Raw genomic sequence first — 57,671 nt, forward strand, 5'->3', positions numbered from 1 at the left:
GACCAACCTACGAATACGAAGCGATCGCGCTTGAGCCAGTCGTCTAGAACGTCAAACCACCCTCTACTGGGGGCGCGTCCAATTGCGATGGTCATTAGAGCAAATCTCCAAATGTTTATAAGTACAGGTTGTATCTGTATTATAGATGGCTATATAAAAGCCTTCCATAAGCAGAAAGTTAACTCGGTTCTTAACCAAGTTTACAATTTTTTACATACCTTTAATCATATTAGGTGCAAATCGCTAATTTTTCTAGGGGTTTTGTCATAAAAATTAATTTTTGATCTAGATGTGGTGTGGAATAGGGAGATGAGGGAGATAAAAAGAAATAATCAATGCCGAATGCCCCATGCCCAATGCCCATTTCCCTAGAATCACTCAGCTGACGCTAAAATGAGTCCACAGTTAAATTTGATTATTGCTAAATGTTTACCATCGATTTAAGCATCAGAAACACTGCTTTCCCGATCTCAGTACAACGTAAGTCAGCAGAGGATGCTGAGGCTGTCTATCAGCTAATTTTGGCAGCAATACGCTCTGGGAACCCTGACATTGTGGAACTCAAGTGCGAGGGCAAGACAGAGAAAAAAATTGCTGTCCGCGCTAGTGAAATTTCTGGGGTGCAGATTGTTCAGAAAGATGGTACAACCCCTGGTGGTGGCAGACCTCCTGGCTTTTTCGCTGTAGCTGCTGAGTAACTAAGGTTGACAAATGGCTCAAGTGGGCATTGAGGTCAAGGATTTAAATTTCAGCTGGCCAAATGGAGAGAAAGTGATCAAATCTTGCTCTTTAGAAGTACCCAAAGGTGAGTTTTGGATGCTCTTGGGTACAAATGGCAGTGGAAAATCAACGTTACTTAGATTGCTGGCGGGGCTATTAGCTCCTGAATCTGGCGAAATTCGGGTTTTGCACCCCGTTGGTTTTGTCTTCCAAAATCCGGATCATCAACTGGTGATGCCAACGGTTGGTGCTGATGTGGCTTTTGGATTGGTGGAAGAAAAGTTGCCACCTGCTGCCACCAGAGCCAGGGTTGAGGAGGCGCTAGGAGCGGTGAATTTGCTTACCCTGCAACGACGCCCTATCTATGCACTCTCTGGGGGACAGAAACAGCGAGTCGCGATCGCTGGTGCGATCGCCCGTCGCTGTGAAGTCTTATTATTAGATGAACCAACTGCTTTACTAGATCCAGATAGCCAACTGGATTTAGTTGTTGGTGTCCGCCGCCTCGTCAAAAGTCGAGGTCTTACAGCCTTGTGGGTAACGCATCGATTAGACGAGTTAAATTACTGTGATGGCGCTTTCTTACTAGAAAAAGGTTCTCTTGTTGATCGGGGTGAAGCCCAGCGCCTTAAACAACGTCTGATGGAGGTAGAAAGCGAAGCCTCTTAATTAAGTGCTGAGTGCTGAGTCATAAGTTCTGAGTAAAGTAAAAACTACTCAGGACTTTTGCGCCGAGTACATGCTTGGTCTCTTGTGAGTGGTTTTTTCACTTAGCATGAGCGTGACAACTCTCAGCGACAGCTTACGCCGAACAGAAGTTAGGTGACTTTTAACTCACCACTCTTAAATAAAGTAATGCCACGCGCTTTTTGAACAAAGGCGCATTTTAAATTAGTACGTCTATTTTAAGGTAAGTTTTATGAGCTTATCACATTTTTGTCTTGTGTAACATAGTGTTACACACAACGCATCAATTATTATAAAACTTATGAATGAATTTTGTAAACTCTAGAAAATTGTGATTAAAAACCATGCACCGTTCCTTACTCCAAGCCGTTTTGTTGGTGGACGGCTACAATATAATAGGCGCTTGGTCTTGCCTTAAAAAAACGCGTGATAGTGTTGGACTAGAGGCAGCACGGGGCGAACTTGTAGAAGCGATGACTGGTTATAGTGCGTTTCAAGGTTATGCAACTCAAATAGTTTTTGATGCCCAATATCAGAATTGCTCTAGTAATAAAGAAATTATTACTGAGCTTTTATCAGTTTATTACACTGATTTTGGGCAGACAGCAGATACTTATATTGAAAAATCTTGTGCTTCTTTTCGCCAGCAAATAGCCCAATGTTTGATTCCTCGTGTGATTGTCGCTACATCAGATCGGGCACAGCAGTTGATGATACAGGGGTATGGAGCTGAATGGTTGTCGGCACAACAACTCTGTGCTGAAGTTGAAGCTACCGTCTGCCGGATGCGACAGAAGTATCATACGCGCAAACAATCTAAGAGTAGGTTTTTAGCTAATGCCATTGATGCTAAGGCGCGGCAGCGTCTGGCTGAATTACGAATGGGATTATAGTAAATATTTAGTATTTAAAAGTCTCTGCTTAAGTTTCTGAATGGATTTGGGCTGCAAAATTTCTATAATTAAGCATTTAAAAAAATATTGGCGAAAGTACTTGCCAAATCCGATTTTTAGCCCTACTATTATAACTTGTGGGTGATCCTCAGTAGCTCAGTGGTAGAGCGATCGACTGTTAATCGATTGGTCGCTGGTTCGAATCCAGCCTGGGGAGTTTAAAAATTTTGGATTTTAAATTTTGGATTCTAGATTATCTTTTAATAATCTATGGTCGCTTGATCTGGCTGTGACATTTCTGAATCATGGTTCTTTTGGTGCTTGTCCTAAAGTAGTGCTGGCAGTTCAACAACGTCTGAGGTTGCAACTAGAACAGGAACCTCTACGCTTTTTTGGTAGGGAGTGGGAACCATTACTAGACGATGCAAGAAGTAAACTGGCGGCGTTTGTGGGTGGTGATGTCTAGGATTTGGTATTTGTCCCCAATGCGACGACTGGTGTTAACTCGGTGTTAAGGTCGCTGAGGTTTTCACCAGGGGACGAAATACTTACAACCAACCACGAATATAATGCTTGCCGCAATGCACTTGATTTTGTTGCTAGTCGCACTGGGGCGCGGGTGGTGGTGGCAATCATTGCGGCGTTAGTTAGTTTGGGATTTACCAGTACACCTGGGTAGAATAGCCATTTTAGGTACGTATATACACATCTGATATCAGTTGTTCCTTCATCCATTGAAGATGTATTGTGTTTTCGTTTGCGATACGCGCAGCGTCAAGCCAGAGGCTTATCGGCCCCGTGGTCGGATATGATTGAGTTGTGGTTGTGTACACCCACAAATCCAGAACTTTGAAAAGAATTTACAGAATATGAATTCACTCGAACCAAGCATAAGTACTGATGTCCCTGCATCCGATGTTATGCTCCAGATGATTTCTGGATTTTGGGTGTCACGGGCAATCCACGCTGCTGCTAAACTTGGTATTGCTGACTACCTCAAAGAACAGCCAAAAACAGTAGAGGAAATAGCTACAAGCACTGATACTCACGTGCCATCTTTGTACAGATTACTGCGTGCGCTTGCCAGTGTGGGTATATTTGCTGAAGATGATAATCATCGATTTGGCTTAACACCCTTGGCTGCGACGTTACAAACGGATTTTCCTGGTTCAATGCGTTTTTTTGCCATTTCCCAACTGGGACAAGAGCACTACTTAAGCTGGGATAACCTGCTACATAGCATCAAAACTGGCGAGATTGCTTTTGACCACATCGCTGGAATGAGTCTTTATGATCATTACCTTAAAAACTCCGAAGCTAGCAAGTTGTTTAATTGTGGAATGACAAGTCTAACAGCTTCCATTTTGGAAGCAATTATTTGCAGTTATGACTTTTCAGCATTCAACACTATTGTTGATGTGGGAGGAGGTCACGGCAATTTGGTGACAAGCATCCTGAAAGCTTATCCGACTGTAAAAGGCATTCTCTTTGATATACCAACGGTGCTAGAAGAAGCAAAATCTGGTCTGCAAGCACAAGGTTTTGCAGACCCTTCGGGTGACGCTCGCAAGCTCGCTAACGCTGCGCTAACGCAGTCGCCTGCGGAGGGAAACCCTCCCGCAGCACTGTCACACCGCTGCACAGTAGTGTCAGGGAACTTCTTTGAGTCAGTAACAGCAGGCGGTGATGCTTACCTTCTCAAGCACATCATTCATAACTGGGATGACGAAAAAGCGATCGCCATTCTCAAAAACTGTCATCAGGCAATGTCACAGCATGGTAAACTCCTGCTGTTTGAGACAATAATTCCTCCTGGGAATGCACCTTCTTTCGGTAAGTTGCTTGACCTGAATATGCTAGTTATGACTGATGGACACGAACGCACAGAGGAAGAATATCAAGTGCTACTGCTTCATGCTGGCTTCCAACTGACCCAAGTTATTCCAACCCCGTCACTAATTAGCGTTATTGAGGCGCTAAAAATTTAAAGGATTGGCTGAAAATTTAGCTCAACAAATTATCGAAGCTGCACGGCGATTACCCCGCAAAGTATACTTGCTTAGTCCAGATGCCGATAAACTAGCTGAAGATCCATTTCCCGCGCTGCAAACTTGGTTAACAGAAATAGAACCCAGCAACCGTAGTCAGCGATTTCTCGTCTGTCTAGATGAATATGAACGCCTGGATGAGGTACTAAAACTGGATTTTAATTTTTAGTGGTTCGCACGAGTTATGTGAACTTGACGATTACTGGAATGACTATTTAATTAACACGAGTGCTTTGCGAATGACCTATCTGCAAGAGTCAGAAGTCCGCGATTTGATTTTACATCCAGTGGAGAACTTCGCCGATATATATGAACCAACTGCTATAGAAGCAATTATCCAACTGATTCGCTGTCAGCCTTTTCTTGTTTAGTTGGGATGTTACGAGTTGGTGGAGTCGCTAAACGGCGATATTAGAAAAAACCAGGGAAATGCAGATACAGTAAAAGCCACTGCCCAAAATGTCCAAGAGATTATTCCTCAAGTGTTTACCAGAGGCGTTCAGTATTTTCGGGAATTATGGATGAGTTTAGCAGAGAGCCATGTCTACGACGCGCTACGCCTACGCTTTCTGCTTCGGCAGATATATCTACGGGGAAACTCCCAGACCGCAAGATAAAGTTAAGGCAGAAGTTGTTACAGGCTGCGCGGAATACGGAAATGTCAAGGCAGAAGTTGCTACTGTCGCAGTTTCCTGCTGTACGCAGGTAAATATTGCTTCATCACCTTTGGTTGTCGCCTAGAATAACTGTATTAAGTCATCAATGAGGATTGTAATCGCTATGACTGCAACTACCAAAAAACTGACTTTTGCAGAGTATCTTAAGTATAACGATGGCACGGATACCCAATATGAATTGGTAGATGGAGAATTAATCCCAATGAGTCTTGGCACTTGCAAGCATGGTGGCATCTCCAAGTTTTTAGAACGAAGCTTTGATGATGAAAGTGGCAAAATGGGCAAGAATTGGACGGCACAAAAGTTTTCTGTCGGAGTGCGTTCGCCACGTGGGGGACGTTGGGACACTTCACGAATTCCAGATGTGGTAGTATTACCAACACAGCAATGGGAAGCACTTTCTAATCGAGAAGCTGTAATCGAACTCAACGAAACTCCTCCGATACTAGTAGTAGAAGTCGTCAGGGAATCTACACAAACTACAGACTACCGCAGCAAGCGTTCTGAGTATGCTGTTCTCGAAATTCCTGAATACTGGATTGTTGACCCTATTCAAGATGTAGTAACAGTATGCACGCTCATAGAAGGGTTCTATGATGCTGTTGCATTCCAAGGACTTAAACGCATCATCTCTTCCACTTTTCCACAACTGGATTTGAGTGCCGAACAAGTCTTGGCAGGACGGAAGTGAACTGTCTTGAGCAAGAATTGGCACAAGGTTTACTAACTATGCAACTGGTGTCTGACACCACTACAGACACGGGCGAAGTTGCTACCGTCGCAGCTTCGTGCTGTAGTAGCTTTTTAAATTCAACTTAACTATGAAATATCACAGCCACTAGAGGCAGGAATGCCAAAAGAAAGCCATGCCAGGATTGCAATTGAGCTTCTGCGATTGGTTCTGGTGGCGCTAATAGGGCTTCGATTCTCTGTTCTAAACGATCGCCTGCACCAGAGGAACCCAATGCAGCACAGCAAATTTCCGATAAGACTGGGCTGGTACTAACCACTAATAAAAGTGATTCCGCTAACACCAAAGGATCTACCTGCAAGGCTGCATAACCGTCAGCACGGAGTTCGCGCAAAGCTAACAGTTCTTCCCACAAAGGCTCCGTATTCGGCAACCATGCAGTGCAGGAACGCACCCAACCCAGCCAGAAAAACCAGAATGTATCCCTATAATAGTGATGCCCTTGCTCATGGGCTAAGACGCTTTCTAAATGACGTGGTGAGAGAGTTTGCAATAATCCCTGGCTAACCACTAATTCTGGTTGCCAAAAACCAATTTGACCCGCAAACAACGCACCCGTTTGCAGTAACCTGGCTCGTTTATCCCCCAAGTTCACCAGAGGACAGTTACGAGCAGATTCCACCGACTGCCAACCCTGGAAGGCAAGTTTAATACATAAAATGGCAAAAAATGCCATATAAATTAATGCTAGTAAATAACTGACTGAGCCTGTATACATCCCGCCCATTTGGCCTTGAGGCCCCATGAACAGCACAGCGATCGCAGTCATGAAAATTAGCAAGGGGGGAAAGAGAAACAAAAATAGCGATCGCCCCCATCGCAGACTCCAATTGCCTTGGCGTTGATTCCAAGAGGATCTTAACCACCAGGCAACTACCAAAGCATTCAAAATCATGATCAGATGCATCATTGTTCCTCCCTGGCTTGGCGTGCAGATTCAATGCGTTTAGCGATCGCTGCTATTTGCTCACTAGCTGCTTCATCCAGACTATCAGCAAAGGCAGCAACAACATCGGGGTTCCCCACCGCCAGAAATCGCTGTAACTGATCATGAGCTTTGATGACATCTGCTTGCTGCTTACTCAGCATTGGCCGCCAATAGAATGCTCGCTCTTTCTTGTCGCAGGCTAGCCAACCTTTATCAGTGAGGCGACGTAAAACGGTGGTGACAGAAGTATACGCTAATTCGCGGTTAGGATCAGCCAGAATGCGATCGTGTACATCCTTGACTGTGGCTGAACCAAGTTCCCAGATGATATTTAAAATTTCCGCTTCCAACGGGCCTAAAGATAGTTGTTTAGGGCGGTAATCGGGTAAAGGTGCCATAAAAATTTCAATGGGGAGTGGGGAATGAGGAGTGGGGAATCAGTGAATATCTGTCTCTTTGCGGTGTAACCTTGAAGCTGTAACTTTTTCCCGATTTAGAATGTCTGTTCTTGTTTTAAATTATAAGATAGTGCAGCAAGTCTGAAAGTGTAAAAGCACAAAAATGGGCTTTTTAAATTAAAATCCCGCCCCTAATCAGCGGATTTCTTCCCCACTCCCATTCGGCTACGCTCACAGCAAGCCTACTCCCATTTATCTATTTGAATGGGTTCAATTGTGCATTTTGATGCTAAAAAATGCTCTGGGAGTAATTGAGATTATGGTTAGTGACACCAACTAGGTAGAATGTTATTTGCGGCAGTAGTATTAAAGCAGGTGTATCCAGCGCGTGAAGCTATTCGTATATCACACTCCTGAATTGACTCCAACGGATAAAGTGCCAGAATGTGCGATCGCAGTCGATGTCTTGCGAGCCACTAGCACAATAGCGACAGTTTTGGCAGCTGGAGGCGAAGCTGTACAAGTATTCAGCGATTTAGATCAGTTAATTGAAGTTAGCGAAAAATGGCCTGCCCAAAAACGTCTGCGGGCTGGAGAACGCGGCGGCGCAAAAGTAGCTGGCTTTGAGTTAGGGAACTCTCCCCTCGATTGCACAGCAGAATTGGTGCAGGGGCGGCGTTTGTTTATCAGTACCACAAATGGCACTCGTGCTTTAGAACGGATACAAGACTCCCCAAATGTATTAGCAGCAGCCTTAATTAACCGGGCGGCGGTGGTGCAATTTCTCCAAGAGCTGCAACCAGAGACAGTGTGGATTGTCGGTTCAGGTTGGGAAGGCAGTTTTTCCTTAGAGGATACAGTTTGTGCAGGTGCGATCGCTCATAGTCTTTTACAACAAACCACCTTGTCACCAGAGGAATTAGCTGGTAATGATGAAGTAATTAGTGCGATCGCTCTTTACTCTCAATGGCAAGATAACTTATTGGGATTACTTCACCAAGCTAGTCACGGACAACGATTGTTACGTCTTGAGTGTCAAGAAGATTTAAAATATTGTTCCCAAACTGATATTTTAGATGTCTTGCCCATACAACATGAAACGGGAGTTTTAAAAAGTCAAAGGAAATAGGGAAGAAACTTCGGAACGTAGATTAAATAAAATGGAAAACTTCATCCTGTCTCTAGCCTCCCTCTCCTTTATAAGGCCAGGGATTGAGGGTGAGGTAAGCCAGAGACATAAATTCTATGTTATTTAATTCTTATTCCTTAATCAACAATGCCCAATGCCCTATGCCCTATACCCAATTTTAAAATCTGTGAGCATTTGTCGAAGTCTTTGTCGCCAATGGGGGGGATAAGTTCCTAGAATTGCGGAAATTTTTCCACAAGCAAGGACCGAATAGGCTGGGCGACGGGCTGGCGTGGGATATTCGGCAGTTGTAATCGGGACAATACTTTCAACTTTCAAGGGGAAGCCTAGCTGTTGGGCTTCTTCAAAAATGGCAACGGCAAAGTCATACCAACTAGCAACACCACTATTAGTGTAGTGATAAGTGCCACTAATTTCTGGAGTTAACTGAGGAATCATCTGGGCTATGACTGCGCCTATATCTTGCGCCCAAGTCGGGCTACCAATTTGATCGGCAACAACACGGAGTTCTTGGCGTTCTGCACCTAGTCGCAGCATGGTTTTGACAAAGTTACTTTTACCAAAAATCCCATAAACCCAAGCAGTGCGGAGGATGAGGTGATGGGCGCAAGTTTCCCGAATTGCTTCTTCTCCAGCGAGTTTGGTTTTACCATAAACACTCAACGGATTAGTCGCATAGGTTTCCTGGTAAGGGTTACACGCATTGCCATCAAAAACATAATCGGTCGAAATATGAATTAGAAAAGCTCCTAACTTTTGACTTTCTTGGGCAATAATTAGGGGTGCAGTAGCATTAATAGCGGTAGCAAGTTCGGGTTCGCTTTCGGCTTTGTCTACAGCAGTGTAAGCTGCGGCATTAATGATGATTTGCGGTTGCTTGGATCTGATAACGTTGCGAAGAGTATCGGGTTGGGCAAGGTCTACTGTTGGACGTGCTACTGAGATAATATTGCCGTAGTCTGGGAGAATTTGTTGCAGTTCCTTACCCACTTGACCATTGCTACCAATCAGCAAAATTGATTTACTCATCCTAATTAGTTCTCGAACCTAACGCAATCATCAAGCTTAATCAAATACTTCAGCAGTTCTCAAAGGTTTCCCGGCTTGGTCTTTAGCTGATAAAATCGGTGGCGTACTCAGAGGCCAATCTATCGCTAAATCTGGATCGTTCCATAAGATTGTGCGATCGCCTTGGGGCGCGTAGTAATCTGTAGTTTTGTAGAGAACTTCAGCTATTTCTGACAGCACGAGAAAGCCGTGAGCAAAGCCTGGTGGTATCCACAGTAGGCGTTTGTTCTCAGCACTGAGTTCATAACCCACCCATTTACCAAATGTAGTCGAACTTTTTCTAATATCTACGGCTACGTCAAAGATAGTGCCAACAATAGCCCGGACAAGTTTACCTTGGGGTTGTTGGATTTGGTAGTGCAATCCACGCAGGACGTTTTGTTTAGAGTAGGAGTGGTTATCTTGGACAAAGTTGGCAACAATACCAGTCTCTTGGGCAAATTTTCGGTCGTTGTAGGATTCAAAGAAGAAACCGCGATCGTCTGCAAATATTTGGGGATCGAGTTGTATAACTTCGGGAATTTTGGTATGTACAATGCTCATTAATATTATTTCGAGTAATTTGCCACAGTGTTAATTGTGAGAGTAATTTAATGCTTGTATTTTACAGCTAGTAGGTAACACTTCGACTGTGGCTTTTCCTGTTTTTAAGAAGTAAATCACGTTAGTTCAATTTGACAGTCATCGCCAATTAGAAATCGCAAGGCTTTGGGGCGACGGGGCGCAAGAGTCAATTGTGCCCTTTGCCCAATCACACTATCAATAATGCGCTGATGAATTCCGACAATTTTAGCAGCTTCTAAAATTACACTGTGTTCTAAATCGGTATCAATGAGTGTGGCATTGTTAGCAATGCTACTATAAGGGCCAATAAAGCAGTTTTCTAAATGACAATTACTACCAATGATTACTGGCCCGCGAATTGTGCAGTTAATTACTTTAGATTTTGCACCGATTTGGACTCGTCCAATAATCTGACTTTGGGCATCGACTTCGCCGAGAATTGATTTTGTCAAATAGGTGTCGAGAATTAATCGGTTAGCTTCTAATAAGTCATCTTTTTTACCAGTGTCTAGCCACCAGCCTTGGAGATTATAGGCTAAAACTTGCTTTTTCTGATTAATCAGGTATTGAATAGCATCAGTGATTTCTAGTTCGCCTCTGGTGGAAGGTTGGATATTTGCGATCGCATCATAGATGAGGTGAGAAAAGAAATAAACTCCTACCAGTGCCAGATTTGAAGGAGGAACTTTGGGTTTTTCAATTAATTGTAATACCCGTCCTGTTTCGTCTACCTGAGCCACACCAAAGGCGCTAGGATTGGCAACCGAACGTAAGAGAATCAAAGCATCTGGCTGTTGTTGGCTAAATTGTTGCAGAAAGTAACGTAACTCACCTAGTTGAATCAGGTTATCGCCCAAGTACATGACAAAGGAAGAATCACCTAAAAAGGGACGGGCGATTTCGACGGCGTGAGCAAGTCCAAGTGGCTGGTTTTGTATGATATAGGTGATGTTAGCTCGAAAGTATTCCCCATTTCCGGTTTTCGCTTGGACTTCTGCTCCAGTTTCCGGACTGATGATGATGCCAATATCAGTAATACCGGTAGCGACCATTTCTTCAATGCCATACCATAAAACAGGTTTATTAGCAACTGGTACAAGTTGTTTTGCCCCACTGTAGGTGAGGGGACGTAGGCGTGTACCTTTGCCGCCAGACAGAATTAGTGCTTTCATAAGGATTGAGGATTAGTTATAAGTCATTAGTCAAGATAATCTGAAATCTGGACAAAATCCCAAATCCTGGCATCTAATCTGGCGTTAATTTATCTTTTATAAGTAGCGGGATAAAACTTCGATGGTTGCTTTTCCTGTTTTTTCCCAACTGAATTGTTGAGAGTGAGTGATACCTTGGCTAGAAAGGCGCGATCGCAATGCCGAATCAGTTGCAATAACCTGCATCGCCTCTGTAATTTCTCCGGTGTTGTAGGGATTGATCAGAATCGCCGCATCACCAGCCACTTCTGGTAAGGAAGAGAGATTGGAGGTAATGACGGGAGTACCACAAGCCATTGCTTCCAGGACAGGTAAACCAAAACCTTCCCAGAGACTGGGGAAAACCAGAGCGATCGCTTGATTGATTATTTTTGGTAATTCGCCCTCAGGAATATAGTCGAGGAACTTCACCTGATGAGTTATACCTAGTTTCTCTACTTGGGCTTTTAAAACTGGAGTATAACGGCGATCGCTTGGTCCTGCTAACCAAAGTTCATAGTCTTGGCGGTTAGGTAGTGCGGCAAAGGCCGTAATTAAGCGTTCAAGATTTTTGTGAGGATTATGCCGTCCTAAATAGAGGAAATAATTTTGCGTTGGTAAATCCAAAAAACGAAACTTTTCGCTGTCGTATGCTAGTGAAATCGCAGTTATTTTGTCTTCGGTAACTCCCAAAAATTTCCTTAAATCTTCAGCAGTTGCCATTGAATCACAAATAACGTGCTTTGATTGTCTTATTACAGCACGAATATAATAGCTGCAATAAAGTCGCTGCGTTATAGAAAACCATTGTGGAAATCTTAAAGGAATTAAATCATGAACAGTAACGACATAAGAACAGGAAGAAAATAGAGGAGCCTCTGGGATAGGACAAAATAGTAATGTAGACTTCATCTGTCGATATAGATTTGGCAGTTTCAATTGCGTCCATAGCAGACGCTTTAAATGCCCTTTCATCCCAAAATCCGTCGTCATATCTGGTGGCGACTGATGACATTTAATACCAGAAATTTCAATTGGACTTAATACGTCAATATCTAAATTTTTTAGCTCTTTTAATAAATTTAGACTATAACTTAACCAACCGGTTGGTTGAGTTGGAGCAAAAGATAAATTTGCTAGAATAGGCATAATAAAATCATTGTATTATTAATTAGATACAGATACTTGAACAGCCAATTTTTTCTATGTAAATAACAAAATAATAATTTTTATACTGTTAGGATTAGCTGTAGTTACAAATTCGCCAAAGAATTTATAAAAAAGATATATACGTAATAGTAATTGTTCCCACAAAGGGCGATGTTTTTGATAGTAATAAATCTGGCTACGTCTGTATTCAATAGCCATTATATTTGCAGCCTTTTGAATCGAATATCCTTTCAAATGAATCAAAGATACATGAGGCGTGTAGATAATTTTATATCCTTGAGTCTGTGCTCTTTGACATAAGTCTGATTCTTCAAAATACATGAAAAAGTTTTCATCAAATCCACCTAATTGATAAAATAAACTTGAGCGAATAAAAAAAGCTGCCCCTACAACAATATCGGCCTCTTGAATTTCTTGGAATTTCTGCTCAGTCAAACTTACATTAGAGCTTTTCCGATAATCTCGATGCAGCCGTCGAGCTTGATATTCCCCTTTAATTCCTAATGCTGGCGAAACAGAAATTTGTAAGCTTCCATCTAGGTTTAGTAATTTTGGCCCAATAATTCCTATCTGTGGATCTGCTTGTATTAGCTCAATTAAATGAGGGAGAATATTATTGGTAAATATCGTATCCGTATTTAATAATAGTAAAAACTCTCCAGTGGCAAATTTCGCTCCTATATTATTTCCTGCTCCAAAACCACGATTTTTGGATTCTCTAATTAACCGAACTTCAGAAAATTTTTCTGTAATTAATTCAACACTACCATCGGTAGAGGCATTGTCTACCACAATAACTTCGTAGTTAGGTATATCAATAACTTTTTTTATAGAGCTTAAGCAATCTGGTAAAACTTCTGCTCCATTATAGTTAACTAGAATAATTGATATAGAGATAGGTTCCTGCTGATTCATTTATTTTAACTCAGGCTTGCCTACCTGATATTTGGTAAATAATGTTAGTTACTGGTACACTGAAAAATTAAAACTTTGGCTAAATCTAGGTTGTTATAAAAGATTATGTACTCACTTGAAAGTTAAACAGTTTACATAAAGAACTTTAATTTATTCATAATAAATTTTTTGAAGCTATTTAATATTTTTATAATATCTTTAAATCTTAATTTTTTTAACTTTAAGGCAGGTTTTTCAATGAATTCATAACTGAGGACAGATAGTATAATAGCCACTAATATAGATAGTAAAAAGTATACTATGAAACCTCTTTTATGCAAACCAAAGAATGCCAGCATTTGTTCTACAGGAGATGAGTAAATGTACAAACCATAAGAGAAATCTCCATACTTATCGAAATTCCTAAAAGGAAGTTTAAATGCTAACCAAAATAAGATATAGGGAAGAGTAAAAGGTGCAACTAAATTATAGGATTTATCGTTAATTGACACTACAATCAATATTACTGATAGTACAAAAAACCTATTATTAAAAACTATTTTTTCTTTATACAGAAAGTAGAGACAGCCAGCCAAGAAGTAAATTAATAGCTTTAAAAGGTATATATCTGAGAAATATGGTATTATTTTGCTAGCTATACCGGGAACTGCAAGATCAAAAACAAACATTAAGCATAAAAACAAAAATAGATAAAGTACAATTTTCTTGTAAAAATTGAAAATCCCTACTACTCCTAATATAGCTACAAAAAGATAAAATTTAAATTCGTATACTAATGTCCATAAAGAAACATTAAAAAATATCGGATATGGAACATCTTTTACAAAAAGATTACCAATACCAGATTGCTTGATATCCAACAAAAAATTTGCTGACAAGTATGTTAAAGGATTCTGTATCTGGGTTTGAAAATAACCATTTAAATGGCCATTTTCAAAAAGATAAATCAGCGGTGCAAAAATTAATACTGTTACCAGTAAGCAAACCCAGTATCCCGGAAATATTCGTAAAATTCTATGCCACAGAAAACGCCATACAGAGGAAGTTGTAGTATAGCTGCGGGTAATTAAAAAGCCACTTAAGATAAAAAAACTTGTGACAGCAAAACTCCCATAATCCTCTTGTGCTTGTGGGCTTCCAAAAAGTTTTGCTGAAGCAAAACCACCTAGAGGATGGCAATGTGAGAAAACTACTAAACTTGCCAAAGCAAACCTCAGAAAACCAAAGTTATTGCTTTTTGGGTCGAATGCATCATTGAGATAAATAGTATTAATATTATGAAAAGCCATAGTATTCAGTCCTTATAGTATATAGCAATCCTAAATCATTTGTGAGCAAGAAAGTCGCTGAAATGCTTATAGATACATACTTTGTATCTACGTATTTTCTCACGCTTCAATTCGGATTGCTATAGTAAAATAATCGATACTGCGATGGGTTGCTGCTGGTTCATTTATTTTGTTTGGATATTATTATTTTCATCATGTATTGACAAAGTTTTAAATAGATGGGTTTTAACTTTTTTAATGTCAAATAAAAACTTAAGAATCCAAATTCGTAGGGTTCTACCTTCATAACCGTAATTGTTTCGCCAACTTTGGTAGCAGAGCTTGAGAATACCTAAACCAAAATCTAATCGTAGAGTATCAAAAGGATTAGCTTGGCTTGAATTCGTTTCAATCTGAAAACGATCAAAAAGTGCTTTACTTAAGTTATAATGAAATAAATAGCTCTCACCCGTAATTCGATATTTATTACTAGCCCATATCATGAGTTCAGTGTATATACTACCAGCATTTTCCACTACCCCAACTGTATTAGAACTGTGAATTCTATAACGGATTAATGGTTGACGAATATGGCTTATTTTACCTTTTTGAATTGCAACCAAAGCTACCCACCAGTCGTGATGCCAACCAATTTTATGTTGGGGAAAGGGAAGAATATAGGGTATCAGAGAAGTACAAAATAATAAAGAGCATCCTGTTACCACATTGCGAAGTAATAACAATTCTACTGTAGCTTTTTCAGGATTACGTCCTTCAAAATCCCAGGTAGAAGGATGAATAGTTTCGTCGTGACTATTGATAAGCTTCAGATCAGAATGAACCAAAAGCACTTGTTTAGAACGTAGTTCTGCCAGCAATATTTCTAATTTTTCTGCTTCCCAAATATCATCTTGATCTGAAAAGGCGATCGCTGTAATTGTAGGATCTTGAGCACAGTATTTCAAACCACGCTCAAAGTTATAATAATGTTTAAGATTATCGCTATGAAAATGACAGATAAATCGTGAATCATTTTCAACAAGTTTTTTAATTTCAGCTTGATATTTAGGTTGGGAACAGTCATCAACAATATAACAAATCCAGTTTTGCCAAGTTTGGTTTTGAATAGACTCGATCTGTTTCTGGAAATATTCAACATGAGGATTATATGTCGCTAAAACAATGCCAATTTTTTCTTGATGCTGCATTTTAGTTAAAATTATAAGTTTGACATGACAAGATATGCAATTTTTCCAAAAGTATTGCTCTGATCCAAACAGAGTAGAACGTGGGCAGGACTAAAATTAAATTTCCTAAGCATCAATCATTTGTATTTACTCATTTTGTCCGGAACCAATAATTTTCTTAAATTTAAACCACAGTTTCCTCATTTGCCAAAACTTGCTACTTTCCATTGCTGCAATTATCATTTTTAAACGATAAATTTCTGATTTTGCCAGATTAATCTGAGCATCTACTTTATCCAATTCGGTATGAGTAGTTTCCAAATCTATTTGCATTTCCTGCAGTTGTGTACCAACTAAAAATCCGAAGATTGTATCCAAATCGTCGTATTTTTTTATTAAACGGGCAAACTTTTTATGAAAATATTTTGCTATATTTGCCATATATTTCCTCGTAGTATGAATTTGAGAAGAAGCATGACATCTATAAGATGCTACAATTTTGGCAACTAGCTTACAGCTATAGTTAGACATTCCTAACTTTAACCACAAATCGTAATCTTCCCATCCATACCAGCCATATTCAATTAATTCAGTAGAATAGCCACCTAGTTTAATAACAACTTCTTTATCAAACATTGCCATAGCATCAATATATGGTGCTCTAACTAACTCCCGGATATCCCACTCATAACAGGAAAAAAAGCCTAATGCTTCTTTAGTAATATTTTCAAATTTATTTATGATGCCGTAAGTAGCTGCATAATTAGAATCTTTGATCGCATTGTATAACGCGGTTAAACAATTCGGGTAAATCCAGTTGTCAGCATCCATCATAAACACATAGGGTGCGCGAGCAAGTTTTAGTCCTATGTTTCTAGCATCACTTGTACCAGTATTGAAAGCTTTACTAATTAAACAAATTGGAATGTCAGACTCAGCAAGATATTGCTTAACTAAGTTCTGAGAATTATCTGTTGAACAGTCATCAACCACTAAAATGTCAAACCCTTGTGGTAAACCAGAAACATTAGATTTACAGATACTATTTAAACATTCATATATGTATTCAGAATAGTTAAATAGTGTGATTACTACAGTTACACTTGGTGCTGTAGATTCTTTATATGCAGAGTTGGCTTCACACACCCAAGGATTATTGCCTAAAAATCCCGATAATTTGGCTACTTGTAAACGGCTAATTAAAGAATTTCTGCGTACCTCTAAACTATCAAATTGCATTTTTCACCTCAACAATTTTAAATTATTTTAAAATATTATAACCTATTTATTTTACCGATCAAAGAATTACAGACTATCTGTGCAGTGTAATTATTTATGACAAATTCGTAAGCTTCTTTAGTGATTTGGTATCTAGCATTTTCATTTTCTAGATAATACTTACAATGTTCAATAATATCTTCAGTTTCGCTCATCACGAGATGCTTTCCACTCACTAAGGGTTCAATATAATCACTTCGTTCAGAAACTATTAGACAATGATTACCAATAGCCATTAAAACCCGATGCCATTCAAAATAAGTTCTATGAGCGAAGTGAATATTTAGTATAATCTTGCTAGAATCTAATAATTCATTTCGCTTCTTTCCTGAATAAAATCCAGGAGTGTTTTTCAAGTTCGGTTGATCGATTCTTGTCATAATAAAATGACAATTATATTCACTAAAAAAATCAGCGTTTTTAGATAAAAACATTTCTCTTTTTGGTGATTGTGAACCGATAAATAAAATATCTATTGGTTTTGATAAGTCACTCTTATTTTCTGCTTTAAAAAATAAATCTTCATAACCTAAAGGAGTGTGAATAGCTGGAACACCACGGTTATTAAATTCTTGAACTCCTTGTTTATTTATATCAAATACACCTTTAGCATCTTTAGCTGGGTTATAAGCAATTTCAAACCAAGTACTACCTGGTTGTTCAACATTTAAAACATAAACGTTTTTAGTAACTTTTAAGACTTTCGATGTAGATAATGCTTTCTCAAGATATAGCGGGTAAAATTCATGAGGAGCAACCACAATTTGAATTAAATTATCTTCTACCCTTGTCGAGGGTATTTTATCCACAAGCAATTCTACTGAAAGACCGCTTTTTTTAAAGCCTTCAGCAAATATTTCGCCAATTTCAGTCATAAACTGATTGCCTAACGATGTGATAAATAACTTAACTGCATTTATATTTTGAGATATTAACATTTTTCTACGTCTGTAATGAGAGCGACAAACTAAAATTTGGTTTTAAGTTATTATTTAATTTTATCGTTTGTGATAACTTAAATAAAAGCTACCGTAACTTCTAGAATTAAGTTTTATCTACTGCACTTACGCGAATTTATCTTTTATCTCTTGAATCTAGAATTATAATTATAATTAGTATTTTTATCTTCTACTGATTTAAAATCAATACCCCTGAATGAATTTCGCCAGACATCTCAAACGCAATCTAAAAAAGGATTCTGGGCGTTTTAACGAATGGTAGTCTATCAAGTCTGCCTTGTTATGCTGCGATCGCAGCGCAAGGGATTTTCTTAAACAGGTTCTATCGCATGGCAATTTCCGTCTAGCTCTAAAAGCTGTAGCTTTTACAACAATTGGGTTTCCGGCTTTCGATTAATTTCATTCACGGGTATTGGATTTAAACTCTCTAATTATATCTAAAGTTGGTGTAGTTATAAATTAATATGATAGTTATATCTATTTTATCTCTTTAAAGCTATAAGAAAGCCTTATGAAGGTATACATCAGTTTTTGGTATATTAATACCAATTCTCTATGAATATGCATAGAATAAAGCCTCATGAAATAGAGCTTCAAGAATGAAATCATAACAGGTCAAAGAGGAGATTAACTCCGAAGACATTTGAGCTAACTCATGTTGAACCCGTTGAGGCAATTCTTGTAAGTTTGAGAAATTTTCACCCTTAAACTGACGTTTAATAAACTGCCATAATCTTTCAATCGGGTTGAGTTGAGGACTATGAGATGGTTGAAAGATTGGGATGAGATTTTCAGGCCAAGATAGTGCTAAAGCTTGATGGACAGATGCTTGATCCATTTGCATTATTGCCATATCATCACCCAATTCAAGAGAAAGGGCATCAAGGAATTTCTGAAAATTCTTACTATCGAGATGAGAATATTCCTGACAAAAATGCCATCCTGCCAATGGTTCAACCACCCCATACAGCCAGAATGCCAATCTTTGCCACTGTACGCTGACTATGGGTTTGACTTGCGCGTGCTGTAATCACTCGCCCAGTTTCTGTTTTCAACCCTAGTCTGGTTTCATCCTGACACAAGTAACGCAGTCGATTGCCTTTGCCAAAAAGGTTTTGCAGAGTCAGTAAGGCTAGAGGAATGTTTTTTTAAACAAACTCACCGCTTGTTCATCCTGATCTTTACTGACAGGTCTAGGTACTTTGAGTGTCGCCTTGAGTTGATAGTGTACTAAGCGATAGACCGTCTTATATTTGACTTGCAGATGGAATGCCTGCTCTAACCACTCCACAATTTGGCCATAGCTACTAAAACCCTCTGAACATTCCAATCTTGCTACCAGCTTTTTGAGGATTTCTCCTTGAATTTTAGGTGTCGCTCCTGGCGCAGGTTTGACTTCTAAAAGTTCTTTTAGTCCCCCTTGTCGATATCTTTGTAACCATCTTGTTACTGTTGAACCGTCTCTACTTAGCCTTTGACTTAATTCCTTGTGCTGTGTCACCTGCCCTGTTTTCATCCACCACAGCATTTGTAAACGTTCTTTTTCAAAGCCGGTGCGAGCTTTCTTGAGACTTTTGGATAAATACTCTGCACTCTCGCTTATGTATAAGTTGAAACACCTTCCCATTGTTTGCTTCTACTGTTTAATCTTCCATGTTCTCTATTCTACATTTCTATGCAGCCTCATATAGAATTGGTATAAATTACAAACTATTTTTTATTGATTCATCATTTTTCAATCCCAATAGTCCTTTTAGTCGGAACCATATTTTTCGTAATTTCCAAAATTTACTGCTCTCCATTGCGATGATTTCCTGTTGAGAAAGTTCTAATTCTACCTGAGTTGATTGTAACTGAAATTGCGAGCGCTCTAATTCAGCTTGAGTTTGTTGTAGTTGAGATTGGTATTGCTCTAATTCTGTCTGAGTTTGCTGCATCTGAGATTGGTATTGCTCTAATTCTGTCTGAGTTTGCTGCATCTGAGATTGGGATTGCTCTAATTCTGTCTGAGTTTGCTGCATCTGAGATTGGGATTGCTCTAATTCTGTTTGAGTTTGCTGGAATTGTGATTGCGAACGCTTTAGTTCTGTTTGAGTTTGCTGGAATTCTGATTGCAAACGCTTTAATTCTGTTTGAGTTTGCTGGAATTGTGATTGCGAACGCTTTAGTTCTGTTTGAGTTTGCTGGAATTCTGATTGCAAACGCTTTAGTTCTGTTTGAGTTTGCTGGAATTGTGATTGCGAACGCTCTAGTTCTGTTTGAGTTTGTTCAAGCTGCAAATACAAATTTTCTTTATTAATAAAACCGTATACATCATATTTACCTGTAATTGCTATTAAATTAACAAAATCAAAAGCGTATTTTTGTAGAATTTTTTCAAAGGTGTTATTTTTACTATCAAGTAGCTCATAAAGCTTATCTATTCCAAAACTTTGGTATGTAGGTAGACTAACTTTAATTGCTAGCAGAGCAACTTGCAGGTAAATTGATTCTTCACTATCCTGATTGTGGTTTACATCTAATGCTGCCTCGGGAAATATTTTATAAAAGTTCTTGCGTACTTCCGGCGAGCAATAATTATTTAAAATTTGCTTACACTCTATCTGATGACGAATTCTTGTTTCTGGTCTATTACCGCTAGCATTAGCCTCATTCTTACGGATACGAAATTTGATCAATTCCTCTGGAATTACATAAATATTATACTTCATGCAAAGCCTGATCCAGAAGTCAAAATCAGGTAACTGAGCAAATCTCTCATCATATTGCCCTACATCAGTGTAGCATTTTCTACGAACTAATACGCTAGGATGACATAAGCAGTTCCCTTTAAAGAAAAAATGATTTAACCATTCAAAACGATTGCGGTTTGGTTGGATAAAAATTTGTTTATAAAAGTGATTTTCTTGCTTAAAATCATTTCCATCATCATCAATAATATGAGCATAACTAAAAACAGCACCTACATCTGGATTGGCTTCCAAATAGCTAACTTGTTTCGCCAACTTGTCGTGAGTAAAAATATCATCGGAGCTTAACATTGCAATTAATTCGCCTCTTGCTTCTTTGATGCAATTGTTAGCAGCAACAGCAGCACCCCGATTTTTAGGAAAGCAAAAAAGTCTAATTCTGGGATCATTAAATTCTTTAATAATTTTTATAGTATTATCAGAGGAATAATCATCTGTAATCACTATTTCAAAATCTTGATAACTTTGATTTAACACACTGTGTATAGTTTCTGATATATATTTTTCATGATTATAAGATGGAATAATTACCGATACTTTTGGCACAGATTACTAGCCTCTAATTTCAATCATTATTTGACAAATTTTTTCAACATCATCAACGCCTAAGCTACCATATAAAGGTAATGATAAAACCTGTTTAGCTACTTGATTAGCAACTGGCAGGTTAATGCTACTCGATGATGGCAGGTACTTATAACATGGGTAGTCGCTACAAAGTGGATAAAAGTATTTGCGAGTGAAGACATTATATTGCTGAAATTGATTATGTACATAGTCTCTATCGCACCCAAAAAGTTCCCAATCAATCCTAATTACAAAATACTGGTAGCTGCTGGTAACATCAGGAATTTCTGTCAAAAGACTAATACCTGAAACATTTTCTAGACATTTGTGATATGTCTCGACTAGTAGCTTGCGCTGACATCTCTCCTCCTCTATATACTCCAATAAAACTAGACCCAGAGCTGCCTGAATTTCGTTCATTTTACCGTTAATTCCTGGCATTATTACTTCTTCAGCATTTTTGATACCGAAGTTTTTTAACAGTTCTACTCTCGCTTTCAAGTTGTAATCCTTAAAAAGTAGAGCGCCTCCCTCAGCTGTATGAAATAGCTTTGTAGCATGAAAGCTCATCATCGACAAGTCGCCAAAATTACCAATACCTACACCATGAATTTCCACCCCAAAGGCGTGTGCGGCATCGTAAACTACTTTTAAGCCATATTTATCAGCTATTTCCTGAATTTTGACCACATCGCAGGGAGTACCATAGACATGAACCCCTAGAATTCCTGTTGTTTGGGGGGTAATCATTGACTCAATCTTATTGGCATCGATATTCATCGTTTCTGGATCAATATCACAGAATATCGGCTTAATATTGTTCCAAGTCAAGACGTGAGGAGTCGCAGGGAAAGTAAAAGGAGTAGTAATGACTTCGCCAGAAAGACGTAGGCTTTGACAGCCAACTACAAGTGCAATTGTGCCATTATTAAATAATGATAAATAAGGTATTTTAAGAAACTGTTCTAATTTTTTTTCAAGTTCTAGATGTTGTTTCCCATTATTTGTCAGCCATTGACTTTGCCAAATTTCTTGAAGTTTTTGATTAAATTTATCTAAATCTGGTAGTAGGGGCCGAGTAACATATATAGGTTCTTGAAAAGGAGATATCATTCTTTTACAACTTCTTCTGGTTCTAGTGTTAGTCTAATAAAAATTTTATTATTGTCGTCATCTATAAAATAGGCATTTTGATAATCACCATGTGTCAAAGCACGAAGTAAATCTATAATTTCTCTGCCAGAATATACTTTTTCTAATTCTATTTGTCTCATTTTTTGAAAATCATTTTTCTTATTTATATTTCCTTCTTCTTTTATAATATAAGTTTGGTAATCATTGCAAAGTATTTTTTCTATTACTTCAGAGAAGAGGTGTAACTCAGTTTCTAAGATCCGCTTGTAGAGAGTATCTGAAGTATCATAAGAAAATATTTCTACCTGGCGCTGAATAATTATTGAGCCGTGGTCTATCTTTTGATCTATTTCATGAATAGTGGCACCACTGGATAATTTATTGATAATACTAAATATATGAGGATACCAACCTCTATTATATGGATTAAAGCCTGGATGTATATTTATACATTTAACTTTAGTAACTAACTCTGCTGGAAAAATTTGCTTGCAGTGTGCAGATATAATTAGATCAAATTTGTCAATTAAAGTTTTTATATCCTTTTTGACATCTATATGAGAAAATTTGAATTTCGGGATTAAAGGTAGTTCAATAAATGTTTGTGGAGAACAGGCATAACTAAAGTCAGTATATTGAGTTAGATCCTTTTTGTCTATAATGTTTGAGAGTTTTTCTAGTAAGTAATTATTATCTCCCAAAATTAAAATGTTTTTATAAAATAAATTCATGATACCGCCTCAATAATTTAGATTGTTTTCCAAGTTGGGGTAATTTAATGTTTGCAATTAGATTAAAAAATATAAATATTTTTATATATACAAATTGAGTTTTGAATATTTTATACTTCCTATCTTTTTTAATGAACACTAATATGTAAGACTACTTCATAGATTCTACTATTAATTTAGAATCTTTCCTTGTTTCTAAATTTTGAAGATTGGGGTTTTTACTATCCCTAAAGCTAACTCTTTTTGTTTGCCTAAATTCAGCCTGAATTAATCTTCTTTTTAGTTCCTCAAAGTTGTAAAGCCATTTGTGTCCCCAATAATGAAACATTGCATTCATCATCTCAGCTTTTGTCTCTATATGTGAGTATCCATATCTTTCTATCCAATCCTGTTTTTTCCATTGAAACCAATACTTGATGGCTAAATAATCTAAATCTGGAGTTGCAATTCTTATTACTCCTCCTGGTTTAAGAATCCTATACATTTCTTTAAGAAAATCCACTCCTTCTTCTGCCGTCAGGTGTTCTATAAAATGTTCATTATAAATTAAATCTACAGTATTATTTTCATAGGGAAGTGGTTGACGTAAATCATGTTTTAAGTCTGCTTTAGATGATTCAAAATCTATATTTATCCAATCTTTAATATATACTTCACCACATCCGATGTGTAATCTCAGCATTTGATCTCACCTTACCTTTTAGGACTTCAATATTTTTACAGAGTTATCCCAATGAACACTTCCATATAAAGGAGATATGTTTCTGGGTGCTACACTAAACTGAACAGCTAGTGGTACAAAATCACAGAAATCAACTACAGCAATTTCAAATTGAATAGGAATTGATAATACACAGGAAACGTTATAGATACCTTGTATCAAGGTAGCTTTAAACTTCCAATCAATAATATATCTTTCTCCTTGCTTAACAGACTTGAGTGTTTTCTCTTCAATTTCACTATCAGAATACACTATATCAGCACCATTCTTATCTCTAATGTGATAACCAAATACTAGCTCTTCAATATCTTCATAAATTTCAATATGCATTCTTAAAATTAAATTTTGTGCATAATCAAGGTTAGATATTTTTTTACCTTCATCATTGAGAATCTGCACGTTGATAAAACTTGCTTTACCATTTTGTATTCTTTGAAAAGCTGCTCTTTTTAAGAAATCTAAGTTATTAATTAAAGAATTTTTCTCACTTTCAAGTAATAATTCTGAATCAATTAAATCATTCTTGAGTTTATCTTGCTTTAAAATAACTTGCTCACTTTCAACCTTCATAGAAAAATACTTTTCTACTACTTGCTTCGCTGAACCGGAAGTTATTAGCTCTCCATGACTCAATAAAATGGCTTGACGACAAAGACTTTTAACAGCGCCAACATCATGGCTTACAAACAGCACTGTCACACCAACATCCATCATCTGCTTCATCCGCGTCATGCACTTTGCCTGAAAGAACATATCTCCTACAGACAATGCCTCGTCCACAATTAGAATATCTGGATCGACATGAATTGCTGAAGCAAAAGCCAGCCGGACATACATTCCACTAGAATAGCTCTTAACTGGTTGTTCAATAAAATCTCCAATATCAGCAAAAGCGGCAACTTTATCAAAGCGCTCATCCACATCCTGGCGAGAAAGCCCCATGATTGCTCCATTCATATACACATTTTCTCGCCCGGTAAATTCTGGATTAAAGCCAGCACCTAACTCTAGCAGTGCTGCAACTCTTCCATTGACTTGTACTTCTCCACTTGTCGGCGTTAAAGTACCACAAATCATCTGTAGAAGCGTAGACTTACCTGCACCATTGCGCCCAATAATGCCCATAGTCTCGGCTTTGTTCACGTCGAAAGAGACATCCCGCAGCGCCCAAAACTCTTGAGCGTAACTTTTTGCTGGCAGTAAAATTTCTTTTAGTCTGTCTACAGGACGAGCATAACGTTTAAAGCACTTTGAGACATTTTTTAAGGAAATTGCAAGTTCTTCACCCATGTCTTTGCGTTTTCTCCTCAATACTCTTAAACCATGAGCAAACTACTTTAGGGAAACTTTTCCCAGTAATAGCTGCCATTTTGCGAAAATCTTTGACTACACAAAAGTCAATGGGATCACATTGACAAGCAAAAATTACCACTTCTAGCTTAAAGTATCAAGCAGTATGGTACTAAAACACAAAAAACTCTATTGTTTTTTCTAACTTTGCTCTTGTCTGTTTTTGTACTAGATTCAGTTAGTTGCCGAAATTTGTGGCAATAAGTTAGCTACATTATTTATCATATTAATGCTAAAAAGTCAAAAGCGATCGCCCTAATCAGCAATTGCTTTTGACTATATACATCACAACCCAGAGTAGCCTTGGTGAAAGTAGTTAAGTAGTAATTGCATTCAGTGTGTAACGAGTGTTACTGCTAAAACCCTGAATGCGGATATAGTAAGTACCAGGACTTAAGCTAGCGTTTGATATTGAATCTGTGTTAGTGCCAGTTTGCGTTGATGATCTGATAATACTGCCATTGGAATTAAGTAGATATAAATCTGCATCTGCCGTCAATTGAGATAGTGATGTAGTGAACGAAAGATTCTCATTCACAATAAACTTATAGTAGTCATTTGTATCACTACCGCCTACAGTATCTCGGATAACACCGGATGACTTAGGTGCATCGAATCCAGTCAAAGGAAGAGCACTACTGAGGGTATTGCCAGCGTCTACAATGGAACTACAATTTACTCCTAAATTGTAATTAGAAGATGCGCCATTCACGCCTGGATAGACTCGGATGTAGTATGTACCAGGGTTTAAGGCAAAGTAAGTAACTCCATCAGCAGTATCATTACGACTTGTAGAACTCAGGAGCGAACTACCATTAGCATCGAGTAGCGACAAGTCTAAATCTGCGTTCACATTGTTAAGTGTTGCACCAATACTGCTAACATTAGTTAGGGTAAAACGGTAATAATCATTAGTGTCACTACCATCGATAGAGCCATTAAAGAAAGTGGCGTTATCATCTTGATTACCAAGGTTGAGAGCAGTATTTAATGAGTTACCTGGATCTGGTGTACCAGACCGCCCATCATTGAACGCCCCAGAAACCACCCAATGCTGATAAAGTTGACGGTTAGTTGTTAAGCCTGCGTTTGCCAAGTCTGAATAGGTATTGCGGTAATAATTTACATCAAAAGCCGGAGTTAGTTTCCGTCCTTCATTCAGTCCAAATGTTTCTAAATGCCCAAAAGCCCGATAGCGATCGCCTCCAAAAGCTTGATTGATATCGCTGTTATTAACTAAATAGTAGTTTATATCCACAAAGGGTGAAAAACTACGTCCCTCTCTGACACCAGAAATTACTAGATGCTCCAGTGCTTTAGCGCGATTATCCCCAAAGGATTGTTTCAAATCGGGATTCACCGCCAAATAATAGTCATTTAAGTCATAAATAAATGGTGAAAATTCACGTCCCTCGTTGACACCTAAGCCTCGTGCATGTTCATATGCTCGTTCCCGATTACCGCCAAAGGCTTGATTCACATCGGAGTTAACAGCCAAGTAAAAGTTGACATCGAAAAACTGAGAAAATTGGCGTCCTTCTGCTACACCAAATTTTCCTAAATGCTCGTAAGCTTGACGGTTGTTAAAAGAAGCCAAATCACTGTTGCTGGAGCGATAGAAGTTAAGGTCGGTAAAGGCACTAAAAGCTCGTCCTTCATCTATACCAAAGTTTTGAAAGTGTGAAAGCAACTGTCCATCTGTCGTCAAGCCTGCTCTAGCTAAGTCGGCGTTAGCAGTACGGTAGAAACCGGCATCAAATAAGTTAACAGCCATAAATTACTTGCGGGTTAGAGACGAGTTGGCACTACACTACACCCATTCCTGCTGTCTTAAACTTACAAAGATAAAACCAGGAGCAGGTATTGCGTGCTACTCAGCATAATCTCAACTAATTAAAACTAGCAAGCAAGTTATACCAAAAAGATACATAATTTTACGTATTAAATTTTTCTTGTTATTCAAATTTTCCTTCTTATTCAAGGATAATCCTGACAACCAATAAAGTAAATTACAACTTGCCGTGTGCTTAATCTTTTCCGATTAAGTCACAATACATCTGCAAAAGCCGGACGCAGGCGTCGATAACACCATAATCCACCGCAAAAAAACGTTAGCGCAATTAGTGAAGCAACTCCCAACTCACCCCAATGCTTCACCTCTCCTACTAAAACTATGTCACGATAAACTTCTACGATCGCTGTCATCGGATTTAACCAAAATACCCATCCCCGCCATTCCTCTGGAATTGCTGAGGCTGGATAAATAATCGGTGTCAAATACATCCAAATATTCAAAATTACTATCAATGTCTGGGGTATATCTCGCAAAAATACTGTCACACCAGCCGTTAAATAACCTAATCCTGCTGTCATCAATAATTGTGGTATCCACACCAACGGCAATAATGCCAAGGTAGTGTGTAGAGTCTGAGAACTGATCGCCACAAAAAAAATCAATGCTATTAAACCAAAGGAACTTTCAATAAAAGTTGATAAAATTGGCACTAGTGGTAACAATCCTAGAGGAAACACCACTTTCTTGACTAAATTTGGCTGTACGATTACAGAACTAGCAGCCTGATTCAAACCACCACTAAAAGCAATCCAAGGCACTAATCCCGCAAATAGCCACAAACCAAAGGTGAAGTTATTTTCTGGTAAGGCTTTGATGCTCAACTTCACTTTTAACACAATCGAAAACACATAAGTGTAAATCAGTAATTGTGATAGCTGATTTAGCAAAGGCCACAAATTGCCTAAAACAGAACCCTTATACCGCGCTTCTAAATCCCGCCTAACCAAAGTTCTCAGCAAGTCAAACTTTGCCCAAAACCGTTCACTTATCGGCAGAATACGCCTTACATTCACTAATTTACGTACAATTTTTGGATTTTTTGTCACAATTATTGCTTCCTAGTTCACTACTTACACACCAAATTTTTCTCTATAAAGCTTTATAGCCATAAAAGTACCCTTGTGTTCTTTAAAGAATACATCATAACTAAAAAATAGTACTTAAATTGTCTTGGCGATTATACAATAAATCGGCTATTACTAAGTGTATTTTTAGTACAAATATAAACTTTATCTGCAACGCCGCTTTTTTTTAAGGATGCGAGTTTTTGCTTAACTCAGGCTATCTGGATCAATTCCCTGCGATCGCAAATACTCTGCCAATCGCTCTGCCCGTTGATGTTCTTGTTCAGCCCGTTGGCGCTCTTGTTCTGCTTGTTCTTTTCGCGTCGGCACCCAACCCCCTGCATTATACCAACGCAACCACAAACCTGTTGTCTGCTGATAATAACCTTGCCAAAGACCCAATCCTAGTTTTAACTCTTCCAGCCAGAAGCGGTTCTCTGATAAAGATATTGCCTCGTAGCGAGTGCCTATGAGTTGAAAAGCACGCAAATGATTTTCATAGCGATCATAAATAACGTAGTAAGTAACCCGCAAAATGCGTTCATATATTTCCCACTTTGTTGGGGGTCGGTTTACTTCCGGCAGTGTTTTTCCTAAGTCTTCTTGTTCTGTACCTGGTGAAAGTAATTCAACTACTAAAAATTGATCAATCCCTTCTTGCCAAATAACGTAACTTAAGCGTAAGTCTTGCTGTTGGCTAGTGCTAGGTACTCCTAAAACCATATACCAATCAGGACGTTTGTACCACGAAGTATGGCGGGGGTCGTAGTAAAGATTTAAATCACTAGCAAGTAAAATTTCCTCAGATGGATAAGTCAGAGGTTGACAAGTCTCACCGAGCAAATCCGCCTGAATACAATGAAATTCATCTGGCAAACCTGATTCCCCTATTAATTCACTGGGTAAATCATACATCGTCGGCATGGTTTCTTGTGGCGATCGCGGTGGATCTGTTTGATACATGACTACTACCTTTATTGCTTAACTCAAGCTATCTGGATTAATTCCTAACGATCGCAAATGTTCTGCCAATAGATGCGATCGCAGCCGTTCTTGTTCCAACTGCAATTCTGCCTCTGATGCCTGTTGCTGCGCTTCTGATGCCTGTTGCTGTGCCTCTGATGCTTGTCGCTGGGCTTCTGATGCCACCTGTTGCGCTGCTATTGCAGCTTCCTCTGGTGTTGGAACTAAATCACCATCGGGTGTAAAGTAGCGTAATTTACCTCCTTCTACGCCTAAATAGAGCCTAAGCACATCGCTCCAACGCCATCCCCGCGCATTCGGTGTAATTTCCTGATACTTGTTGCCTACCAATTCAAAACCCGCAAATTCCAAATTCTCCGGCGAAAACCAAAAATATTCTGGTGTGTGAAATCGATTTTCATAAAGATTTTTCTTCAAATTCCGGTCAATATCAGCCGTACTTTCAGAAAGTAATTCAATAATCAAATCTGGATAACGACCATCTTCTTCCCAGACTACCCAGGAACTGCGCGATCGCTTTTCGGTGTCTTTGACCAAAAAAAAGTCTGGCCCTCGAAAATCTCGATTTCGCAACTGCTGACGGCTAAAATAAATTGTTAGATTCGCACCTATAAAGAAATCATTACGGTCACGCCACAGCCACTCAAGGGAGGTTACCAGCAGCAGTAGCTGCATATAGTGCAATGAAGTTTCCATCTCCGGCTCATCACTTAACAACCGAGTTGCATCGGGCATCTGCTGTTCTAGCTGTTGCGCTGTAACAAACATCATGGTTGTACCTGTTTGATTGTTGATTTAATTTTAAGCTTTTTGTCATTTGTTATTTGTCATTTGTCATTTGTTATTAGGGATTGGAAAAAATTTATTTCCCAGTCCCCAGTCCCCAGTCCCCATTACCCCTTATCCCCAGAGAGGACCCCACCTTCCCCACTCCCCACTCCCCTAATTTGTGAGACCTGAGTCACGGATTCCGCTACACTGAGACGAAGGTTTATTGCATTGTAATCAGGCATGGAAATCGGACAAAAGGTTAAAGTCTTTCGTTTGCGCGATCGCGTTTCTCCCCCAATTGTGAAAAAACTCGGACAAGTGGGTATCATCCAAGGCTACAAAGTCATTGATGCTGGGATCGGTGTAGTGGTGTTGTTTGACGACAATTCTTCCAGTTGGTTTTTTGAAGATGAAATCAAACCTGTGTAGTAGTAAAGAACTCAGATCAGGTTTTTCTTGGCATCTGAAGTTGAAAGCACAGTCCCAGAGTCTTTGTTGAATGTTAAGTTGGAGTTGAAAAGCTCGGCGGTGAAAATAGGAATCAAGTCATGGCTCTAATATTGACATTTTTGGGCAAAGGCGCCACCGCTCGTACCAAAATTGCGATCGCCGCCGCCAAATTATTGGCAAGTCAAGGCAAGCGCGTACTTCTAGCTGGACAAGCAGAACCAACGTTGGCAATTCTGCTGGGTACTCCCATTGCTGCCGATCCCCAGGAAATCGCTCCCAATCTGCAAGCAGTCCAGTTTCAAGCATCTGTACTACTAGAACGGAACTGGGACCAAGCGAAGAAACTTGAGGCGCAATATCTCCGCACACCCATTTTCAAAGACGTTTTTGGTCAAGAACTGGTAGTATTACCAGGCATGGACACCGCCCTAGCCCTGAATGCTATCCGCGAATATGATGCCAGTGGCAAATATGATGCGATCGTCTACGATGGCACGGGTGACTCTTTAACGTTGCGAATGTTGGGTTTGCCAGAATCTCTCAGTTGGTATGTTCGGCGATTTCGGCAATTGTTTGTCAACTCCGACTTGGGGAAGACGATTACGGAATCGCCCTTGATTCAACCACTGATTAGCAGCTTTTTCAATGTCAACTGGACAGCAGATAACTTTGCAGGGCCGACTAACCAAGTCAATAATTTCTTAGAAAAGGGGAGAGCCGCTCTTGCTGATCCCAAGCGTCTCGCTGCTTTTTTAGTGACCACAGGAGATCCCATTGAGGTAGCAAATGCTCGTTATTTGTGGGGTAGCGCTCAACAAATCGGTTTAACTGTCGGTGGTGTTCTGCTTGTGTCTACTCAGACCAATGTCAACCTTTCAGAGGAATTTATCCCCCTACCTGTGAGCGTCGTTCCCGACTCGCCCACAGGTGAGTGGCAACCACTGATAGACGCCCTACCCAACTTTGAAGCACAAGCGTTACAGGCTCCCAAACCAATTGAGATAGACATCCACAATCGTCAAGTACGCTTATTCTTGCCAGGATTTGACAAAAAGCAAGTCAAGCTCACCCAATATGGGCCAGAAGTCACGGTAGAAGCAGGAGATCAGCGACGCAATATTCCCTTACCCCCGGCTTTGAGTGGCAGACCCGTTGCTGGAGCAAAGTTTCAGAATAATTATTTGATAATTTCGTTTTAAGTTATGGGAATGGGGAGTGGGGAATAGGGAATAGAGAATAGGGAAGAAACTTAATCACCAATGCCCAATGCCCAATTCCCAATGCCCAATGCCCAATTCCCAATGCCTTATTAATCAGTAAACCTTATGTCAGAATCAACTCCCATTACCCCAGACCCCAACCTATCTGAGGCGCTAGACTCAGTGGTAAATAATCCCAACGAGCAAGCTATCGCTCCGCCCGCCGCAGGCATCGCATCTGCCGATCGCAGTGCGAAAACTAGGCAACTTTTGGGGATGAAAGGTGCAGCTGCTGGGGAAACTTCAATTTGGAAAATTCGTTTGCAGCTAATGAAGCCGATTACCTGGATTCCCCTAATTTGGGGCGTAGTCTGTGGTGCGGCTTCTTCTGGTAACTATACTTGGACACTGGAAAATGTGTTGAAGGTAGCAACCTGTATGTTACTGGCTGGGCCATTGATGACAGGTTACACCCAAATCCTCAATGATTACTACGATCGCGAAATCGATGCGATCAATGAACCCTATCGCCCCATCCCCTCTGGGGCAATTTCCCTACCCCAGGTAATTATTCAGATTTGGGTATTACTGATTGCTGGGATTAGTTTAGCATTTGTGCTAGATGTGTGGTCGGGTCATGAATTTCCGACAATTACAGCGATCGCAATCATCGGTTCTTTTATCGCCTACATTTATTCTGCACCTCCCCTGAAACTCAAGCAAAATGGCTGGTTAGGTAGTTACGCCTTGGGTGCAAGCTATATCACCCTACCTTGGTCTACAGGACACGCTTTGTTTGGTGATCTCAATTCCACAATTGTGATTTTGACAATGTTCTACAGCTTGGCTGGATTGGGTATTGCCATTGTCAATGATTTTAAGAGTGTGGAAGGCGATCGTCAGCTAGGATTACAGTCACTACCCGTAATGTTTGGCATCACCACTGCGGCTTGGATTTGTGTAGTGACAATTGATGTCTTTCAAGGATTGATTGCAGCTTATCTCGTCAGCATCCATGAGAATTTGTATGCAGCAATACTAGTACTGTTAATCATCCCCCAAATCACCTTGCAAGATATGTATTTCCTGCGCGACCCCGTGAAGAATGATGTTAAGTACCAAGCCAGCGCCCAACCGTTCCTTGTTCTGGGAATGCTGGTAACAGGTTTAGCGCTTGGTCATGCTGGCGTTTAACTAATACTTCTTAGGAATTAGGAGTTAAAATACTAGGACTTACGCAAAATTCTCTCAAAAACCTGATTTGTCGTAGCGGTAATTCATGAATTACCGCTACTTCTGAACTTTTTTGCGTAAGAGGATATTTTAAAAGTGGTTGGCTGTAATTTTAGGCACTTATTGATCCCCCCAACCCCCCTTAAAAAGGTGGGCAAAGTCTCTAAAAGTCCCCCAATTTATCGGGGGGCCACTGCGGTCTTGGGGTCTCCCCAAGTGGAGCAAGTGGCGTGGATTTAGGGGGATATAAAACGTTTTGCTACCGACCAGAGGACTTTTAAAACATCCTCTAAGTCCTGGATACTTCTAACTCCTAATTTGTATTAAGACATACCGTGTTTAAACTGCTATCTTTCCTGATTCATGCAATTCAACCTTTCTTAATCCCGATTTGCTTCGTCGTTGCTTGGACTGTAATTATTCTCGTTGTTTTGAGTCTTTGGGCGGCGGCGCGAGATAGTTTAACTACAGCCAAGCAAATGCATCAAATCCCCTGTACTGGTTGCCAATTTTTTACCGACAATTACCGTCTTAAATGTACTGTACGCCCATCTATTGCCAACACAGAAGAAGCGATCAATTGTTCTGATTATCAACCGAAGACGAATCCTTATTTGTATTAGGGAGTGGGGAGTGGATGAATTACATACCCATTTACTTCACTATTCATGAAGTTGCCTTGGAGAAGTACTAACGGGACTTAAACATTTTTGAGGGATAAACAAGCCTAAAACCCTTACAGGGTAAGGGTAATACACCAAATACTCAAAAATGGCCCAAACCCAGATATATCAACAAACTAAGCAAAACGATGTCAAAGTCTTTCTGTATATAGATTTGAGGCTCTTTTCTGGGTGTTTTTTGTCTAAGTCTCACTAACGCACGAACTCTGTATGTATCGATAGGCATAATCTTGACTAATGCGTTCTTGCTCTAAGCGTTTATTGTGAATAGATAAATAGGAATATAAAGCTTGTTCTTGAGGAGTCAGATAAAGTAAGTTTTCGGCAGTTGATTCTGCAACAGTAACAGCAAATTCTTTGAAAGTTTCAAACGTTTTTACATCCATCATTATGGAAATAGTTTGAGGAAAATAAGAGCGGAGTTGAGAGAGGATCTTAAATCCATCTATATCCAAATCACCCCAGTAGAAGATAGGACAATATGCCAACCAGGTTACAGATTTTAATATTTGAATAGCATATCCACTACCAAATAGCGCAAAGCTGTTTTCTAGAGCAGGTAGGGTTAGAAAATTCATCAAGTTTTCAGCAATCAAGATGCGATGCGCCTTAAAATTAAGCTGTCTAAACTCTGAAACAGGGGTACTTATGTCAGAAAGCGGAAAGTCATACTTAGCTATTAATGCTTGATCTAAAATTCTTAATCGGATGAGAGGCTCACGATACCTGAGAGAAAATCGCTTTTCAAAAGTATATTCTTTCTCCCTTTCTACTGACGAAAGCAGTTCAGTAGGTAGGATAGCTTCTAAAAGATTGCCGAGTATACCTTTATTCTGTTCGATAAATTTAGTGTGAATCTGAATAGGCAATTCTCGAATATAAAGATGAGGTTTGGGATTAGATTGAAAGTATCGACAAACCTTTAGTAAATCACTCCAGCGATCGCTATATTCAATCACTTTTATAGGGTTTTGATCAAGCCAGCAATTCAGTTCAGGAACTTCTGAACGAATTAATTCTATATCTGTCTTAAATTTTAAGAATTCTTTCTCTTTTTTTAGCAGTTTTAAGTAGTCTTGTTCTGTGTCTACACTAATGCATCGAGGCGAAGACTGCTGTCCAAGCTTATGAAGATTACGAGTCTCCAATTCCAGTGTGTAGCCATAGCCTAAACTTTGTTTGGACTTGCTGATTAACTCATTAACAACTTCTCGTAAAGCGAGATAACCTTTAGGGCGAGAACCAATTGGGAACTTGTCGTAGGGAAAAAATTTATCTCCTCTAATAACAGAACTTAGAAAGAAGGGATAAAGTCGTTCAGCTTTATGGATGATTTCAGAAGGAGTAATCATAACTATTTCAGGTTGTCAATGGTCTTTTTACCTTTTCTCGAACTTCTTGTATATTAGTCCCCGAAACAATACTAGAATAGCTACTCTCGGAATTGTTATATATGAAATGGAAACTAGAGATATAACGTTCAACTACATGAATTTTGTCTAGAGGAGTAACTACTAATAACTGTAAATTTAAGTTCTTAAATAATTCCATCGCATAACGAGCATTTTTATCATCTGATTTACTAAATGCTTCATCAATGACAACAAAACGGAAAGATTTATTTTTTGCAATGTCTTGATTTAAGCCAAACTGATAAGCGATCGCTGATGCCAAAATAGTGTATGCTAATTTAACTTTCTGCCCACCAGATTTACCAGATGAGTCGGTGTGATGTTCTTTTTCGATATTGTCTGAACGATACCGTTCAATCACTGAAAAATCTAGCCAATTTCGGACATCTGTTACTAAGTTTGTCCAACGCTGCTCCTGTGATTGGAACCTTTCAATGAGACAAGTTTGAATATTGTGAAAACGTTGCTCGTTGTCTTCAGCAGTTTGGTGAGCAACATCACCCAAGCAAATGTTTAAATCTTGCTTAAAATCTCGAATTTCCCGATTACGGCTTGGTTAATAACACAACTCAATGTAAGTAGAATCTGTATAATCAACTTGTCGTAAAGATTTATTTAGCTCATCAATATTTTCCTGTATTTCTTCTTCTTGTTTCTCCAATTGCCCCTTAAATCCTACAATTGCTTCAATAACTTTCCCAGTCATCAAACGCTTAAACCGTTCTTCGTGACGAGGTAAATCATCATGCTCAATTTGAGTCTTTAGCTTAAGATATTCGCCTAAAAAATCAAGCGTTGTTGCCAGTTCTACTGTTATTTCAGGAAACGCATTCTTAAAGTTGAGCATTCGTATAGTTAAGGCGCTACGGGAGTCATCCTGTTGTCGCTCTCTTTTGCGAAGTTCTTGCTCAAGGTCTTTTTGCAAGTCTGACTCATCTTGAGCGATCGCTTCGAGTGTCATCGTGTACTGCCTAAGTTTTACCGCCATACGCGTCGCAAATTCATCAATGTCTGAAGCAGCAACAGATTGAAGTTTAATTTGACATTTGTTTTGCTCATTTTTGGCTTGACGTTGCTGATTTTCAAAAGTCTGAATTTCTCGAATCAAGGCTTCGCGCCGTTGTTCGACTTGGGCTATTTCTTCCTGGGTTGACTGAAGTTGCGCTTTTAACTGCTTAAGATAGTCGGAACTGGCTTCTAGCTGCTGCTTTTGTTTTTGTAGGTTCTGGCAATCAAGTTCAACCGATCGCCAATCAATTTCGCTGAAGTCGGTAAATCTCATGAAATTTTCCAGCGAGGATGTTTGCTGACGGCGCTTTTTAAGCTGACTATCTAGCGATTGAATTTCTTTCTCAATCTGAGTAAGTTGTTTATTAACCTGACTCAATTCAGTTTCTAGCGCGTTGATTTTGCTGGCATTATTCCAACCCAGAATGTACTGGCTGCGATCGCTAATCCGAAATCGGTCGTCTTTCTCGTGGCGTTCTTTGCCATGTTTCATCAGCCCAGTGCGAGTAATGGCGCGTATTTCATGCTGAAACTGTTCTTGATCGCAACAAACATAATTGAACTGGCGCACTAACTAATCGCGTAACCAATGAGAGAATCTGCCATTATCTTCCTTGATTTCTAACTTGTGGGGAACCTGACGGGGTTCGAGGCCGCGTTGTGTTGGATTGGGAGTTGAAGCAGTAACGCGATAGTAAACTAAACGTCCCTTCAAATCGGTCTGATTTACATAGGCATTGACTGCTTGATAGTGTGCTTCTGGAACAAGAACAGATAAACCAAACCCTCCGAGTAGTCGCTCAATCGCACCTTCCCATTCCTGTGCTTCTTTGCGGATTTGCAAGAGTTCTCCGACAAATGGCAGATCGGTATCATTTAAGTTTAAGTCACGGGCAAGGCGATCGCGGATATCTAGATTCCTTTTAGGAATCTGGCTCTTGCGACTGCGAAGTGATTCTAGCTCTTCGTTGAGTTTAGCCTGCTGTTTTTGCAAATCACTGCCAAGCAAAATTTGTTGATCTCGTTGTGCTTCTAATTTTTGTAACGCTGTATCAATTTTGCGCTTAAGTTCCTCTCCTTGGGTTCTATTAGCCAAGAAAGTGATGCTATCAGTGTACTGAGTAAGGTTCAGGAGTTGGGCGAGGCGATCGTAGTCCTCTGCCTGACGGCGTTTGGTCTTAACCTCATTCTGGCATTGCTTGATTTCCCGCGTTAGTTCCTGTAAGCGTTGCCCATCACTATCTTTATCAATGGCGGAGTATAACTGTTTCTCTTGATCGCGCAGTTCTGATAAGCGGCGATCGCTTTCGGTTCGTTGATATCGCAACTGAGTTAAATCTTGTTCAATTTTTTGCAGTTCTTGAGTTAACAAATCAAATTTCTTACTAGCAAAGAAGGCAGGAGCAACGTCTTTAGATTCCTGATATTTTGCAACTTCCTTTTTCAGCTTTGTATATTTTTCTGCTTCTGCCGTTAGTGGCAAAAGTGCCTCTACTGTTTTCGTGCATTCTGAATTGCGGTATAAGAAATAGTTAAGTTATCATAACTTTCTTGCAACTCACGGATTTTTGTTTGCACATCCGCTTTCTCTAACATATGATTGCGAACAAAATCATTCAATCCACCAATCTCTTTAATACTGACTGTTTGATTGAATAAATCTAATGCTTTTTCAGATTCCAGACCAAAGCGTTTGCGAAACTGCTGACTATAGTCCACAAATTTCTCAAACGTTTCTGCGCCGAGCATTTTTAGTTGTTTCTTTAAGTCTGCAATCAGAGTAAATTGGGTGAAATGGGAGGCGATTGTTAACTCGGCATCCGCAACAACAAAGAACTTTCGCACCGAGCCATCTTCCATCCATAGCACCTGTGCCAGCGTCACATCTTGTTTGCTCAGGCGATCGCTAAAATAGGCAAGTAACACCGAAAGCTTTCCTTTGTCTCGTAGTAATTTGGGTTTTGAGCCATAGGATTCTTCCGCACGAGTACGACCGTAAGCTCCCCGAACATAGCTTTTTTCATCCCGCTCTTTTTTGCCACTCATGCTGGAAGCTTGGTTATAATTGCGGCGTTGATTTGCAACAAGTAATGTCAGCAATCCATCCACCAGCGTGGATTTTCCTGAGCCGTTTGCTCCAGTCAGCAAAGCAATATTTCCCTGCAAATCCAGTACTCAAGGGCGTTGGTCAAAGGTTCCCCAATTCAGCACTTCAAACCGTTGGAGGCAAAAGCCTGCCAGCGCTTTGTCATTTAAATCACCCATTTGTTCAATCGGCAGGACGATTTGCATAAGTCGCTAACTTTTGTTTCAGGAGTTCGAGGGTATCAGCATCAACTTTGGCTTTGAGGATGGGACGCACTTCGTAATTGTCATCTTGTCCAGACAGGCATTTTAGGAATCCTAATTCCATCGCCTGCTTCACCAGTCCATCCACCTCGCGCCGAAATCTTTCCTCATTATTCCCTTCCTGTAGGTAAGGTTGCAACAAATCTCGGATTTTTTCTATACTAAGAACCAATCTCCCTGTAGCGTCGCTAGCATCGAACTGTCGCAGTTGCTCACGCAGCAATACGCATAAAATGGTGACATTAAAGCTCAACTTATGGCGGGCGGTTAGACGGGGAAGGGGTTCAGTCTGGTCTTCCGGGTCAGGATCGGGTTGTTCCAGGTAGGCAAATCCTTCAGTTTCGTAATGTTGGACTTGCAGACCAATCTTGCCAAAATATTCTTTAATTGGAGTTAAATAACTTTGCAATCGCTCCCAATGTGAATCATCACTGTAAATAGCTCCCCGCAAAAGTTTGAGAATAACGTGTGCATAGGGTAGAGGCGGTTGGGGTTGCATTGTTTGGGCAGTCAGCGGTGAAAGATAACTTGTGGTAAGGTCAGATGGAGTTGCTTTTCTGGCTCCAGGCTGGTAATTATGATCAATTCAATTGTACTGGTATTAATGGAATGACGATCGGATTGAGTGGCGATCGCTAGATACGCAACAATCTCTGGTAATCCCTGCGTGACTGGATAGAGTTGGAGCAGTTCTGTCAGCAATATTTCTGTTCGCTGTTCGAGTGTTCGTTCAATGCGTTGTACCAACGTCTCCTCATCCACATAAAACTGCTGATAAAGTGCAGTAATTTCCTCATCCAGCATCACTTCTGCTAAATCACTAAAATCCATTAAGAATGTCGGCATTTCTGACTCCTCCAGTGGATGCAAAGGACGTGCCATCACCAGATTTACGGTTGGTTCACCTTCTAATACCCAAAAGTCTGGCTCTGGTGGCGCAAGAGTTGCAACTTGTAAGGCAAGGCGTTGCACTTCGGTAATCAGTTCAGCTACACGTCGATTTTCCATAAGATTGCGTTCATCCAACATCTGACGTAGTTTTTCTGCCAGTCGATGATTGGATTGCACTATGTATTCTCCTCTATCAATCAAAATGCGCTCAATCCGACGCAGTAGCCCATACTCCTGAGTTAATGGCTGCAATTCTTCGAGAGTATAAATCTTTTGAATCAGAGATTTTAGTTCCTGTCGGTTGCTGGTTGACATGAGGAAATTCCAGAATGCATAGAAACTGCGCCCTTGCTCAGAATCTTTCAATTCCTGATCTGCATCCAGCACTCGACTGATTACTGTTCCTTTGCGAGTATCTTGCTGAAGTTGAGCTTCTTGTACGGTACGAGTTAAATTGCGAAATTTTTGCTCAACTGCACTAAAATCTGCGATTAACTGGGTGGTGACTTGGTTTGCCAGACGAAAACGTTGTTGCAGTTGTGTCGGGTTATAGGGATCAACCACTCCTGTCTGACGAATCTGGTCAATCTCTTGCTGAATGCGATCGCGATCTTGTTCCAGTTGAGTAATTCGTGTCTCGATGTCCGTAGTACTGCGATCGCGAATTTCCTTTAAGAGTGAGAAAATCTGCTTGAAGCGAGATTCAGTTCCCACAAACTCTTCTCGCTGCTTCAGGTCTTCTAACCACGCGATCGCTTTCTCAGCAGCCGGAGTTAGTGTAAATACTGGATCATCACTACTGTTAAACGTTTTCCTCAAAAGCTGGTCATCACACCATTGGCTGAGATATTGTTTAGGCGATCGAGGATCAAAATCTGGATAAACGTCTTGCAGAAACTCCAGATAGTTACCCAGTTTAGTTTCTAACTCTTCTTGAGTAATAGAAATGCGCTGAGTTACCTTAAACTGTTTGTAAAAAAAACTCAGAATTAGAGCAACGTTATCGTTGTGGGTTCGTAAAAGCTTCAGGGTGGGAGAGTTTTTTAATTCATACTTAATTTTTTCATATTCCATAGCAGGGACATTGTTAGTTAAATCCAAAGGACACATAATAATTTCAATTTGGGTTTCCCACACCCGCGCTGCTGAAACCGCGTCCCAATAAACATTCCATTCGGCGGAACCATCTTGTCCTGCTTCTAAACTTTTTTCCACATTACCACCAACATTCAATGCACCCCCCATCCAAACAATTTTGTGAATCTTCGCTTCAATTTCCGGTGCTTTGTCCAAAGCCAGTGCTACCGTAGTCAACGGCCCAGTTACCATCAACGTTACGGGGCTTGATACGTCACGTAACACCTGGATGATGAAATCTTGACCTGTTTCGGCAACTAGAGGCGTAGTGATGGTTTCGCTTTGATTGAGAATGGGGAGATGGTCAATGATAAACGAATCACGGCGATAGAGAGTAGGAAATGGATTGATACCACGCACAGTACTTTCTGCAACCGGGATATGAGAAAATCCCATCAAATCGATAATTTTACGTGTGGCGCTAACAGCCGGTTGGATATAGCAATCTGCTGGAGTCACCACAACACCAGGAGTTCAATATGATCCATTGTCAACAGCAGCATAGTTGCTAGATAATCATCTACACGACCATCGTGATCCATTAATACTAGTTGTTTTGTCATAAAAGGAGAATTAATATGAATGAGTTTATGGAAGCTGCAATTCAAGAAGCAAAACAAGGTAGACAAGAAGGTGGAATTCCCATTGGTTCGGTTCTCGTCAAGGATGGCAAAATTATCGGCAGAGGACACAATAAACGTGTGCAAGATGGCGATCCTGTCACTCATGCCGAAATTGATTGTCTCCGCAATGCTGGGAGAGTTGGCACCTACAAAGGTACAACACTCTATTCAACCTTAATGCCGTGTTATCTCTGCGCTGGGGCAGTGGTACAATTTGGGATCAAAAAAGTCATCGCTGGAGAATCCAAAACTTTTCCTGGTGCTAAAGAATTTATGGTATCTCACGGTGTAGAAGTAATTGATCTTAATCTTGACGAATGCGAACAAATGATGAGTGAGTTTATTGAAACTAACCCGGAACTTTGGAATGAAGATATTGGTAATTAGACGCGATTAATCGCCTCTGTACAGGAGTTTGGAGTAGCGCTGTTAAGGTGACTTTTGATCGGAGAATTATGGCAGGAGCGATCGCAATCTCAAAGCAACACACAATAACAGGTAAATGCTGGGTACAATGTTTGAACGATTTGTCAAACAAAGTCCGGTAAGTGTGATATTACGGGGGCTGATGGAAAGAGGCTACTGATCACTCCTAAGCCAGCAAAAGTGTGCTGTTATTATCAATCAGGTTAAGAGTTCCACTAGTAGCAATGCCTGGGTTAGGCTGCGCCAATGCACCATAAGTCTGAATGTAACGCCGCACTTCTAGGGGAAAGTCAGGGTAATCTAACACTGCATCCCCATCGGCAATAGTTGACCAGAAGTCTCGTAAACTAGGAGCTAATTCTTTTGCCTGTGATAATGGTAAGTTTAATGGAGATTGAGTTAGTAGCTTGATTAGGAAGGGGAAAGAGCGATCGCCCATCCACTGCCGTGATGACTGTTGCAAATTGGGAAACTCCGGCACTGACTCTACCCGATGAGATAAAATTTGCAACCATTCTTTACCTTGATTATCCCGATGAAACTCTAGCACCCGATAAGGGTGAGGATAACTAACTAAAGAACCAGTGGTAATATCATATACTCCATCTGAGTAAGCAATATCCTGAATGTGCAAATGCCCGGTAAACACAAGCTTGACTCCGTAGCGCCTCAGCAACTGCAAAAGTTCTGCTGAATTGGACAACATATAGCGATTTGCCAGTGGATGGCTCGATTGATTGGGCAAATGCTCCACCACATTGTGATGCACCATCACCAGAACTAATTCATCACCAGATGCCGCCAGCACCTCTTCTAACCACCGTAGCTGTTTGGTATCCAAACACCCCACTTGCTCACCCTGGTCATTAAAAGAGTTAGAATTCAGTCCAATCAGCTTAACTCCAGGTAATAACTGACGAATGTAGTAAATCTGCTGTGGATCGTCATAGCCAAACTTCGTGTAATAGTAGGGAAAATCCCTAAAAGCAATTGATTGCTGATCAGCCAACAGCACAGGAACGTCATGATTACCAGGAATAACATAGACGGGAAAAGGTAGCTGGGCTAAACATTGTTGCAACCAAGCGTGGTTCTCTGGTTCGCCGTGCTGGGTTAAATCTCCTGGCAACAACAAGAAATCTAAATCTAGTTGTGTTAAATGTTCTAGTACACTTTTAAATGCCGAGATACTGACTTCTACTAGATGAAACCGGCTGGGATGATCCCAGATTGTGTGGGGAAGTGCCAGGTGTAAGTCGCTGACTACCGCGAAGCGAAAATTGAGAGCCATTGATTTATGAAAATGTTAAAAGCAGGGGTTAAAATATAGCCTTTTCCCAAAAGTATAACCCTTACTCTCTCTCCCTGCTCAGGAGTGTGCTTACTTAATATTTGTATACATTACAGCAATTTTCAGGTATTTAGACCACAACTGAGCTTGTCTCAAAAACCTGATTTCTCGTAGCGGGAATTCATGAATTACCGCTACTTCAGAACTTTTTTACGTAAGTCCTGATTCTCTAAGCTCGACTTTATCCAAAATTAAGAACTTGGTTCTCTTGATACGGCAAAACCCTAGCTTTTTGGCAAAAACTTTTTCCATATCACTGATTATCAGTGATATGGAAAAAGTAAAACTACCGTCTCATAAAGCTTTCAGCGACAGCTTGAGCGTTGCCAAGAAATGGATAAAGTCGAGCTAAGGCATCATCTAAAAATAACTTGAACAATTTTAATTATGTACAATTGTGGAATATACATAGTGGGCGTTGTATCTATAGACGCGTAGCAGCTATTCTCCGATAACGCTAAAGGCAAACCCGCAGGGTACGAAATATGTTATTATGCATACTCCTCTGATCTGAAAACCGCTAGAAGCTTGATTAAAATCTAAATCCTAATACATTTACATCTAAATAGCTTGTTTTCAAATCTTTTATTACAACTTTTTTAGGGAATACACCTTTTGACATTAGGATTAGATATTTGATTTTTCTCCTTATGCCGCCAGCTGCTTTTTCTAGAGACGGCTACATTCAGGAGAATCCTAATGTCATTAGAGAAAAATGCTGTTGAGCAACCAGTGAATAAGTTGCTAGTGGCTCTGCCGTCCAGTGATTATGAGCGTCTTGTTCCCCACCTGAAGTTGGTTTCGCTTCCCATTCGGCAAGTCATTTACGAACCGGGAGAAGCGATTACACACGTATATTTTCCCCAACACGGAATGGTTTCTCTAGTCACTGCTATGAAAGATGGCTCGATGGTGGAGGTTGGGATAGTTAGTAATGAAGGTATAGTGGGTATCCCAGTAATTTTAGGAGGCAAGACAACAACCACAAAAGCGTTTGTGCAAGTTGCGGGCATTGCAATGCGGATGGATGCAGATGTACTTATAACCGAGTTCGATCGCGGCGGAGCGATTCAAAAGCTGCTGCTGCGCTATTTACAAGCTATATACTCTGAACTGGCGCAAGCTGCTGCTTGCAACCGTCTTCATACACTGGAGGAACGGCTGGCTCGCTGGCTACTGACAGTTTCTGACCGTTTGGAATCAGAAGATTTTCCACTTACGCAAGAATTTATCTCACAGATGCTGGGTGTACGACGCTCCGGTGTGACAGTAGCGGCTAGCACCCTGAGCCGAGCCGGAATGATTCGCTACCAGCGTGGTCATATTACCATCGTGAACCGAGAGGATTTAGAAGCAACTTCGTGCGAGTGTCATCAGGTCATACGAGGCGAATTTGCTCGGTTGCTAGGGAATCAGCCAAGGCGCGATCGCAGATGAATTATTTTAATACTTTATGTCCGAAACCGGACAGACGCTTGCTAGCTAGTTGCTTTAAGATTTGGTAAAGCATGCATCAAATGGAATTTACAAATACGTGCCTTTTAATGTAATTGCTACTCCAAGTGTTTGAGTTACAAGGCAGCGAGAATAATGTCAAATCAATCGATATCTTTTAAAGGTCTGCGATTGCTGGTTGTGGATGACGACCCTGATACGAGAACATTACTTACTTTCCTGTTTGAATTAGACGGAGCAGAGATAGTCACAGCCACTTCGGTAGGTGAGGCTCTAGAAATAATGTCATTTTTTAAACCAGATATCCTAATTAGTGACATTTATTTACCAGATGAAGACGGCTACTCACTGCTATTAAAGGCCAGAAGTCTGGAAGCAAATCGAGGGAGAAAGATTCCAGCTATTGCTCTGTCGGCATCTGCTTTGGACGAAGATCGTAATCGTGCATCAGAAGTAGGTTATGATATATACCAATCTAAGCCGATAGACTTAGATGAGTTAGCTTCTATGGTTGCTACTTTAGCTGGACTCGAACATACCTTTAAGATATTTGGATGCAACAAAGCAGAAGCCAGTAAGCAAGAAAGAAAACTTTAACTAAATTTTATCGAAGAAGAATTCAGAATACATCTGCCAGAATCCATTCTAGATTCTAGCGGATGGAGAATCGAGGTTTAAAACCCCCGATTTTAATCGTGGAGAAGAAAAAATTCTTTCCGTGACTCTTACCACTGACTTAACTGCTGGGGTATTCTAAATACTGTCTTCTGACTCTTTTTTATCAGGAATCTTTTGACTAATTTTATTTTTTTTAATTTCGCTACCAGTAAAAACCTGTTAAAAAGTAAAGATATAAAATATACTAATAATAAATAAATACAGAGAAGAACAAAGTAATTCTCTGGGAGTACTCATTTTTTAATTTAAGGGAGCGCATCATGGAATATCTGGCTTATTCTCACATGTTTATTGCTCAAGAAGAGGCATCTGGAAACACCAAATCTCAATGGAATTGGAAAAAACTTTTTAAATCTTCCGACATAGTTATTGCTCAAGAAGAGGCATCTGGAATCACCAAATCTGAATGGAATTGGAAAAAACTGCTTAAATCTTCGGCTTGGTTAGCTTTAGCTGGCGTTGGTGTATTACTTGTTGCTGTTACCCAAATTGAAATGAGTTCGGCTGCATACGTAAAGACTAACGGCAGTTGTTTACGTATCCGTACAGGACCAAGCAGCAACTACTCTTATGTGGACTGTGTACCAAATGGCGCAACACTTCCAGCGATTGAAAGCTATGAAAACGGTTTTGCTAGGCTTTCTACGGGTAGATACATTTTTGCCCGATGGATTGGTGATAAACCTAACAGTCCTAGTGTGACTAGACCCGGTGGTGTTGGCGGTTCGGTGATTCTTACCCCTGGTTCTAAAGGTCTGCTTGTGAGAGACGTTCAAACAGCTTTAGGTAATCTTAGAGTTGACGGAATTTACGGTCAAGAAACTGTTAGCCGAGTCCGAAGCTTTCAGTCAAGTAAAGGTCTACTTGTAGATGGTGTTGTCGGCCCCGAAACTCGATCATCTCTGGGTATTTAGCCAGAAGCTACCCATTGAAAATCTGGGAGCATCTCAATCTCGTAAAAATATACGCGACTGACGCAAAAACCCTTGCAAATCCTCTTCCCTTTGTGACGGTAGTCGCTACAACGGCGAGGCAGTCCGTTGGGCGAATACCCGGATTTAGGTTCAAGTTTCTGATGAAAGACCTAAGTAATTTTGTACAATCTGCAAAATGCGCTTTGCTGCATGACCATCGCCAAAGGGATTGATGGCATTTGCCATTGCTTCATAAGCATCTGAATCACTGAGTAACTCCGCAGCAGCCGCAAAAATGTTCTGACTCGTAGTGCCTACAAGTTTAGCTGTACCAGCTGCAACAGCCTCTGGTCTTTCGGTAGTGTCTCTCAAAACCAGTACTGGTTTTCCTAAACTGGGGGCTTCTTCTTGCAAGCCACCAGAGTCAGTGAGCAAAAGATGCGATCGCCCAATTGCTCCTACCAATTCGCCATAATCTAGAGGTTCTGTCAAGAAAATTCGGGGATGATTCCCTAAAAGTTCCTGCAACGGGACTCGCACTGTCGGATTGCGGTGCAATGGTAGCAGCAAAGCTGTATCAGGAAACTTGTCTAAAATTTGTAAAAAGCCCTGAGCGATCGCTAACAGAGGTTCTCCCCAATTCTCCCGGCGATGAACTGTTGCCAACAAAACGCGATATGATTCCCAGTCTAACCCTGGCACATTGCAGACTGCTTCGGTTGCAGCTACATTCAACAGCGCATCAATTACCGTGTTACCCGTCATGTGAACTTCACCCAAAACACCAGAACGGTGCAAATTTTCCACAGCCCAAACAGTCGGCGCAAAGTGCAACTGAGTAATTTGAGAAATCAACCGCCGATTAGCTTCTTCTGGATAAGGATTGAATATATCATCAGTTCTTAACCCTGCTTCTACATGACCGACAGGGATTTTTTGATAAAAAGCTGCCAAAGCTGCGGCAAAAGCCGTGGTAGTGTCTCCCTGCACCAGCACTAAATCAGGCTTTTTCTCCTGGAATAACGCTTCTAACCCTTGTAAACTGCGGCAGGTAATATCATTTAGAGATTGCCGAGCCTGCATAATTTCCAAGTTATAATCTGCCTTGATGTTGAACAGCTGCATAACTTGCTCAACCATCTCCCGATGCTGTCCAGTTAGAATTACTTGCAACTCAAAACCTGAACACTTCTGGAAAACCTGAATCACTGGGGCTAGTTTAATCGCTTCTGGACGAGTACCCAAGATAATGCAAACGCATTTTTGATTAGTCATTTGTCATCTGTCATCTGTCATTTGCCAATAGTCAATGGTTTATGGTTAATAGTCAATAGTTGGCGGTCAATGATCACATAAACCATAAATGACACAAGATATCAAAAAACCCAGCTTAACCGGGCAAATGCACTGTTTCTCGAATTCACTTTAATACATCTTGATCACACAAGTTCAAATCCCAAAGAGCATGAAAAAACCCGGCTTAACCGGGCAGACACACTGTTTGTCGTATTTACCTGTAATGACTACTTAATCTCACAAGTTAAAGGGCAAGCAGCGTACACAGTAGTCTGCATTTGGTCTGCCTCTCCATGCAGCCAGCTTAACCATTTGATTTGATTAGGATGAACTCCTTTAAGAGTTAGCACACCCGCAGCGAATACAACGGCGATGACATTAAACATGATTAAAGCGCCTGCTACAAGCAAAACAGCACTAACAGGCATCACAGATTGCAAAACAATTGACAACAGACATCCGACCGTCGCCATTAAGACAACTAGTGGAAAACCGACAACCAACAAGCATACTGCCAATGTAAAAGTCCATATCAAAAAGCTTTTAATCATCAACAAGGAGTAGGTCTTTCCTAGATTAGAGCTTTGAGCAGAAACCACGACTTTTCCTCCCATAATATAGACAACAAATTTTAATTTCAGTCAGTTCTCGCTTTTGGCGAGTAAACTAATTCCTTTCTCAGTGAAATTCAGTATATAAAAACTAATCGGGAAAATGAGCATTTGTTTACTAAAGTTTACAGTTAATTTTTTGCAATTATGAATTGAAATTCAAATTTCTATCTATTAAAAAAACTTATTTTCTGCATCCATCTTCAGATATATAACCTAAAAGGTATGAGCTTTTAACCTTGATCCCCAGGATGTTGCTCCTATTCAACTTAACATTTCTTATAAAAATTAGTAGTGACTCTCATAATTAATAGATGGGCTGAATAAATGATCTGCTAGTATTTGTGCTGTTAATTGCTGGCAATTCATGTCCATGCTTGAGAGAAATTTCTCATCTAAGTCCTGAGAATATTCATGTTTGATTAAAAGTATTCTAAATTACTAAAAATCTACATATATTTACTGGGGCTTTTTGAGTGCCTATGTGTGTTAAACCAGGTTAGATAGGTTAAATACCTTCTCTAAATTTTCTGAGTAGTAGAATTTTAGGTGAAAAAAGATACAAATTAAGGTGGATAAAATGGATTGACCGTGGTTTTAGAGTTTCAATCGCCTCCCATCACCGCCGGGGCTTGCACGCAAGCATTTTCCAAAAGTCATCGAAGCAAGTGACTTGACTTCTCGCTAATTCAACTTTTTAACTGCCAAATTTTAAGATATATGACAGAATCACAATCTCCATTAAATTCTAACCCTGCTGCCGGACGCAACCTGCCACCAATGCCCCCACCAATGCCGCCACCACCACCACCAACCTCTAGTACGCAGCGACAGATGACACAAACGTTGGATATGTCAATGGATAGGAGCGCCAACGCTCCTGTTGCAGGTCATCGTCCGGTTAGTCCACCGCCAATACCTAGTTCAGTTCGCCCTCAAAACAGTATTCCACAACTGACTTTAGCGCAGTTAATCAGGCTAGCTTACGATCAGGGATATTCTGACTTGCATTTGGGTGTAGGTGAAATACCCCGCTTCCGCAGCCGAGGAGAAATTCAATCAACGGATTATCCAGAAACAGATAAAGAAGTTTTTATGAATTGGTTGCGGGAGGTGATGAGTGAGGGAGAAATTCAGCGCTTTGAAGAAACCTTAGAATTTGACGGAGCAACTCAGTATGACTTTGCTCGCGTGCGGATTAATGTTTTTGGCTCCCTCAAAGGGCCTGCAATGGTGTTGCGGTTGATTCCACTGAAAATCTTAACTATGGAACAGTTGAATTTACCCCCAATTTTTCGGGATATTTGTCATTATCACAAAGGTTTAATTTTGGTGACTGGGCCCACTGGTTCAGGTAAGTCCACCACAATGGCAGCGATGGTTGACTACATCAATAAAGAGATGGCCAAGCATATCATCACCATTGAAGACCCGATAGAATTTGTTCATCAAAGCCGCAAGTCTTTAGTCAAACAGAGGGAAGTGGGAATGCATACCCGAAAATTTGACAACGCTTTGAAAGCAGCTTTGCGGGAAGATCCAGATTTGATTCTGGTGGGAGAAATGCGGGATAAGGAAACAGTTAACACCGCTCTAAAAGCCGCTCAGACTGGTCACTTAGTTATGGGAACACTGCACACCAATAGCGCTGTCAAAACCATTGAGCGGATTCTCAATCTCTTCTCTGGTGACGAACAGGATGCAATGCGGGTGGCAATTTCTGAGTCTTTAGTGTCAGTAATTGCTCAAGGTTTGTGTCGCACAACTGACGGCAAGCGGGCTGCTTTCCACGATGTGCTGATCAATACTGAGGCTATTAAAGAATGGATCAAAGATGGTAAGTATGATGAAATTGGCGAGTTGATGAAACAAGCTGGGTTTGACGGCATGATTACGATGAATCAGTCGTTGCTCAATCTCTATCAAGATGGTCGCATCACTGAAGAGACTGCTTTAGAAATGTCACCAACTCCTAACGAAATGGCGCAGTTTCTCCGAGGTCGAGTTTAAGTCTGGCTATCTGCTGTATAGTGACCGGAGAAAGGCAGAAGGCAGGAGGCAGAAGGAATAAAATATAGTTTTGCCCTCTGCCACAGGGTTTAAGATCCCCGCGCTCACGGTAGTTCAGTGGCTCCTTTCTCAGAAGGTGTCGAATACTATTAGGACTTACGCAAAATATCTCTCAAACTCTGATTTCTCTGTGTCCTCTGCGCCTCTGTGGTTCGTTATTCCGTAACTTGTGCGTAAGTCCTAACTATAAATCAATATGGTTCAGTTAAAGCCAAAAACCAAAACCAATGTCGGTTGGATTGACGACCAATCAAACAGTTTCACAATTCTATGCGATCGCTAATTTTTATTTAATCTTAATCAGCTCATTAAAACTAAAATCAAGCCTCGTTCCACAATATAAGCACTTACCAACATAATTGCTGGATGAGGAGCAGAATTACTTTATAAAACTTTACTCACATTAAATAATAAAAATTCGCAATAAGTCTGATAGTATATCTTCAGGCTTATTGAGATAGATATTCATTAAGTCAATGCTCAATTTTAGCTATTTCAAACTTTCTCAGGAGGTAGCGCCATGACAAGGATGGCTGTTCAAACACCGGAGTCGATTCCCTGGTGGGCAGGGAACGCCCGGTTAACCAACCTCTCAGGACGACTTTTGGGCGCTCATGTTGCTCATGCGGGGTTAATTGTCCTGTGGGCTGGTGCAACAACCCTTTTTGAACTTGCTCATTTCAACCCAGCGCAACCAATGTACGAACAGGGGTTGATTTTATTGCCCCATTTAGCAACCCTCGGCTGGGGTGTAGGAAGTGGTGGACAGATAGTAGATACCTATCCTTACTTCGTCATTGGAGTATTGCACCTAATTAGCTCCGCCTTCCTGGGACTTGGCGGCATCTTTCATGCCCTACGTGGTCCCGCCATCTTAGAAGAGAGATTTTCCTTCTTTGGCTATCGCTGGGAAGATGCTAATAAAATGACCACTATTCTGGGTATTCACCTAGTATTGCTGGGTTTGGGAGCAGGCTTACTGGTTGCCAAAGCCATGTTCTTTGGCGGCTTGTACGATTCTACGGTGGGTGAGGTGCGCGTAGTTTCTAGCCCTACTTTGAACTCCGTCGTCATTTTTGGCTACTTATTTGGTGGTGGTGGCAAGCATTGGATTGCTGGAGTTAATAACCTGGAAGACTTGGTTGGTGGTCACATTTGGGTCAGCATTCTCTGCATTGCTGGCGGTATCTGGCACATTACTACTCAACCTTTCGGCTGGGCAAAGCAGCTTTTTATCTGGTCAGGAGAAGCATACCTTTCTTACAGTTTGGGTGCTTTAGCTCTAATGGGTTTGATTGCTGCCTATTTTGTCTCCGTCAACACACTAGCTTACCCACCGGAATTTTATGGGCCAGCCCTGAGTATTGGGTTTGACCGTTTTCCCTATTTCCAAAGTGGAGATTTACTGTCCTCTCGCGTTTGGCTGGCGAACGCTCATTTCTGGCTAGGTTTCTTCTTTCTTCAAGGGCATCTCTGGCACGCTTTACGCGCTGCTGGATTTGACTTTCGCACTTGGAGAGTTATCCGTTCGACTCGTGGGGAGGCAATCTAAACAATGGCAACTGCAACGATAACGACCCAGGAATCCGGTTGGTGGGCTGGTAATGCCCGGTTCATTAACCTGTCGGGTAAGCTTTTGGGCGCTCATGTTGCTCATGCTGGGTTGATTGTCCTTTGGGCAGGAGGAATGACCCTATTTGAAATCACCAAATACGACCTCTCCCGACCGATGTATGAGCAGGGGTTAATTTTGCTGCCTCATCTAGCAACCTTAGGATTTGGTGTTGGCGATCGCGGCCAAATTGTTGATACCTATCCTTATGTTGTCATTGGTGTTTTACATCTGATTAGTTCCACCGTACTAGGTGCTGGTGGCATTTACCATGCCGTTCTAGGCCCAGCAGTGTTGGATGATAACCCGTCTTTCCCTGGCTTGTTTGGCTACGACTGGAAAGATGAAGACAAGATGACCACTATCATCGGCATTCATTTGCTGTTGTTGGGATTCGGGGCATGGTTATTGGTGGCAAAGGCGCTGTTTTGGGGTGGTCTTTATGATCCGGCAGTGGCATCTGTACGAGTGATTACTGAACCAACTGTTAACCCTGGTCGCATCTTTGCCTATCTCTTCGGTGCTTTTGGTAAACAGGGGATGGCAGCAGTTAATAACCTAGAAGATGTCATCGGTGGACATATTTGGGTAGGAATACTCTGCATTGCCGGAGGTTTTTGGCACATTCTCACCAAGCCTTTTCCTTGGGCGAAAAAGGTACTGTTTTGGTCTGGTGAAGCTTACCTATCCTATAGCCTGGGCGCTCTGGCTTACATGGGTTTGTTGGCAGCATATTTTGTGACGGTAAATGATACCGTTTATCCCACAGTTTTCTATGGCCCGCTAGGACTGAGTACTACTGCATCGGGAGTGATTACAATTCGTACTTGGTTAGCAACCAGTCACTTTGCTTTGGCAGTTGTATTTCTAGCTGGTCATATCTGGCACGCTTTGAGGGTGCGTGTCATAGCCGCTGGACTTAATTTTCAGCAGGGAGTTATCAATCCTGCGGGGAGTCCTGAAATCGGGAATTTCGACACCCCGGTAAATGCTTCTGATATCACCCTGAAGTTATTGGCAAATCTTCCTATTTACCGTCAAGGGTTGTCTCCTTTTTCACGGGGGCTGGAAATTGGTATGGCGCACGGCTATTTCTTGATTGGCCCGTTCGTCAAACTAGGCCCGTTGCGGGATACAGAGTTGGCGAATCAAGCAGGGCTACTTGCGACAATAGGTCTGGTATTGATTTTGTCTATTTGCTTGTGGTTGTATGGTAGTGTGTCATTTCAAAAACACAAACCTGCTCAAGGGGAACTACCGGAAAACATGAAAACGGCTAAGTCTTGGAGCGAGTTTAATGCTGGCTGGACAGTGGGTAGCTGTGGAGGTGCTTTGTTTGCCTTTCTGCTGTTAACCAATAGCAGTTTGTTTTTCTAAGTTGCATCAACTTGTGTGAGGTTTATTTAGAGGACGAATAGCTATTGTTGCATAAGTCCTTTTGATTGAGCGCAAAACTATTTATCAGGTGACAATATGTCGAAAAAAATCGGTCTGTTTTACGGTACTCAAACTGGTAATACTGAATCTGATGCTGAAAAAATTCGGGATGAGTTTGGTGGTGATGTTGTAACATTACATCCCATTTACGAAGCGGATACTACCACTTTTGATGAGTATGAATTGCTGATTATTGGCTCTCCCACTTGGGATATTGGTCAGCTTCAGAGCGATTGGGAAAGCTTTTTCCCCGATCTGGATGAAATAGATTTTAAAGGTAAGCTGGTTGCCTATTTTGGTGATGGAGACCAATATGGCTATAGCGATAACTTCCAGGATGCAATTGGAATTATCGAAGAAAAAATTTCCAAGCGGGGCGGTAAAACTGTTGGCTACTGGCCAACTGAGGGTTATGACTTTGAGAATTCTAGAGCTTTGAGAAATGGCAAGTTTGTCGGATTGGCACTTGATCAAGGTAGTCAATCTGAGTTAACAGACGAGCGAATTAAAGCTTGGGTTTCTCAGTTGAAGACAGAATTTGGTTTGTAGAAAGTCTTGGCGAAGGTCATGAGACTATTGGCAATTCACTCTCTTGTTAAACCCATCATCCCTAAAACCTCGCTGAGAGCGTTGCTTTCCCGCCCTGCAATAAATTCCGGGCTAATAGCTAAAGTGCGTTTTAACTCACTGAAATTAAGATTGATTTGGGCTGATGGGTTAGACCCCCGATCAATTCGCCAACAGTCTAATGGAATTCGCGTCTACACAAACAAAGTCTCAGGAAAAAGAATTAAATAACATACAATTTATGTCCCTGGCTTACCTCACCCTCAATCCCTCTCCTTATAAAGGAGAGGGAGGCTAGAGACAGGATGAAGTTTTGCATTTTATTTAATCCACGTTCCTAAGGAAAAATTGAGCGTTTGAAACCCACCTCCGTGGGTAAAGCCTCGTGTAGTTGCGTTCGCGTCAGCGTGCCGGAGGCTCTATTCTATCCGCCCTTTTAACGTTAAGTTGACTGAAATTGATAATTTAGAAGTTATGGGTATTTATGTCTGATTCATTTGATGTTTTGTGGTTAAGTGCTAGTCCTGTTTTGCAGCGTTTTGATAAACCATTACTTGATTACTTATCTGGGTATATAAACGTCGCCCAGTGGGAATACCAGCAAACCAAAGATGAAGCTAGTTCGATAGATCAAGCTGTGGAGTTGCTGTATGAGTTTTTAGAATGGCGCGATCGCCCCGTGCATCTAGCGGGACATGGTATCAGTGGTGCGATCGCCTTAACCTTTGCTCGTCGATTTCCCCAAAAAGTGCGATCGCTCACCCTCCTGGCTGTAGCAGCTCAACCTGCAAACAATTGGCACGCTCACTATTACTTTCAACGACAACTTTTTAGCATCAGTCGTGAACTAGTTTTGGCAAGCAGCGTTCGCAGTCTTTTTGGAAATCAACCACCTCATACCACTAAGAAGTTAGTAGCTGCCTTAGATAAAGATTTAGAACAATCTCCATCGTCACACTCTTTATTTAAGTTGGTTTATTTACCCAAAGGTGGAGTTTCTATGCCAATGATGGTATGTGGTAGCAAGAGTGATCCGGTAGTCAGCCCACCTGCATTGCATGACTGGTTGAATTGGCTTAAGCCAGAAGATAAACTCTGGGAATGCCCACAAGGGTATCATTTTTTTCACTACTTCTATCCTCAACAGGTTGGCGAACAGATTTTGAGTTTTTGGCAACGCCACCATCCGCATTTACTGGAAGCATCTCCACTATCTTTTAGCACTTCCAAATAATATTCATAAAGGCAGAACGCAGAATAACCCACGCTTAAAAACTAATATTTGCTTGCAGCCAAGAGTAGTTTTAGCGGTGATAGTTACTATTACCGCTCCGCTTGCGTTGCCTATTTTTCTTCCAGTTTTGATAATTACATTTTGTAAAGAGATACCCTAAATAAGAATTACTTTCAATAGACTAAATTTGTAATCTCAATAATTGGTAATTAGCTATCAATAAGCAGAGGATGTGGCAAGAAGTCATATCTGACGACGATCGGTGATGTCTACGGTGAATTGTCAGAATCTTTCCTCTCTCAGGTAAAAGCTTCGCGTCTACTGTAGTAGCACTCACCCGACATTTCACTGCTGAAATCAGAACTAATTAATTGAGTATTATTATTAACAAATACTAATTTGCTTAACAATGCAGACATACGGCAATCCCAACCTCAAATTTGATTGGTGGAATGGTAACGCCCGCTTCGCCAATCTCTCTGGCTTATTTATCGGCGCTCATGTGGCACAAGCAGCGCTGACGACGCTCTGGGCTGGGGCGTTTGTTTACATGGTTTGAAATCTCTCGCTTCAATCCCCAAGTGCCTATGGGCGAACAGGGGCTGATTTTGCTTCCCCACTTAGCCACCTTGGGTTTTGGTGTGGGCGCAGGTGGTCAGGTAGTCGATACTTACCCTTATTTCGTTATCGGCGCTTTACACTTAATTTCTTCTGCTGTGCTTGGTGCAGGGGCACTTTTCCACACCTTCAAAGGTCCAAAAAACTTAAAAGACGCCACTGGTCGCGCTCGGAAATTTCACTTTACATGGGACGACCCAAAAAAACTTGGGTTCATCTTAGGACATCACCTGATTTTCTTAGGAGTAGGTGCTTTACTCCTGGTAGGAAAAGCCATGTTCTGGGGAGGACTGTACGACTCAACAATTCATGATGTTCGAGTTGTCACCGACCCTACTCTCAACCCCTTGGTCATTTATGGCTATCAAACTCACTTTGCCAGTGTTAACAACTTAGAAGATTTAGTAGGTGGTCATATCTATGTAGGCTTGTTACTCATTGGCGGCGGTATTTGGCACATCCTCATAGAGCCTTTACCTTGGGCGAAAAAGCTTTTAATCTTCTCCGGTGAAGCCATCCTTTCCACTCTTTAGGCGGTATTGCCTTAGCTGGATTTGTTGCAGCTTACTTTTGTGCGGTGAATACTTTAGCTTATCCCGTGGAATTTTATGGCCCTACCTTGGAAGTAAAACTCGGAGTTAGCCCTTATTTTGCCGACAGCATTAAGTTAGCTAATGGTGGTTACACTTCCAGAGCATGGTTAGCAAATGCCCATTTCTTCTTAGCTTTCTTCTTCTTGCAAGGTCATCTGTGGCACGCCCTACGAGCAATTGGCGTTGACTTTAGGCAAATTGAAAGGGCATTAAATGCCATAGGTAGCGAATCGTAAAACAATTTTGGATTTTAGATTAGACAATCTAAAATCCAAAATTCCAAATGCTCATAAAGGTATTTAACTATGACAATCTCAACTGATAGAACCTTAGCAGCAGACACAAATTTATCGTGGTTAGTGGGTAATGCCCGTTTAATTGATTTATCTGGTCAATTATTAGGCGCTCACATTGCTCATGCAGGCTTAATTATGTTTTGGGTAGTGGTCTGAAAGATGGTAGCTGGACTCCTTTAGGAATGGCAAGTGTTGATAACTTAGAAGATGTCATTGGTGGTCACATTTGGATTGGCTTCATCTTAATTACTGGTGGCATTTGGCATATTTTTGTGCAGCCTTTTACGTGGGTTAGACGAATTTTACCAATTGAAAATGGTGAAGAAATTCTTTCTTATAGCTTGCTAGGTTTAGCTTTGATGGCTTGGATTTCTGCCGCGTTTGTGGGATATAACACGACAGTTTTTCCAAGAGAGTTTTACGGTTCAGAACGTCTAGGATTAGCAGATATTCAGTTCTTCCTTGGTGTAGTGGCCTTCTTAGGTTATGTTTGGCACTCTTGGCGATCGTCGCGTCAAGCTAATAATTAAGTTTCGCTCAAGTCTAGCTAAATAAAGTCCGATGCCTGCGGTTAACAGCAGTGGACTGCGGGCATTTTTTTGGAATTTTTATGAGGATAGCTAATGTTAACTATGATTTTGTGCGCCTTTTGCACTTGGACAATAATGATTCTATTTATTGGTAGTGTGTGGCTAACCTTGAGAAAAGGGATAATTCATTTAAAAACGCTGCATCAAATTCCCTGCTCTGGTTGCGAATATTTCACCAACGACTACCGCCTCAAATGTACTGTCCACCCAAAAAAAGCTTGTTCTGAGGAAGCGATCGCCTGTATTGATTTTGAGCCGAAAACTTCTGCCTGTAATGCTTGCAACAAAGGCCGGCGAAAGCTTTGTTAAATGATTCTTCGGTTATTTTTATGGAAAACTAAGTTCAAAATCATTGAAAGCCTTATCCTATAGGCATTTCATTTAAAAACAAGAGCATAATTTTTTATAACCCTTCCCCTGTAAGGGTTTTGTTATAATCAATCCTCACTCACCATAAAAAGAGCGAAAGAGCCTATAGCGGTTCTCACTTGAGTGATGTACAACAACCCCACCCCCAACCCCCTCCCCGCTCTTCGAGAGAGGGCTATGATGTACTTCATGTGATTAGGAAACGCTATATATACACAGGGTGATATTATGACAAATCTAACCCAAGAAGAGATCAGATTAGCAGAAGCATTGAGTCACAAAGCTCATTGGCGTAGATGGGGGACATATTTGAGCGATCGCGAATGGGGAACGGTGCGCGAAGACTACAGCCCCAATGGTACAGCTTGGGACTACTTCACTCACGATCAGGCTCGTTCTCGCGCCTACCGTTGGGGTGAAGATGGTATTGCTGGCATTTGTGATAACCATCAACGGCTTTGTTTTGCGATCGCACTTTGGAATGGCGAAGATTCTATTCTCAAAGAAAGAATTTTTGGTCTAACTGGTAGCGAAGGGAATCATGGAGAAGATGTTAAAGAATATTACTTTTATCTAGACAATACCCCTACCCATTCCTACATGAAAGCGCTTTACAAATATCCCCAAAAAGCCTTTCCTTACTCCCAATTAGTCGCAGAAAATCAACGTAGAAATCGTCACGAACCAGAATTTGAATTACTAGATACAGGTATATTTGATGAAAATCGCTACTTTGATGTATTCGTTGAATATGCCAAGAATTCTGCTGAAGATATTCTCATCCAAATTAA

At 40.6% G+C, this 57,671-nt stretch carries 56 protein-coding genes, 1 tRNA gene and 4 pseudogenes (1 of these 61 running past the window's edge); 29 read left to right on the plus strand and 32 right to left on the minus strand.

Annotation, left to right across the window (positions count from 1 at the left end):
- The first annotated feature begins 425 nt into the window (after nucleotides 1-425).
- The 11 genes and pseudogenes from V7K31_RS10865 (at nucleotide 426) to V7K31_RS10915 (ending at nucleotide 5,844) form a co-directional block, all read left to right on the plus strand.
- On the plus strand, nucleotides 426-698 hold the full coding sequence (locus V7K31_RS10865; RefSeq protein WP_012410874.1) for a hypothetical protein: 273 nt from the start codon (nucleotides 426-428) through the stop codon (nucleotides 696-698).
- 13 nt (nucleotides 699-711) lie between these two features.
- The gene (locus V7K31_RS10870) at nucleotides 712-1,389 is read left to right on the plus strand and encodes an ABC transporter ATP-binding protein (protein WP_335094312.1); all 678 of its coding nucleotides are present in this window, start codon (nucleotides 712-714) and stop codon (nucleotides 1,387-1,389) included.
- Nucleotides 1,390-1,751: 362 nt separating this feature from the next.
- A complete protein-coding gene (locus tag V7K31_RS10875; protein ID WP_335094313.1) occupies nucleotides 1,752-2,300 on the plus strand; it encodes an NYN domain-containing protein in 549 nt (182 codons plus the stop codon).
- Nucleotides 2,301-2,445: 145 nt separating this feature from the next.
- Nucleotides 2,446-2,517 (plus strand) — tRNA-Asn (locus tag V7K31_RS10880).
- Between the two features lie 21 nt (nucleotides 2,518-2,538).
- Nucleotides 2,539-2,937 (plus strand): annotated as a pseudogene (locus V7K31_RS10885) (aminotransferase class V-fold PLP-dependent enzyme); the annotation flags it as partial.
- Nucleotides 2,938-3,169: 232 nt separating this feature from the next.
- Entirely contained in the window at nucleotides 3,170-4,288 is a 1,119-nt protein-coding gene (locus tag V7K31_RS10890) for a methyltransferase (RefSeq protein ID WP_335094314.1), read from the plus strand.
- A 4-nt stretch (nucleotides 4,289-4,292) separates the two neighbouring features.
- Complete coding sequence (locus V7K31_RS10895) at nucleotides 4,293-4,517, plus strand: hypothetical protein (RefSeq protein WP_335094315.1); 225 nt, start codon at nucleotides 4,293-4,295, stop codon at nucleotides 4,515-4,517.
- 70 nt (nucleotides 4,518-4,587) lie between these two features.
- The gene (locus V7K31_RS10900) at nucleotides 4,588-4,719 is read left to right on the plus strand and encodes a hypothetical protein (protein WP_335094317.1); all 132 of its coding nucleotides are present in this window, start codon (nucleotides 4,588-4,590) and stop codon (nucleotides 4,717-4,719) included.
- Between the two features lie 169 nt (nucleotides 4,720-4,888).
- The gene (locus V7K31_RS10905; RefSeq protein ID WP_335094319.1) at nucleotides 4,889-5,089 is read left to right on the plus strand and encodes a hypothetical protein; all 201 of its coding nucleotides are present in this window, start codon (nucleotides 4,889-4,891) and stop codon (nucleotides 5,087-5,089) included.
- A 39-nt stretch (nucleotides 5,090-5,128) separates the two neighbouring features.
- Nucleotides 5,129-5,716: a Uma2 family endonuclease gene (locus tag V7K31_RS10910; protein ID WP_335094321.1), complete on the plus strand. Its 588-nt coding sequence runs from the start codon at nucleotides 5,129-5,131 to the stop codon at nucleotides 5,714-5,716.
- Nucleotides 5,713-5,844 (plus strand): hypothetical protein, encoded by a 132-nt coding sequence (locus tag V7K31_RS10915; RefSeq protein WP_335094322.1) that lies wholly within the window; start codon nucleotides 5,713-5,715, stop codon nucleotides 5,842-5,844. The genes V7K31_RS10910 and V7K31_RS10915 overlap by 4 nt, the downstream gene beginning before the upstream one ends.
- Here the strand turns inward: V7K31_RS10915 and V7K31_RS10920 are convergent.
- Both V7K31_RS10920 and V7K31_RS10925 read right to left on the minus strand, forming a co-directional pair.
- Entirely contained in the window at nucleotides 5,841-6,683 is an 843-nt protein-coding gene (locus V7K31_RS10920) for a M56 family metallopeptidase (protein ID WP_335094386.1), read from the minus strand. The genes V7K31_RS10915 and V7K31_RS10920 overlap by 4 nt on opposite strands.
- Entirely contained in the window at nucleotides 6,683-7,102 is a 420-nt protein-coding gene (locus V7K31_RS10925; protein ID WP_335094324.1) for a BlaI/MecI/CopY family transcriptional regulator, read from the minus strand. Before V7K31_RS10925 ends, V7K31_RS10920 begins: the two co-directional genes overlap by 1 nt.
- 388 nt (nucleotides 7,103-7,490) lie before the next feature.
- Here V7K31_RS10925 and V7K31_RS10930 point away from each other — a divergent pair, with 388 nt between their 5' ends.
- Nucleotides 7,491-8,231: a 2-phosphosulfolactate phosphatase family protein gene (locus V7K31_RS10930; protein ID WP_335094325.1), complete on the plus strand. Its 741-nt coding sequence runs from the start codon at nucleotides 7,491-7,493 to the stop codon at nucleotides 8,229-8,231.
- Between the two features lie 159 nt (nucleotides 8,232-8,390).
- Here V7K31_RS10930 and rfbD read toward each other — a convergent pair whose 3' ends face one another.
- The 20 genes from rfbD to V7K31_RS11030 all read right to left on the minus strand — a co-directional run bounded on the left by rfbD (nucleotide 8,391) and on the right by V7K31_RS11030 (nucleotide 29,775).
- Complete coding sequence (gene rfbD, locus V7K31_RS10935; protein ID WP_335094327.1) at nucleotides 8,391-9,281, minus strand: dTDP-4-dehydrorhamnose reductase; 891 nt, start codon at nucleotides 9,279-9,281, stop codon at nucleotides 8,391-8,393.
- Between the two features lie 36 nt (nucleotides 9,282-9,317).
- A complete protein-coding gene (gene rfbC, locus V7K31_RS10940) occupies nucleotides 9,318-9,863 on the minus strand; it encodes a dTDP-4-dehydrorhamnose 3,5-epimerase (protein ID WP_335094328.1) in 546 nt (181 codons plus the stop codon).
- Nucleotides 9,864-9,979: 116 nt separating this feature from the next.
- Nucleotides 9,980-11,056 (minus strand): glucose-1-phosphate thymidylyltransferase, encoded by a 1,077-nt coding sequence (locus V7K31_RS10945; protein ID WP_335094330.1) that lies wholly within the window; start codon nucleotides 11,054-11,056, stop codon nucleotides 9,980-9,982.
- Nucleotides 11,057-11,152: 96 nt separating this feature from the next.
- The gene (locus V7K31_RS10950) at nucleotides 11,153-12,223 is read right to left on the minus strand and encodes a glycosyltransferase family 4 protein (protein WP_335094331.1); all 1,071 of its coding nucleotides are present in this window, start codon (nucleotides 12,221-12,223) and stop codon (nucleotides 11,153-11,155) included.
- Between the two features lie 54 nt (nucleotides 12,224-12,277).
- The gene (locus tag V7K31_RS10955) at nucleotides 12,278-13,159 is read right to left on the minus strand and encodes a glycosyltransferase family 2 protein (RefSeq protein WP_335094332.1); all 882 of its coding nucleotides are present in this window, start codon (nucleotides 13,157-13,159) and stop codon (nucleotides 12,278-12,280) included.
- Between the two features lie 131 nt (nucleotides 13,160-13,290).
- Nucleotides 13,291-14,448 carry an acyltransferase family protein gene (locus tag V7K31_RS10960; protein ID WP_335094333.1) on the minus strand — a complete coding sequence of 386 codons (1,158 nt, stop codon included), beginning with the start codon at nucleotides 14,446-14,448 and terminating at the stop codon, nucleotides 13,291-13,293.
- Nucleotides 14,449-14,612: 164 nt separating this feature from the next.
- Entirely contained in the window at nucleotides 14,613-15,635 is a 1,023-nt protein-coding gene (locus V7K31_RS10965; RefSeq protein ID WP_335094334.1) for a glycosyltransferase family 2 protein, read from the minus strand.
- A gap of 126 nt (nucleotides 15,636-15,761) precedes the next feature.
- Nucleotides 15,762-16,853 carry a glycosyltransferase family 2 protein gene (locus tag V7K31_RS10970; protein WP_335094335.1) on the minus strand — a complete coding sequence of 364 codons (1,092 nt, stop codon included), beginning with the start codon at nucleotides 16,851-16,853 and terminating at the stop codon, nucleotides 15,762-15,764.
- 35 nt (nucleotides 16,854-16,888) lie between these two features.
- Entirely contained in the window at nucleotides 16,889-17,767 is an 879-nt protein-coding gene (locus V7K31_RS10975; protein WP_335094336.1) for a glycosyltransferase, read from the minus strand.
- 637 nt (nucleotides 17,768-18,404) lie between these two features.
- Complete coding sequence (locus tag V7K31_RS10980) at nucleotides 18,405-18,812, minus strand: transposase (RefSeq protein ID WP_335094337.1); 408 nt, start codon at nucleotides 18,810-18,812, stop codon at nucleotides 18,405-18,407.
- Between the two features lie 171 nt (nucleotides 18,813-18,983).
- Nucleotides 18,984-19,478, minus strand: coding sequence for a helix-turn-helix domain-containing protein (locus tag V7K31_RS10985; protein ID WP_335094339.1), 495 nt, complete (start codon nucleotides 19,476-19,478; stop codon nucleotides 18,984-18,986).
- A 76-nt stretch (nucleotides 19,479-19,554) separates the two neighbouring features.
- Nucleotides 19,555-21,147 (minus strand): glycosyltransferase family 2 protein, encoded by a 1,593-nt coding sequence (locus tag V7K31_RS10990; RefSeq protein WP_335094341.1) that lies wholly within the window; start codon nucleotides 21,145-21,147, stop codon nucleotides 19,555-19,557.
- Nucleotides 21,148-21,153: 6 nt separating this feature from the next.
- Entirely contained in the window at nucleotides 21,154-22,281 is a 1,128-nt protein-coding gene (locus V7K31_RS10995; protein ID WP_335094343.1) for a DegT/DnrJ/EryC1/StrS family aminotransferase, read from the minus strand.
- Nucleotides 22,278-23,033, minus strand: coding sequence for a dTDP-4-amino-4,6-dideoxyglucose formyltransferase (locus V7K31_RS11000; protein ID WP_335094345.1), 756 nt, complete (start codon nucleotides 23,031-23,033; stop codon nucleotides 22,278-22,280). Before V7K31_RS11000 ends, V7K31_RS10995 begins: the two co-directional genes overlap by 4 nt.
- A gap of 151 nt (nucleotides 23,034-23,184) precedes the next feature.
- On the minus strand, nucleotides 23,185-23,715 hold the full coding sequence (locus V7K31_RS11005; protein WP_335094347.1) for a class I SAM-dependent methyltransferase: 531 nt from the start codon (nucleotides 23,713-23,715) through the stop codon (nucleotides 23,185-23,187).
- Nucleotides 23,716-23,733: 18 nt separating this feature from the next.
- Complete coding sequence (locus V7K31_RS11010; RefSeq protein ID WP_335094348.1) at nucleotides 23,734-25,044, minus strand: ABC transporter ATP-binding protein; 1,311 nt, start codon at nucleotides 25,042-25,044, stop codon at nucleotides 23,734-23,736.
- Between the two features lie 376 nt (nucleotides 25,045-25,420).
- On the minus strand, nucleotides 25,421-26,878 hold the full coding sequence (locus tag V7K31_RS11015; protein WP_335094350.1) for a PPC domain-containing protein: 1,458 nt from the start codon (nucleotides 26,876-26,878) through the stop codon (nucleotides 25,421-25,423).
- Nucleotides 26,879-27,150: 272 nt separating this feature from the next.
- Nucleotides 27,151-28,005 carry an ABC transporter permease gene (locus tag V7K31_RS11020; protein ID WP_335094352.1) on the minus strand — a complete coding sequence of 285 codons (855 nt, stop codon included), beginning with the start codon at nucleotides 28,003-28,005 and terminating at the stop codon, nucleotides 27,151-27,153.
- A gap of 225 nt (nucleotides 28,006-28,230) precedes the next feature.
- Entirely contained in the window at nucleotides 28,231-28,986 is a 756-nt protein-coding gene (locus V7K31_RS11025; protein WP_335094353.1) for a Uma2 family endonuclease, read from the minus strand.
- 18 nt (nucleotides 28,987-29,004) lie between these two features.
- Entirely contained in the window at nucleotides 29,005-29,775 is a 771-nt protein-coding gene (locus V7K31_RS11030) for a Uma2 family endonuclease (protein ID WP_335094388.1), read from the minus strand.
- A 243-nt stretch (nucleotides 29,776-30,018) separates the two neighbouring features.
- Here V7K31_RS11030 and petP point away from each other — a divergent pair, with 243 nt between their 5' ends.
- From petP to V7K31_RS11050, 4 genes are all read left to right on the plus strand, one after another.
- Nucleotides 30,019-30,207, plus strand: coding sequence for a cytochrome b6f subunit PetP (petP, locus tag V7K31_RS11035; protein WP_335094355.1), 189 nt, complete (start codon nucleotides 30,019-30,021; stop codon nucleotides 30,205-30,207).
- 119 nt (nucleotides 30,208-30,326) lie between these two features.
- Nucleotides 30,327-31,427 (plus strand): Get3/ArsA fold putative tail anchor-mediating ATPase NosAFP, encoded by a 1,101-nt coding sequence (locus V7K31_RS11040; RefSeq protein WP_335094356.1) that lies wholly within the window; start codon nucleotides 30,327-30,329, stop codon nucleotides 31,425-31,427.
- Nucleotides 31,428-31,553: 126 nt separating this feature from the next.
- Nucleotides 31,554-32,621 carry a chlorophyll synthase ChlG gene (gene chlG / locus V7K31_RS11045; protein WP_334831862.1) on the plus strand — a complete coding sequence of 356 codons (1,068 nt, stop codon included), beginning with the start codon at nucleotides 31,554-31,556 and terminating at the stop codon, nucleotides 32,619-32,621.
- A 374-nt stretch (nucleotides 32,622-32,995) separates the two neighbouring features.
- Nucleotides 32,996-33,283 carry a hypothetical protein gene (locus V7K31_RS11050; RefSeq protein ID WP_335094357.1) on the plus strand — a complete coding sequence of 96 codons (288 nt, stop codon included), beginning with the start codon at nucleotides 32,996-32,998 and terminating at the stop codon, nucleotides 33,281-33,283.
- A 242-nt stretch (nucleotides 33,284-33,525) separates the two neighbouring features.
- Here the strand turns inward: V7K31_RS11050 and V7K31_RS11055 are convergent, their stop codons facing one another.
- The 7 genes and pseudogenes from V7K31_RS11055 to V7K31_RS11085 form a co-directional block, all read right to left on the minus strand.
- Nucleotides 33,526-34,695, minus strand: coding sequence for a Wadjet anti-phage system protein JetD domain-containing protein (locus tag V7K31_RS11055; RefSeq protein ID WP_335094358.1), 1,170 nt, complete (start codon nucleotides 34,693-34,695; stop codon nucleotides 33,526-33,528).
- Nucleotides 34,696-34,702: 7 nt separating this feature from the next.
- A complete protein-coding gene (locus V7K31_RS11060; protein WP_335094359.1) occupies nucleotides 34,703-35,260 on the minus strand; it encodes an SbcC/MukB-like Walker B domain-containing protein in 558 nt (185 codons plus the stop codon).
- A 51-nt stretch (nucleotides 35,261-35,311) separates the two neighbouring features.
- A complete protein-coding gene (locus V7K31_RS11065) occupies nucleotides 35,312-36,334 on the minus strand; it encodes a hypothetical protein (RefSeq protein ID WP_335094361.1) in 1,023 nt (340 codons plus the stop codon).
- 3 nt (nucleotides 36,335-36,337) lie between these two features.
- Nucleotides 36,338-37,246, minus strand: coding sequence for a hypothetical protein (locus V7K31_RS11070; protein WP_335094362.1), 909 nt, complete (start codon nucleotides 37,244-37,246; stop codon nucleotides 36,338-36,340).
- An 8-nt stretch (nucleotides 37,247-37,254) separates the two neighbouring features.
- Nucleotides 37,255-37,929, minus strand: coding sequence for an ATP-binding protein (locus V7K31_RS11075; protein ID WP_335094363.1), 675 nt, complete (start codon nucleotides 37,927-37,929; stop codon nucleotides 37,255-37,257).
- A gap of 103 nt (nucleotides 37,930-38,032) precedes the next feature.
- On the minus strand, nucleotides 38,033-38,611 hold the full coding sequence (locus tag V7K31_RS11080; RefSeq protein ID WP_335094364.1) for a DUF4194 domain-containing protein: 579 nt from the start codon (nucleotides 38,609-38,611) through the stop codon (nucleotides 38,033-38,035).
- An 11-nt stretch (nucleotides 38,612-38,622) separates the two neighbouring features.
- Nucleotides 38,623-40,703, minus strand: a pseudogene (locus tag V7K31_RS11085) (DUF3375 family protein).
- Between the two features lie 15 nt (nucleotides 40,704-40,718).
- Between V7K31_RS11085 and V7K31_RS11090 the strand changes: the two are divergent.
- Complete coding sequence (locus tag V7K31_RS11090) at nucleotides 40,719-41,150, plus strand: nucleoside deaminase (protein ID WP_335094365.1); 432 nt, start codon at nucleotides 40,719-40,721, stop codon at nucleotides 41,148-41,150.
- Nucleotides 41,151-41,355: 205 nt separating this feature from the next.
- Here V7K31_RS11090 and V7K31_RS11095 read toward each other — a convergent pair whose 3' ends face one another.
- Entirely contained in the window at nucleotides 41,356-42,480 is a 1,125-nt protein-coding gene (locus tag V7K31_RS11095; RefSeq protein ID WP_335094367.1) for a metallophosphoesterase family protein, read from the minus strand.
- A gap of 759 nt (nucleotides 42,481-43,239) precedes the next feature.
- Here V7K31_RS11095 and V7K31_RS11100 point away from each other — a divergent pair.
- From V7K31_RS11100 to V7K31_RS11110, 3 genes are all read left to right on the plus strand, one after another.
- The gene (locus tag V7K31_RS11100) at nucleotides 43,240-43,977 is read left to right on the plus strand and encodes a Crp/Fnr family transcriptional regulator (RefSeq protein ID WP_335094368.1); all 738 of its coding nucleotides are present in this window, start codon (nucleotides 43,240-43,242) and stop codon (nucleotides 43,975-43,977) included.
- A 153-nt stretch (nucleotides 43,978-44,130) separates the two neighbouring features.
- Nucleotides 44,131-44,592 (plus strand): response regulator, encoded by a 462-nt coding sequence (locus tag V7K31_RS11105; protein WP_335094369.1) that lies wholly within the window; start codon nucleotides 44,131-44,133, stop codon nucleotides 44,590-44,592.
- Between the two features lie 341 nt (nucleotides 44,593-44,933).
- The gene (locus tag V7K31_RS11110) at nucleotides 44,934-45,587 is read left to right on the plus strand and encodes a peptidoglycan-binding domain-containing protein (protein ID WP_335094370.1); all 654 of its coding nucleotides are present in this window, start codon (nucleotides 44,934-44,936) and stop codon (nucleotides 45,585-45,587) included.
- 150 nt (nucleotides 45,588-45,737) lie between these two features.
- Here V7K31_RS11110 and wecB read toward each other — a convergent pair whose 3' ends face one another.
- Together wecB and V7K31_RS11120 are read right to left on the minus strand one after the other, a co-directional pair.
- Complete coding sequence (wecB, locus tag V7K31_RS11115; RefSeq protein ID WP_335094372.1) at nucleotides 45,738-46,862, minus strand: non-hydrolyzing UDP-N-acetylglucosamine 2-epimerase; 1,125 nt, start codon at nucleotides 46,860-46,862, stop codon at nucleotides 45,738-45,740.
- Between the two features lie 248 nt (nucleotides 46,863-47,110).
- Complete coding sequence (locus V7K31_RS11120; RefSeq protein ID WP_335094373.1) at nucleotides 47,111-47,482, minus strand: hypothetical protein; 372 nt, start codon at nucleotides 47,480-47,482, stop codon at nucleotides 47,111-47,113.
- Nucleotides 47,483-48,214: 732 nt separating this feature from the next.
- Here V7K31_RS11120 and V7K31_RS11125 point away from each other — a divergent pair.
- The 9 genes and pseudogenes from V7K31_RS11125 to V7K31_RS11165 all read left to right on the plus strand — a co-directional run.
- Nucleotides 48,215-49,504, plus strand: a complete 1,290-nt coding sequence (locus V7K31_RS11125; RefSeq protein ID WP_335094374.1) for a type IV pilus twitching motility protein PilT — start codon at nucleotides 48,215-48,217, stop codon at nucleotides 49,502-49,504.
- 589 nt (nucleotides 49,505-50,093) lie between these two features.
- Complete coding sequence (locus V7K31_RS11130; protein ID WP_335094389.1) at nucleotides 50,094-51,116, plus strand: chlorophyll a/b binding light-harvesting protein; 1,023 nt, start codon at nucleotides 50,094-50,096, stop codon at nucleotides 51,114-51,116.
- A gap of 3 nt (nucleotides 51,117-51,119) precedes the next feature.
- A complete protein-coding gene (locus tag V7K31_RS11135; RefSeq protein WP_335094375.1) occupies nucleotides 51,120-52,553 on the plus strand; it encodes a chlorophyll a/b binding light-harvesting protein in 1,434 nt (477 codons plus the stop codon).
- A 96-nt stretch (nucleotides 52,554-52,649) separates the two neighbouring features.
- Complete coding sequence (gene fldA / locus V7K31_RS11140; protein ID WP_335094377.1) at nucleotides 52,650-53,162, plus strand: flavodoxin FldA; 513 nt, start codon at nucleotides 52,650-52,652, stop codon at nucleotides 53,160-53,162.
- A 502-nt stretch (nucleotides 53,163-53,664) separates the two neighbouring features.
- Nucleotides 53,665-54,414: an alpha/beta fold hydrolase gene (locus V7K31_RS11145; RefSeq protein ID WP_335094378.1), complete on the plus strand. Its 750-nt coding sequence runs from the start codon at nucleotides 53,665-53,667 to the stop codon at nucleotides 54,412-54,414.
- A 409-nt stretch (nucleotides 54,415-54,823) separates the two neighbouring features.
- Nucleotides 54,824-55,861 (plus strand): annotated as a pseudogene (locus tag V7K31_RS11150) (chlorophyll a/b binding light-harvesting protein).
- Nucleotides 55,862-55,930: 69 nt separating this feature from the next.
- Nucleotides 55,931-56,451 (plus strand): annotated as a pseudogene (locus V7K31_RS11155) (hypothetical protein).
- A 93-nt stretch (nucleotides 56,452-56,544) separates the two neighbouring features.
- Complete coding sequence (locus V7K31_RS11160; RefSeq protein WP_334942499.1) at nucleotides 56,545-56,820, plus strand: hypothetical protein; 276 nt, start codon at nucleotides 56,545-56,547, stop codon at nucleotides 56,818-56,820.
- A 288-nt stretch (nucleotides 56,821-57,108) separates the two neighbouring features.
- On the plus strand, nucleotides 57,109-57,671 hold the 5' portion of the coding sequence (locus tag V7K31_RS11165) for an MGH1-like glycoside hydrolase domain-containing protein (protein WP_335094379.1). Its footprint extends 2,146 nt past the window's final position; only the first 563 of its 2,709 coding nucleotides appear in the window; the start codon lies at nucleotides 57,109-57,111; its stop codon lies off the right edge, out of view.

The organism is Nostoc sp. (assembly GCF_036917675.1).
Taxonomy (GTDB): Bacteria; Cyanobacteriota; Cyanobacteriia; order Cyanobacteriales; family Nostocaceae; genus Nostoc.

Coding starts and splice junctions, on each gene's coding strand:
- V7K31_RS10865 (WP_012410874.1), top strand. CDS start 426: ATGTTTACCATCGATTTAAGCATCAGAAACACTGCTTTCCCGATCTCA.
- V7K31_RS10870 (WP_335094312.1), top strand. CDS start 712: ATGGCTCAAGTGGGCATTGAGGTCAAGGATTTAAATTTCAGCTGGCCA.
- V7K31_RS10875 (WP_335094313.1), top strand. CDS start 1,752: ATGCACCGTTCCTTACTCCAAGCCGTTTTGTTGGTGGACGGCTACAAT.
- V7K31_RS10890 (WP_335094314.1), top strand. CDS start 3,170: ATGAATTCACTCGAACCAAGCATAAGTACTGATGTCCCTGCATCCGAT.
- V7K31_RS10900 (WP_335094317.1), top strand. CDS start 4,588: ATGACCTATCTGCAAGAGTCAGAAGTCCGCGATTTGATTTTACATCCA.
- V7K31_RS10905 (WP_335094319.1), top strand. CDS start 4,889: ATGTCTACGACGCGCTACGCCTACGCTTTCTGCTTCGGCAGATATATC.
- V7K31_RS10910 (WP_335094321.1), top strand. CDS start 5,129: ATGACTGCAACTACCAAAAAACTGACTTTTGCAGAGTATCTTAAGTAT.
- V7K31_RS10920 (WP_335094386.1), bottom strand. CDS start 6,683: ATGCATCTGATCATGATTTTGAATGCTTTGGTAGTTGCCTGGTGGTTA.
- V7K31_RS10925 (WP_335094324.1), bottom strand. CDS start 7,102: ATGGCACCTTTACCCGATTACCGCCCTAAACAACTATCTTTAGGCCCG.
- rfbD (WP_335094327.1), bottom strand. CDS start 9,281: ATGAGTAAATCAATTTTGCTGATTGGTAGCAATGGTCAAGTGGGTAAG.
- rfbC (WP_335094328.1), bottom strand. CDS start 9,863: ATGAGCATTGTACATACCAAAATTCCCGAAGTTATACAACTCGATCCC.
- V7K31_RS10945 (WP_335094330.1), bottom strand. CDS start 11,056: ATGAAAGCACTAATTCTGTCTGGCGGCAAAGGTACACGCCTACGTCCC.
- V7K31_RS10950 (WP_335094331.1), bottom strand. CDS start 12,223: ATGCCTATTCTAGCAAATTTATCTTTTGCTCCAACTCAACCAACCGGT.
- V7K31_RS10955 (WP_335094332.1), bottom strand. CDS start 13,159: ATGAATCAGCAGGAACCTATCTCTATATCAATTATTCTAGTTAACTAT.
- V7K31_RS10960 (WP_335094333.1), bottom strand. CDS start 14,448: ATGGCTTTTCATAATATTAATACTATTTATCTCAATGATGCATTCGAC.
- V7K31_RS10965 (WP_335094334.1), bottom strand. CDS start 15,635: ATGCAGCATCAAGAAAAAATTGGCATTGTTTTAGCGACATATAATCCT.
- V7K31_RS10970 (WP_335094335.1), bottom strand. CDS start 16,853: ATGCAATTTGATAGTTTAGAGGTACGCAGAAATTCTTTAATTAGCCGT.
- V7K31_RS10975 (WP_335094336.1), bottom strand. CDS start 17,767: ATGACTGAAATTGGCGAAATATTTGCTGAAGGCTTTAAAAAAAGCGGT.
- V7K31_RS10985 (WP_335094339.1), bottom strand. CDS start 19,478: ATGGGAAGGTGTTTCAACTTATACATAAGCGAGAGTGCAGAGTATTTA.
- V7K31_RS10995 (WP_335094343.1), bottom strand. CDS start 22,281: ATGATATCTCCTTTTCAAGAACCTATATATGTTACTCGGCCCCTACTA.
- V7K31_RS11000 (WP_335094345.1), bottom strand. CDS start 23,033: ATGAATTTATTTTATAAAAACATTTTAATTTTGGGAGATAATAATTAC.
- V7K31_RS11005 (WP_335094347.1), bottom strand. CDS start 23,715: ATGCTGAGATTACACATCGGATGTGGTGAAGTATATATTAAAGATTGG.
- V7K31_RS11010 (WP_335094348.1), bottom strand. CDS start 25,044: ATGGGTGAAGAACTTGCAATTTCCTTAAAAAATGTCTCAAAGTGCTTT.
- V7K31_RS11015 (WP_335094350.1), bottom strand. CDS start 26,878: ATGGCTGTTAACTTATTTGATGCCGGTTTCTACCGTACTGCTAACGCC.
- V7K31_RS11025 (WP_335094353.1), bottom strand. CDS start 28,986: ATGTATCAAACAGATCCACCGCGATCGCCACAAGAAACCATGCCGACG.
- V7K31_RS11030 (WP_335094388.1), bottom strand. CDS start 29,775: ATGTTTGTTACAGCGCAACAGCTAGAACAGCAGATGCCCGATGCAACT.
- petP (WP_335094355.1), top strand. CDS start 30,019: ATGGAAATCGGACAAAAGGTTAAAGTCTTTCGTTTGCGCGATCGCGTT.
- V7K31_RS11040 (WP_335094356.1), top strand. CDS start 30,327: ATGGCTCTAATATTGACATTTTTGGGCAAAGGCGCCACCGCTCGTACC.
- chlG (WP_334831862.1), top strand. CDS start 31,554: ATGTCAGAATCAACTCCCATTACCCCAGACCCCAACCTATCTGAGGCG.
- V7K31_RS11055 (WP_335094358.1), bottom strand. CDS start 34,695: ATGATTACTCCTTCTGAAATCATCCATAAAGCTGAACGACTTTATCCC.
- V7K31_RS11080 (WP_335094364.1), bottom strand. CDS start 38,611: ATGCAACCCCAACCGCCTCTACCCTATGCACACGTTATTCTCAAACTT.
- V7K31_RS11090 (WP_335094365.1), top strand. CDS start 40,719: ATGAATGAGTTTATGGAAGCTGCAATTCAAGAAGCAAAACAAGGTAGA.
- V7K31_RS11095 (WP_335094367.1), bottom strand. CDS start 42,480: ATGGCTCTCAATTTTCGCTTCGCGGTAGTCAGCGACTTACACCTGGCA.
- V7K31_RS11100 (WP_335094368.1), top strand. CDS start 43,240: ATGTCATTAGAGAAAAATGCTGTTGAGCAACCAGTGAATAAGTTGCTA.
- V7K31_RS11105 (WP_335094369.1), top strand. CDS start 44,131: ATGTCAAATCAATCGATATCTTTTAAAGGTCTGCGATTGCTGGTTGTG.
- V7K31_RS11110 (WP_335094370.1), top strand. CDS start 44,934: ATGGAATATCTGGCTTATTCTCACATGTTTATTGCTCAAGAAGAGGCA.
- wecB (WP_335094372.1), bottom strand. CDS start 46,862: ATGACTAATCAAAAATGCGTTTGCATTATCTTGGGTACTCGTCCAGAA.
- V7K31_RS11125 (WP_335094374.1), top strand. CDS start 48,215: ATGACAGAATCACAATCTCCATTAAATTCTAACCCTGCTGCCGGACGC.
- V7K31_RS11130 (WP_335094389.1), top strand. CDS start 50,094: ATGGCTGTTCAAACACCGGAGTCGATTCCCTGGTGGGCAGGGAACGCC.
- V7K31_RS11135 (WP_335094375.1), top strand. CDS start 51,120: ATGGCAACTGCAACGATAACGACCCAGGAATCCGGTTGGTGGGCTGGT.
- fldA (WP_335094377.1), top strand. CDS start 52,650: ATGTCGAAAAAAATCGGTCTGTTTTACGGTACTCAAACTGGTAATACT.
- V7K31_RS11145 (WP_335094378.1), top strand. CDS start 53,665: ATGTCTGATTCATTTGATGTTTTGTGGTTAAGTGCTAGTCCTGTTTTG.
- V7K31_RS11160 (WP_334942499.1), top strand. CDS start 56,545: ATGTTAACTATGATTTTGTGCGCCTTTTGCACTTGGACAATAATGATT.